This window comes from Streptomyces sp. BBFR51 (assembly GCF_044591655.1).
Taxonomy (GTDB): Bacteria; Actinomycetota; Actinomycetes; order Streptomycetales; family Streptomycetaceae; genus Streptomyces.
On record NZ_CP172448.1, the window covers coordinates 1239920 to 1296621 of the forward strand.

Annotated in this window: 49 protein-coding genes and 1 pseudogene (2 of these 50 running past the window's edge); 18 read left to right on the forward strand and 32 right to left on the reverse strand. The window is 71.7% G+C overall.

What is annotated here, in order from left to right:
• The 11 genes from ACGH7X_RS05525 to ACGH7X_RS05575 form a co-directional block, all read right to left on the reverse strand.
• On the reverse strand, window positions 1-2212 hold the 5' portion of the coding sequence (locus tag ACGH7X_RS05525) for an amino acid adenylation domain-containing protein (RefSeq protein WP_399882190.1). Its footprint begins 10550 nt before the window's first position; 2212 of the gene's 12762 nt are visible here — the first part of the coding sequence; the start codon lies at window positions 2210-2212; its stop codon lies off the left edge, out of view.
• Between the two features lie 36 nt (window positions 2213-2248).
• On the reverse strand, window positions 2249-3424 hold the full coding sequence (locus ACGH7X_RS05530; RefSeq protein ID WP_399882192.1) for an alpha/beta fold hydrolase: 1176 nt from the start codon (window positions 3422-3424) through the stop codon (window positions 2249-2251).
• A gap of 35 nt (window positions 3425-3459) precedes the next feature.
• Window positions 3460-4404 carry a chlorinating enzyme gene (locus tag ACGH7X_RS05535; protein WP_399882194.1) on the reverse strand — a complete coding sequence of 315 codons (945 nt, stop codon included), beginning with the start codon at window positions 4402-4404 and terminating at the stop codon, window positions 3460-3462.
• Window positions 4405-4424: 20 nt separating this feature from the next.
• Entirely contained in the window at window positions 4425-6227 is a 1803-nt protein-coding gene (locus ACGH7X_RS05540) for an amino acid adenylation domain-containing protein (RefSeq protein WP_399882196.1), read from the reverse strand.
• A 58-nt stretch (window positions 6228-6285) separates the two neighbouring features.
• Window positions 6286-7236 carry a DUF6039 family protein gene (locus ACGH7X_RS05545; protein ID WP_399882198.1) on the reverse strand — a complete coding sequence of 317 codons (951 nt, stop codon included), beginning with the start codon at window positions 7234-7236 and terminating at the stop codon, window positions 6286-6288.
• Between the two features lie 101 nt (window positions 7237-7337).
• Window positions 7338-9776 (reverse strand): ACP S-malonyltransferase, encoded by a 2439-nt coding sequence (gene fabD, locus ACGH7X_RS05550; protein WP_399882200.1) that lies wholly within the window; start codon window positions 9774-9776, stop codon window positions 7338-7340.
• A complete protein-coding gene (locus tag ACGH7X_RS05555) occupies window positions 9773-10564 on the reverse strand; it encodes an enoyl-CoA hydratase-related protein (protein WP_399882202.1) in 792 nt (263 codons plus the stop codon). Before ACGH7X_RS05555 ends, fabD begins: the two co-directional genes overlap by 4 nt.
• 4 nt (window positions 10565-10568) lie before the next feature.
• On the reverse strand, window positions 10569-11801 hold the full coding sequence (locus ACGH7X_RS05560) for a hydroxymethylglutaryl-CoA synthase family protein (RefSeq protein WP_399882204.1): 1233 nt from the start codon (window positions 11799-11801) through the stop codon (window positions 10569-10571).
• Window positions 11785-12684, reverse strand: a complete 900-nt coding sequence (locus ACGH7X_RS05565; protein ID WP_399882206.1) for a DUF6039 family protein — start codon at window positions 12682-12684, stop codon at window positions 11785-11787. Before ACGH7X_RS05565 ends, ACGH7X_RS05560 begins: the two co-directional genes overlap by 17 nt.
• A gap of 91 nt (window positions 12685-12775) precedes the next feature.
• Window positions 12776-14089 carry a cation:proton antiporter gene (locus ACGH7X_RS05570; protein WP_399882208.1) on the reverse strand — a complete coding sequence of 438 codons (1314 nt, stop codon included), beginning with the start codon at window positions 14087-14089 and terminating at the stop codon, window positions 12776-12778.
• An 85-nt stretch (window positions 14090-14174) separates the two neighbouring features.
• Window positions 14175-14909, reverse strand: a complete 735-nt coding sequence (locus ACGH7X_RS05575; protein ID WP_399882210.1) for a Crp/Fnr family transcriptional regulator — start codon at window positions 14907-14909, stop codon at window positions 14175-14177.
• A 340-nt stretch (window positions 14910-15249) separates the two neighbouring features.
• On the opposite strand from ACGH7X_RS05575, the gene ACGH7X_RS05580 reads away from it, so the two are divergent.
• Both ACGH7X_RS05580 and ACGH7X_RS05585 read left to right on the forward strand, forming a co-directional pair.
• Entirely contained in the window at window positions 15250-16551 is a 1302-nt protein-coding gene (locus ACGH7X_RS05580; RefSeq protein WP_399882212.1) for a cytochrome P450, read from the forward strand.
• A 10-nt stretch (window positions 16552-16561) separates the two neighbouring features.
• On the forward strand, window positions 16562-17275 hold the full coding sequence (locus ACGH7X_RS05585) for a 4'-phosphopantetheinyl transferase family protein (RefSeq protein WP_399882213.1): 714 nt from the start codon (window positions 16562-16564) through the stop codon (window positions 17273-17275).
• On the opposite strand, the gene ACGH7X_RS05590 is transcribed toward ACGH7X_RS05585, so the two are convergent.
• The 3 genes from ACGH7X_RS05590 to ACGH7X_RS05600 form a co-directional block, all read right to left on the reverse strand.
• Window positions 17257-17925, reverse strand: coding sequence for a Crp/Fnr family transcriptional regulator (locus ACGH7X_RS05590; RefSeq protein ID WP_399882214.1), 669 nt, complete (start codon window positions 17923-17925; stop codon window positions 17257-17259). The two genes, ACGH7X_RS05585 and ACGH7X_RS05590, sit on opposite strands and share 19 nt — an antisense overlap.
• 538 nt (window positions 17926-18463) lie before the next feature.
• Window positions 18464-19795, reverse strand: coding sequence for a cytochrome P450 (locus tag ACGH7X_RS05595; RefSeq protein WP_399882216.1), 1332 nt, complete (start codon window positions 19793-19795; stop codon window positions 18464-18466).
• 270 nt (window positions 19796-20065) lie between these two features.
• A complete protein-coding gene (locus ACGH7X_RS05600) occupies window positions 20066-22762 on the reverse strand; it encodes a cytochrome P450 (RefSeq protein WP_399882218.1) in 2697 nt (898 codons plus the stop codon).
• A 266-nt stretch (window positions 22763-23028) separates the two neighbouring features.
• Here ACGH7X_RS05600 and ACGH7X_RS05605 point away from each other — a divergent pair, with 266 nt between their 5' ends.
• Window positions 23029-23604: a YdeI family protein gene (locus tag ACGH7X_RS05605; protein WP_399882220.1), complete on the forward strand. Its 576-nt coding sequence runs from the start codon at window positions 23029-23031 to the stop codon at window positions 23602-23604.
• Window positions 23605-23672: 68 nt separating this feature from the next.
• Here ACGH7X_RS05605 and ACGH7X_RS05610 read toward each other — a convergent pair whose 3' ends face one another.
• On the reverse strand, window positions 23673-24305 hold the full coding sequence (locus ACGH7X_RS05610) for a TetR/AcrR family transcriptional regulator (RefSeq protein WP_399882222.1): 633 nt from the start codon (window positions 24303-24305) through the stop codon (window positions 23673-23675).
• A gap of 211 nt (window positions 24306-24516) precedes the next feature.
• Between ACGH7X_RS05610 and ACGH7X_RS05615 the strand changes: the two genes are divergently transcribed.
• Window positions 24517-25980: an MFS transporter gene (locus ACGH7X_RS05615; protein ID WP_399882224.1), complete on the forward strand. Its 1464-nt coding sequence runs from the start codon at window positions 24517-24519 to the stop codon at window positions 25978-25980.
• A gap of 230 nt (window positions 25981-26210) precedes the next feature.
• Here ACGH7X_RS05615 and ACGH7X_RS05620 read toward each other — a convergent pair whose 3' ends face one another.
• The 3 genes from ACGH7X_RS05620 to ACGH7X_RS05630 form a co-directional block, all read right to left on the reverse strand.
• Entirely contained in the window at window positions 26211-26486 is a 276-nt protein-coding gene (locus tag ACGH7X_RS05620) for a hypothetical protein (RefSeq protein WP_399882226.1), read from the reverse strand.
• A gap of 433 nt (window positions 26487-26919) precedes the next feature.
• Entirely contained in the window at window positions 26920-27150 is a 231-nt protein-coding gene (locus ACGH7X_RS05625) for a hypothetical protein (protein WP_399882228.1), read from the reverse strand.
• A gap of 83 nt (window positions 27151-27233) precedes the next feature.
• Window positions 27234-27656 carry a secondary thiamine-phosphate synthase enzyme YjbQ gene (locus tag ACGH7X_RS05630; protein WP_399882230.1) on the reverse strand — a complete coding sequence of 141 codons (423 nt, stop codon included), beginning with the start codon at window positions 27654-27656 and terminating at the stop codon, window positions 27234-27236.
• A 55-nt stretch (window positions 27657-27711) separates the two neighbouring features.
• On the opposite strand from ACGH7X_RS05630, the gene ACGH7X_RS05635 reads away from it, so the two are divergent.
• The gene (locus tag ACGH7X_RS05635; RefSeq protein ID WP_399882232.1) at window positions 27712-28791 is read left to right on the forward strand and encodes an NAD(P)-binding domain-containing protein; all 1080 of its coding nucleotides are present in this window, start codon (window positions 27712-27714) and stop codon (window positions 28789-28791) included.
• Between the two features lie 12 nt (window positions 28792-28803).
• Here the strand turns inward: ACGH7X_RS05635 and mltG are convergent, their stop codons facing one another.
• On the reverse strand, window positions 28804-29556 hold the full coding sequence (mltG, locus tag ACGH7X_RS05640) for an endolytic transglycosylase MltG (protein ID WP_399896803.1): 753 nt from the start codon (window positions 29554-29556) through the stop codon (window positions 28804-28806).
• 202 nt (window positions 29557-29758) lie between these two features.
• Entirely contained in the window at window positions 29759-31561 is a 1803-nt protein-coding gene (locus tag ACGH7X_RS05645) for an ABC transporter ATP-binding protein (RefSeq protein WP_399882234.1), read from the reverse strand.
• Between the two features lie 147 nt (window positions 31562-31708).
• Here ACGH7X_RS05645 and ACGH7X_RS05650 point away from each other — a divergent pair, with 147 nt between their 5' ends.
• Window positions 31709-32170: a MarR family winged helix-turn-helix transcriptional regulator gene (locus ACGH7X_RS05650; RefSeq protein WP_399882236.1), complete on the forward strand. Its 462-nt coding sequence runs from the start codon at window positions 31709-31711 to the stop codon at window positions 32168-32170.
• 16 nt (window positions 32171-32186) lie between these two features.
• Here the strand turns inward: ACGH7X_RS05650 and ACGH7X_RS05655 are convergent, their stop codons facing one another.
• Window positions 32187-32909 carry a L,D-transpeptidase family protein gene (locus ACGH7X_RS05655; RefSeq protein WP_399882238.1) on the reverse strand — a complete coding sequence of 241 codons (723 nt, stop codon included), beginning with the start codon at window positions 32907-32909 and terminating at the stop codon, window positions 32187-32189.
• Between the two features lie 187 nt (window positions 32910-33096).
• On the opposite strand from ACGH7X_RS05655, the gene ACGH7X_RS05660 reads away from it, so the two are divergent.
• The 4 genes from ACGH7X_RS05660 (at window position 33097) to ACGH7X_RS05675 (ending at window position 37796) form a co-directional block, all read left to right on the forward strand.
• Window positions 33097-34962, forward strand: coding sequence for an ABC transporter ATP-binding protein (locus ACGH7X_RS05660; protein WP_399882240.1), 1866 nt, complete (start codon window positions 33097-33099; stop codon window positions 34960-34962).
• A complete protein-coding gene (locus tag ACGH7X_RS05665) occupies window positions 34959-36740 on the forward strand; it encodes an ABC transporter ATP-binding protein (protein WP_399882242.1) in 1782 nt (593 codons plus the stop codon). The genes ACGH7X_RS05660 and ACGH7X_RS05665 overlap by 4 nt, the downstream gene beginning before the upstream one ends.
• 249 nt (window positions 36741-36989) lie before the next feature.
• Complete coding sequence (locus ACGH7X_RS05670) at window positions 36990-37460, forward strand: DUF5709 domain-containing protein (RefSeq protein ID WP_399882244.1); 471 nt, start codon at window positions 36990-36992, stop codon at window positions 37458-37460.
• Window positions 37461-37523: 63 nt separating this feature from the next.
• Window positions 37524-37796 carry a type B 50S ribosomal protein L31 gene (locus tag ACGH7X_RS05675; protein ID WP_399882246.1) on the forward strand — a complete coding sequence of 91 codons (273 nt, stop codon included), beginning with the start codon at window positions 37524-37526 and terminating at the stop codon, window positions 37794-37796.
• A 20-nt stretch (window positions 37797-37816) separates the two neighbouring features.
• On the opposite strand, the gene ACGH7X_RS05680 is transcribed toward ACGH7X_RS05675, so the two are convergent.
• Window positions 37817-38611 carry a metal-dependent hydrolase gene (locus tag ACGH7X_RS05680; protein WP_399882248.1) on the reverse strand — a complete coding sequence of 265 codons (795 nt, stop codon included), beginning with the start codon at window positions 38609-38611 and terminating at the stop codon, window positions 37817-37819.
• Between the two features lie 145 nt (window positions 38612-38756).
• Here ACGH7X_RS05680 and ACGH7X_RS05685 point away from each other — a divergent pair, with 145 nt between their 5' ends.
• Window positions 38757-41270, forward strand: a complete 2514-nt coding sequence (locus tag ACGH7X_RS05685) for a DEAD/DEAH box helicase (protein WP_399882250.1) — start codon at window positions 38757-38759, stop codon at window positions 41268-41270.
• Window positions 41271-41289: 19 nt separating this feature from the next.
• Window positions 41290-42156 carry an acyl-CoA thioesterase gene (locus tag ACGH7X_RS05690; protein WP_399882252.1) on the forward strand — a complete coding sequence of 289 codons (867 nt, stop codon included), beginning with the start codon at window positions 41290-41292 and terminating at the stop codon, window positions 42154-42156.
• Between the two features lies 1 nt (window position 42157).
• Here ACGH7X_RS05690 and ACGH7X_RS05695 read toward each other — a convergent pair whose 3' ends face one another.
• Window positions 42158-43105, reverse strand: coding sequence for a DUF6397 family protein (locus ACGH7X_RS05695; RefSeq protein WP_399882254.1), 948 nt, complete (start codon window positions 43103-43105; stop codon window positions 42158-42160).
• 168 nt (window positions 43106-43273) lie between these two features.
• Window positions 43274-43690 carry a roadblock/LC7 domain-containing protein gene (locus tag ACGH7X_RS05700; RefSeq protein ID WP_217169543.1) on the reverse strand — a complete coding sequence of 139 codons (417 nt, stop codon included), beginning with the start codon at window positions 43688-43690 and terminating at the stop codon, window positions 43274-43276.
• Between the two features lie 105 nt (window positions 43691-43795).
• Here ACGH7X_RS05700 and ACGH7X_RS05705 point away from each other — a divergent pair, with 105 nt between their 5' ends.
• Window positions 43796-44224 (forward strand): PPOX class F420-dependent oxidoreductase, encoded by a 429-nt coding sequence (locus ACGH7X_RS05705; RefSeq protein WP_399882256.1) that lies wholly within the window; start codon window positions 43796-43798, stop codon window positions 44222-44224.
• Between the two features lie 28 nt (window positions 44225-44252).
• Here the strand turns inward: ACGH7X_RS05705 and ACGH7X_RS05710 are convergent, their stop codons facing one another.
• The 5 genes from ACGH7X_RS05710 to ACGH7X_RS05730 form a co-directional block, all read right to left on the reverse strand.
• The gene (locus ACGH7X_RS05710; protein WP_399882258.1) at window positions 44253-44858 is read right to left on the reverse strand and encodes a GTP-binding protein; all 606 of its coding nucleotides are present in this window, start codon (window positions 44856-44858) and stop codon (window positions 44253-44255) included.
• Between the two features lie 64 nt (window positions 44859-44922).
• The gene (locus tag ACGH7X_RS05715; RefSeq protein ID WP_399882260.1) at window positions 44923-45336 is read right to left on the reverse strand and encodes a DUF742 domain-containing protein; all 414 of its coding nucleotides are present in this window, start codon (window positions 45334-45336) and stop codon (window positions 44923-44925) included.
• A gap of 18 nt (window positions 45337-45354) precedes the next feature.
• Window positions 45355-45792, reverse strand: a complete 438-nt coding sequence (locus ACGH7X_RS05720; protein WP_399882262.1) for a roadblock/LC7 domain-containing protein — start codon at window positions 45790-45792, stop codon at window positions 45355-45357.
• The gene (locus ACGH7X_RS05725) at window positions 45789-48365 is read right to left on the reverse strand and encodes a nitrate- and nitrite sensing domain-containing protein (RefSeq protein ID WP_399882264.1); all 2577 of its coding nucleotides are present in this window, start codon (window positions 48363-48365) and stop codon (window positions 45789-45791) included. Before ACGH7X_RS05725 ends, ACGH7X_RS05720 begins: the two co-directional genes overlap by 4 nt.
• A gap of 61 nt (window positions 48366-48426) precedes the next feature.
• The gene (locus ACGH7X_RS05730; RefSeq protein WP_399882266.1) at window positions 48427-49200 is read right to left on the reverse strand and encodes an MHYT domain-containing protein; all 774 of its coding nucleotides are present in this window, start codon (window positions 49198-49200) and stop codon (window positions 48427-48429) included.
• Window positions 49201-49352: 152 nt separating this feature from the next.
• Between ACGH7X_RS05730 and ACGH7X_RS05735 the strand changes: the two genes are divergently transcribed.
• Entirely contained in the window at window positions 49353-49952 is a 600-nt protein-coding gene (locus ACGH7X_RS05735; RefSeq protein WP_399882268.1) for a class I SAM-dependent methyltransferase, read from the forward strand.
• A gap of 42 nt (window positions 49953-49994) precedes the next feature.
• On the opposite strand, the pseudogene ACGH7X_RS05740 reads toward ACGH7X_RS05735, so the two are convergent.
• Together ACGH7X_RS05740 and ACGH7X_RS05745 are read right to left on the reverse strand one after the other, a co-directional pair.
• Window positions 49995-50436: pseudogene (locus ACGH7X_RS05740) on the reverse strand (alpha/beta fold hydrolase); the annotation flags it as partial.
• Between the two features lie 51 nt (window positions 50437-50487).
• Window positions 50488-51384 (reverse strand): oxygenase MpaB family protein, encoded by an 897-nt coding sequence (locus ACGH7X_RS05745; RefSeq protein WP_399882270.1) that lies wholly within the window; start codon window positions 51382-51384, stop codon window positions 50488-50490.
• 97 nt (window positions 51385-51481) lie between these two features.
• Between ACGH7X_RS05745 and ACGH7X_RS05750 the strand changes: the two genes are divergently transcribed.
• From ACGH7X_RS05750 to ACGH7X_RS05760, 3 genes are all read left to right on the forward strand, one after another.
• Window positions 51482-51778 (forward strand): hypothetical protein, encoded by a 297-nt coding sequence (locus ACGH7X_RS05750; protein WP_399882272.1) that lies wholly within the window; start codon window positions 51482-51484, stop codon window positions 51776-51778.
• A gap of 142 nt (window positions 51779-51920) precedes the next feature.
• Window positions 51921-52874 carry a hypothetical protein gene (locus tag ACGH7X_RS05755; RefSeq protein WP_399882274.1) on the forward strand — a complete coding sequence of 318 codons (954 nt, stop codon included), beginning with the start codon at window positions 51921-51923 and terminating at the stop codon, window positions 52872-52874.
• 178 nt (window positions 52875-53052) lie between these two features.
• Complete coding sequence (locus tag ACGH7X_RS05760; protein WP_399896806.1) at window positions 53053-54444, forward strand: tannase/feruloyl esterase family alpha/beta hydrolase; 1392 nt, start codon at window positions 53053-53055, stop codon at window positions 54442-54444.
• 75 nt (window positions 54445-54519) lie between these two features.
• Here ACGH7X_RS05760 and ACGH7X_RS05765 read toward each other — a convergent pair whose 3' ends face one another.
• On the reverse strand, window positions 54520-54702 hold the full coding sequence (locus ACGH7X_RS05765; protein ID WP_059297537.1) for a hypothetical protein: 183 nt from the start codon (window positions 54700-54702) through the stop codon (window positions 54520-54522).
• Between the two features lie 486 nt (window positions 54703-55188).
• Between ACGH7X_RS05765 and ACGH7X_RS05770 the strand changes: the two genes are divergently transcribed.
• Window positions 55189-56702, forward strand: partial view of a DEAD/DEAH box helicase gene (locus tag ACGH7X_RS05770; RefSeq protein ID WP_399882276.1) — the 5' portion only. Its footprint extends 1144 nt past the window's final position; 1514 of the gene's 2658 nt are visible here — the first part of the coding sequence; the start codon lies at window positions 55189-55191; its stop codon lies off the right edge, out of view.

Consider the following 56702-nt stretch of genomic DNA (forward strand, 5'->3'; position numbering starts at 1 on the left):
CCCGGCGCACCAGTTGGCGGTAGCCGTGGATCCGGCCGGCCAGGCGGGTGCGGCCGCGGCCGGCCGTGTCGGGGTCGCCGGGCGGAGCGAACTGCGGCCCCGCGGGCAGTTCGGCAAGCCGCTCGCGCCAGTAGCGGGCGTGCTCGGCGGCGGCGCCGGCGGGGGCCGGGTCGGATCCAGCCGGTGCGGGCCGGGCGGCCGGGTCGGCGTACAGCCGCCACAGGTCGCGGTAGAGGCGGTGGATGCTCAGGCCGTCGGCGACCAGCAGGTCGAAGGCGCAGTGCACGACGCAGGACCCGCCGTCGTCGCGGGTCACCCGGATGTCGAACAGCGGCCAGCTTCCGAGCGGAAACGCCCGGTTGGTCATCTCCTCGCGGACCGTCGCGCGCAGCTCCGGGTGCGCGGCCGGGTCGCCGGCCTCGATCACCGGAACGGACCACCGCTCGGGACCGTTCGGGCGGACCCGCACTCCGTCGGTGGCGAAAGTGGTGCGCAGCACCGCGTGGCCGTCGACCAGGCGGCGCAGGGCGTCGGCGAGCGCGTCGAGGTCGAGCGCGTCGACCTCGAAGCTCTGGTAGCACTGACAGCCCTCGGCGGGCCCTTCGCCGGGGACCGTGCGGGCGACCATGTACGCCTCCTGGAGGGCGCGGGGAGGCCGCGGGTCCAGGGCCGGTTCGGTACAGGCGGCGGCGAGGGCGTTGCCGAAGGCGGCGAAGGCGGTCTCGACGGCGCCGGGGGCGAACCGGGTGGGGTCGATGTCCCAGCGGTAGCGCAGTGCGCCGTCCTGCTCCCACATCTGGTGGTCGAGGGCGACGTCGGTGGTCTGGCTGACGCCGTACTCGATGGCCGCGCCGAAGCCGCCGGCGACGCCGGGCGGCGGGCCGACGTGGAGCAGGCTGGTGAAGACGACGGCGGGCGCCGGTCGGCCGGTGCGCAGTTCGCGCAGCGCCTCGATGCCGGAGACCATGCCGTGCCGCAGGTGTTCGCCGAGCCGGGCGTGCACCGCGGCCGCCTGCTCGTCGAGGGTCTCGTCGGCCTCGCGCTCCAGGATCATCACCGCGGTCGAGGTGAACGGGCCGACCAGGTGGAGGGTTTCGGCGGGCAGGTAGGGGCGGCTGCTGGTGGTGACCACCAGGGCGGTGCGCTGCTGCGGGTGCCTCCGGTCCAGCGCCTCGGCGAAGACGGCGAGCACCAGGTCGGTCGGCGAGACGCCGAGCCGGGCGGCCCGCGCGGTCAGCGCCTGCCACTGGGCGGCGGGGACCTCGGCGTCCAGCGGGCGGCGTTCGCGGCAGCCGCCGGCGGGGGCGGGCACGGAGACCGGGGCGACCAGCCCGGGCCCGGCGGGAAGCTCGGCCAGTTCGGCGGCCCAGTAGGCGAGGTCCGCGCGGTGGGCGTCCGTACCGCGTTGGGCGAGCAGGGCGGGCAGCAGTTCGGCGACGGACGGTCCGGCCGCGGGCAGCGGCTGCTCGGGGCGGTGGTAGCGCTGATGCCACTGCTGGAGCAGCACCGCGTAGCCGTGGCCGTCGGTGATCAGGGTGTCCAGGCTGAGGTGGACGATGTCGGGGCCGGTTCCGGTGCGGGTGACCTCGACGGCGAACAGCGGCCATTGGCCGGGCCGGTAGCAGGAGTGCGAGAGACGGGCGCGGACGGTGCCGCGGTCCTCGGCTCCGCCGGGTCCGTGCACGGGCAGCCGCCAGTCGTCGGCTGCCGCCCGTATGTGCTGCCGCCCGTCCTCGTCGACGACGGCGCGGAGCATGCCGTGGTGGTCGATCAGGTCCTGCCATGCCTGCCGCAGCCGGTCGGGGTCGAGGCCGGGGACGGCGAACTCGCGGTAGAGGTGGCAGCCGACCGCCTCACCGCCGAGGTCGCTGTACTTGGCGACCAGGTAGGACTGCTGGAGGTCGGTGACCGGGAACGGCTCCCGCCCGTCGGAGTGGACCTCGGCGGCCGGCCGCGGGGCGGTTCCTGCCTCTGGTCGTGTGGCGGTCCCGGCGGTCTCCGCCGCCACCCTCGCGATCAGCTCGTCGAGGGTGGCGGCGCCGAGCCAGGCCGGCGGCAGGTCGAGGCCGAACTCACGCCGCACACCGGCCCACAGCCGGGTCAGCGCCAGTGAGGTGAGGCCCCAGTCGGTCAGTCCGCCCGGCGGCAGTGGGTCCGCTTCGTCGGGGCGTACCTCGGCCAGCATCCGGTGCAGGATCTGGACAGCCGTCATCCCGGTCTCGTTGCTCGTTTCCACGTGAGTCCCGTCTCAGCGCGGGGCGGCCTGGCCGCCGGGGTGCTCGCGCAGAAAGCCCAGCGCAAGTCCGCCCAGCCGGCCGCCCAACTTGAAGAGTGAGATGTGATCGCCGGTGGGCTCGACGCTGAGCGTCGCGTTGGGCAGCCGCCGGGCCACCTCGGCCGACCCGAGCGGATTGGCCGTGGTGTCGTCCTCGCTGGTGACCACCAGCGTGGGGTGGTCGACGCCGACCAGCAGCGGGTTGACGTCGATGTCGGTGATCGCGCCGTTCAGCCGGCAGTAGCGGTAGAACAACTCGGCGGTGGCGAAAGGGTAGAGCACCAGGTGCGCGAGGTCGGGCGGGGTGCCGCCGAGCATGGTGCTGAGGAACACCGCGTGCACGGCGGCGGCGGTGTCGCGGTCCTCGGCGGCCATTGCCATCAGCGCCTGGATGTTCCGGTGATGGTCCAGCTTCGGTGCGTCCGGCCCGAGTTCGTACGCACCGTGCCACAGGCTGAGCGAGAGGATCCGCTCCGGGCTGTGGCGGGCCGCGGCGAGCGCGATGACGCTGCCGCCGCAGAAGCCCAGCAGGTGGGCGCTGTGGACGCCGACGTGGTCCATGACCGCGAAGATGTCCTCGGCCTGCGCCTCGGTGTCCCACTGGAGTTTGTCGAAGTCGGGTTCGTCGGTGAACAGGCCGCGGGTCTCCCAGGTGACGACCCGGAACTCACCGCCCAGCAACTCCAGCCAGCGCTCGCACAGTTCGGCGGGCATTCCGCAGGCGGAAGCGATCAGGACGGCGGGCGCGGCCGGGTCGCCCGCCGTGTAGACGGGCAGACGGGCGCCGTCGGGGGCGACGGCGTCGGCGGGGGTGCGGAACCTGTCGAAGGAGGCGGCGGCCACCCGGTCGGCGATCCCGGTGATCTCGGCCGGGTCCTCGGGGAGGTCGTCCAGCTCGGGCCGGTCGAGGGCCGGCCCGAGCCGTTCGCCGATGATCTGTTCGAAGACGCCGCTCTCGCCCTCCGGGGCGGCGGGCCCCAGGGCCAGCGGGACGCCGAGCCGCTCGGCCAGCGCGACCAGCAGTTCGGCGCGCGGGCCGGCGGGAGCCGCCACCCGTGCGGGCGGGTCGAGGCGCGGGGCCAGCGCCCGCAGGCCGTGCAGCGCCTCGGCGAGTGCGGCCGCGGCGGCCCGGGCCTGGTGCTCGGTCATCGGCTCGAACGCCTTCCGGTCGGTTGCGGTGAGTGTCAGCGGGTGGTGAACGGGTGGCCGAGGGTGGTCTGGGTGGCCATCCGGTTGTGGTCGTACTGGTTCTTGCCGCCGGCCAGGACGGCGCCGTAGCGGTCCAGCGAGACGGTGCCGCCGTACTCCTCGATCTGGTCGGTGTCGGGGTAGACCCGCACCGAGGTCGGCACGTACCGGCCGGCGAAGCCCAGGCGCATCTGGTCGGTCTTGGCGCTGTGCGGCCAGGAGGCGTGCATCAGGGTCGACCAGAACATGATCGCCTCGCCCGGGCGCATCACCATCGACACCGCCTGCGACTCGTCGGGCTTGAAGTCGGGGTCGACCTGCAGCTCGCGGTAGTCGTAGCCGAAGAAGCCGCGGCGGACGCCGCCCTTGTCCAGCTGGTTGATGGTGTCCGGGGTGTAGTGCATCCGCTTGGTCTCGTCGTAGTTCATCCGGGTGTGGGTGCCCGGGATGAACTGCAGGCAGCCGTTCTCCTCGTTGGCCTCGGTGAACGCCGTCCACACGGTGATGGTGCCCCCGAACTCACGGTGCTCGTCGGGCCACAGGATCTGCGGGACGCCGGAGGCGTTGGCGAAGGTGTCGGCCTGGTGCCAGTCGGTGCCCTCGTCACCCGGGTACTTCGGGAAGAACTCGCTGCGCCAGCACAGCACGTCGGGCCCGAGCACGCTGGTCACCCGGCCGACGATCTCCGGCCGGCAGACGTGGTCCGCGAGGAACTCCGAGTCGAGATGCCGGTCGTAGTTGGAGATGTTGGTGTTGCCGGACTGGGCCGCCTCGTCCTGGTAGACGGCGTTGCTGCGGTCCAGCAGCCTCAGCCGCTCGACCTGCCAGCGGCGCTGCATCTCCTCGATCTCGTACACCTTGAACGGGCCGAAGTAGCCACGCTCCTCGAAGCTCGCACGCTCCTCGGGCGTCAGCGTGAAGCCGCCGGTCTCTTCGGGCACGGTGGTGCTCCTCTCCTCATTCACTTCGAGTCCTGCGCGTCCACGCAGGCGGCCAGGTGGCGGACCGTCGCCGCATCGAGTTCCGCGCCGGTCAGCGACAGCTTCCAGCGCCGGTTGACGGAGGCGATCACCCGCATGAACGCCAGCGAGGTGGCGCCTTGCTCGAACAGGTCGTCGTCGAGGCCGATGCCCGGCCGGGCCAGCACCTCGGTGACGATGGCGTCGACCTGCGCCTGCGTCGGCGACAGCTCCGCGCCGCCACCGGCCGGGCCGGCCGGGGCCTGCCGGTGCCGCAGGGCGGGCAGGGCCGAGCGGTCGACCTTGCCCTGCGCGGTGGTCGGCACCTCGGTGATCAGCCGGTACGCGGAGGGCCGCATGTGCTCGGGCAGCGTCTCCGCGGCCCGGGCGGACACCTCGGCGACCAGCCGGCCGAGCGCCTCGTCGTCGATCTCGGCGTCGGGCGGCGGCACCAGATAGGCCGTCAGGCGGACATCGCCCTGGCCGTGGTCCTGCGGGACGACGATCGCCGAGGACAGCCGCCGGTCGTCGGCGAGCAGCGCCTCGATCTCGCCGGGCTCGATCCGGAAACCGCGGATCTTGATCTGGTCGTCGGCTCGGCCGACGTACAGGTACTCGCCGTCGGGGGTGCGCACCGCGCGGTCGCCCGAGCGGTACAGGCGCACCGCGTCCGCGCCGGTGCCCACGGTACGGAAGCGCTCGGCGGTCAGCTCGGGACGGCGGTGGTAGCCGCGGGCCACGCCGGTGCCGCCGACGTACAGCTCACCGGGGGTGCCGTCGGCGACCGGGCCGCCGGCCTCGTCGAGCAGGTGCAGCGTGACCTCGGGCAGGGGCCGGCCGATCGGGCTGACCCCGGGCTCGTCGAGGTCGGACCGGGTGATCGCACGGGCCGTCACGTGGACCGTCGTCTCGGTGATGCCGTACATGTTGACCAGGACCGGCCGGGCGTCGCCGTAACGGGCGAACCAGGGCTCCAGGAGCTTCACGTCCAGCCGCTCGCCGCCGAAGACCACCAGGCGCAGCGCGGGCAGCGTCTCGGTGGAGGCGCCCACCAGGCGGCGGAAGGCGGACGGGGTCTGGTTGAGCACCGTGACGCCCTCGTCCGCGAGCAGCTTGTGCAGCAGCTCCGGGGAGCGGACGGTCTCGGTGCCGGCCACCACCAGGCGGCCGCCGTGCAGCAGCGCGCCCCACAGCTCCCAGACCGAGAAGTCGAAGCTGATCGAGTGGAACAGCGTCCACACGTCGTCCGCGCGATAGCCCACCAGCTCGGCGTTCTGCTCGAACAGCCGGACCACGTTGCGGTGTTCGACCAGCACGCCCTTGGGGACGCCGGTCGACCCGGAGGTGTAGATGACGTACGCGAGGTCGCTCTCCTGGGACTCCTGTGCCGCGGCGGCCGGCTCGGCCGGCGCCTCGGTGTCGCGGTCGAGCCACACCACCGGCGCCGCGCAGTCCGTGAGGCGCTCGGCGACCCGGGACACCGAGACCACCGCGCAGACCTGGCTGTCGTCGAGCAGGAAGGCGACCCGGTCGGCCGGATAGGCCGGGTCGACGGGCACGTACGCGGCGCCCGCCTTGAGGATGCCGAGCAGGCCGACCACCAGGTCGGCACTGCGGTCGACACACAGGCCGATCAGCCGGTCGGGGCCGGCGCCCGCCGCCCGCAGCCGGGCGGCCACCGCGTCGGCCTCGGCGTTCAGCTCACGGTAGGTGAGGAGGCGGTCCGCCCCGCTCACCGCCACGTGCTCCGGCGTCCTGGCGACCTGGGCTTCGAAGAGTTGGTGCAGCGTCTTGCCGGAAACCATGACGGATCTCCCATCAGGTACGGGTTCGCGGGCCGGGGGCCGACACCCGCGGGGACGGTCAGCCCTGGGCTGCGGCGATCTTGGTGGCGTACATGCCCCAGTGCTGCGGGGTCAGCGACATGTCCTTCAGGCTGCCCTGGACGAACATCCGCTCCCAGCCGCCGCCACCCTTCTCCTCCGGGATCCACTGCTTGGTGAACACCTCACGTGCGGCCGGGACGGTACGCGCCCGAAGGCCCATCAGGTTGTAGTAGGAGGTGAGCTTGCGCAGGTGGATGAACCAGTGGATGCGGTCGGACAGGCCGAACGCCTCCTCGTAGAGGAAGATCGTCGCCTCGCCGCCCAGCGAGGCGTTCCAGCTCTCGGTCAGCGCGCGGGCGAACTCCCGCCCCTCGGACCGGAACTCGTACTTCAGCTCTCCGGTGCGGTGCATGATGACGCCGGAGTTCCCGGAGTGCAGCAGCTCGTCGGCCTTCTGCGAGGTCTGGTGCTCGGCGGTCGGCACCACGAAGCGGTCCACGCCGCTTTCCTCGATCACCGAGGAGAGCTCGCTGTCGGCCGTGCCGTACATCCCGAAGCTCTGCGGGATGAGCACCGTCTCCTTCAGGCCGCCGTCGAGGAACATCCGGTCCCACGAGCCGCCGCCGCGCTCCTCGGGGATGCGGTTGCGGAACATCACCTCGCGCCAGCCCTCGTCCTTGGAGCCCATCGCGACGAGGGTCTCGTACGCCTCCAGGGAGCGCATGTGCAGGAGCCAGTGCAGGGTGTCCTTGGTCCCGAAGGTCTCCTCGTAGACGAAGGTGGTCGCCACGCCGACGTACTGGAGGTTCAGGTACTCGGAGAGGTCACGTGCGAACTGCCGGCCCTCCGAGCGGAATTCGGCTCGCAGCTGCCCGACGCGCTCGACCACGACACCCGAGTTCGCCGAGTGCAGGATATCCGCGACCGGAAGGGCCGTCTGCTGCTGGGCGACCGGCGTGGAGAATTCGGAGTCAGCCTTCTCGGTCATGTACGGGCTCCTTGGTGAACGGTTCGAATTTCTTCTTTCGCAGCACAATTAGGCCATTTCCCCGGAGATCTGCGCAGCTCACTATTGAGCAGGGCGGAAGATCAACGATGCAGCGAGGAGAAACGGTCTCGGAGAACCTCGGCCGCGCCGGTCATCAATGCCTCGGCGACGGCGTCCACATGGCGGTTGCGCCAGTCGGCGAGCTCGGTCCCGGCGGCGAACCGGTTGAAAGCACCGATCGCCGGGCCGGTGTGAATCTGGTAGTTGACGCGCTCGGACGGGTCGCCGCGCATCGCCAGCCGGGTGCTGTGCACGAAGTACCAGCGGAACACCAGCGCCATCCGGTGCTTGGGGTGCTGCTCGGCCCGCTCGACCTCCTGCGGGCGGCCGACCCGCAGGTAGTACTCGCGGGTCTCCTTCCAGACCTGCTCCAGGTCGCGGTGGAACCAGCCGTCCTCGATCGTCCGCCGCAGCTTGGCGTCGATCGACTCCAGCCCGTCGTACTGCCGGTACGCCTGGTAGAGCTTGTTGGCGCGCGCCGCGAACAGCGTGCCGCGCCCCAGTACCTGGATCCGCGCCCCGATCTCGAACATGTCGCCGGCCGGCGCGTACCCGGTGTCCTGGACGTCGGCCCGCGCCAGCAGTTCCTTCACCGCGTCGGACGTCCCGGCCTGCGGGGTGCACTGATTGACGGAGCCGGTGACCACGAAGTCCGCGCCCAGCACGAACGCGGCCGCCAGGCTCTCCGGCGCGCCGAGACCGCCGGCCGCGCCGATCCGGATGCCGTCCGGGTAGCCGCGCCCGGCCACGGTCCGGTCCCGCAGCCCCGTCATCGCGGGCATCAGGGTGTACGCCACCGCGGCGTCGGTGTGCCCGCCCGAGTCGGCCTCCGCGCACACCTCCCCCGCCAGCGGCAGCGCGCGGCCGGCCTCGGCCTCCGCGGCGGTCAGCAGGCCGTCGGCGAGCAGCGAGCCCACCAGCGCCTCCGGCGCGGGATCCATGAACGCCGTCGCCACCTCGGGGCGGGACACCTTGGCCAGCAGCCGGTTCGGCGCCACCGCCCGGCCGGCGCCGTCCCGGTACGCCCCGCTCAGCCGGTACAGCACCAGCGCCCGGGTCGGGTGGGTGAAGCCCGACGCCTCGACGAACCGCACCCCGTGCCGCAGGAAGAGCCGCACGGTGGCCTCCTCCAGCGCCGGGTCGTGCAGCGCGTGCAGCAGGTTCATCCCGAAGCGGCCGTCCGGGCCCAGTTCGCCGCGGAGGGTGGTGATCGCCGCCTCGATGCGCTCCGTGCGCAGCCCGCCGGTCCCGAAGTACCCGAGCAGGCCGGCCCGCGCCATCCGGGCAACCAGTGCGGTGGAGGCGATGCCCTTGTACATCGACCCGGCCAGGTACGCGTAGCGCACCCCGTAGTCGGCCCGGAAGGCCGCCGAGCCCAGTCGATCCGCGGTCAGTACGGCGACGTCGCCGGCCGGCCGCGGGGCCGGCGGAGCTGCCGGGCCCGCGGCCGCGCCGAGGGGGGACGGGGAACTCGCGGGGCCGGCGTCCGGGGCGGGGGCAGGGGCGGGGGCGGCCGCGGCGGGTACCGCCCCAACGGCGGCGGACGCCGGGGCTGCGGTTCGCGCCGCCGCGGGCGCCGGGGCGGCGTCCGCGGCCTGCCGCGGTTCCGGCGCGGGCGCGTTCGCCGCTTGCTTCACCGCCGCGTCCCACAACTGTGTCAGCACCCGGCCCGGGCCCTGTTCGGCGATCCGGTCGACACCCTGCGCGAGCAGGTGGCGCATGCTCTCCGACCAGCGGACCGCGCTGTGCACCTGGGCGACCAGCAGCCGGGCGACCTCGCCGGGGCGGTAGGGCCGGGCAGTGACGTTGGCGATCACCGGCAGGCGGGGGTCACGCAGCTCGAAGCCCTCGATGAAGGAGGCGAACTCGCGTGCGGCGTCGGCCATGTAGCGGGAGTGGAAGGCGGCGCTGACCCGCAGCGGCACGCAGCGGCCCGCGCCCGCGGCGGTGACGGCCGCGGCGGCGCGGCTCAGCGACTCGGCGGGGCCGGAGAGCACCACCTGCTCGGCGGAGTTGCGGTTGGCGACGTCGACGTCGTCGATGCCGGCCTCGGCGAGCAGGTCGGCGATCCGGGCGGCGCCGGGGCCGACCACGGCGGTCATCGCGCCGCCGGTGGCCCGGCCCATCAGCTCGCCGCGCCGGGCCACCAGGGCGATCCCGGTCTCGAAGTCGAAGGCGTCGGCGGCGAGCAGCGCGTTGTATTCACCGAGGCTGTGCCCGGCGAGGTAGTCGGGGGCGGGTTCGCGGGCGGCCGCGTACGCGCGCCGGCTCAACTCGTTGACGACGAACAGCGCGGGCTGCAGGTAGCGGGTGGCGGTGAGCCGCCCGCCGTCGTCGTCGAGGCACAGTTCGCGCACCGAGAAGCCGAGGATCCGGTCGGCGGCCGCCATCGCCTCCGGGTAGCGGTCGAACAGGTCGCGGCCCATGCCACGGCGCTGCGCGCCCTGGCCGGGAAAGAGCCATGCGGTCCGCTGCGTCACGAGCCGGCCTCCCACGGGAAACGCTGCCGTTCGGCGAAGTCGGCGATCCGGCGGCCGACGCCGTCGGAGGACATCAGCCGCGCGAACTCGTCGATCGCGGCGCGCTCGACGTCCGGTGTGATGATCCACATCTTGGTGAAGTACCGCTTCAGGTCTCCGACCGTCTCGCCCTCCACCTTCATGACCCGGAAGGCCAGTTTGCGCAGCGCCGGCTGGAGCGGGTCGACCAGCTGGTCGACCAGGCCGGACAGCATCGCCTGGTCGGCCGTCACCGGCAGGGTGCTCAGGCTCATCGCGTAGGCCTTCTGGAAGCCGGTACGGCGGACCAGGAACGGCGCGACGCTGCACGGCAGCAGGCCCCACAGCGCCTCGGGCAGGCTGAAGGTGGCGCGGGGTGTGGCGAGCACGAAGTCGCTGGCGGCGACCAGGCCGACGCCGCCGCCGGCCACCCGGCCGTCGACGGTGGCGACCACCACCCGGGGGGTAGAGGTGAGGCGCTTGAGCAGGCCGAGGAACTCGGCACCGCCCTGCGCCGCCCGCTCCCGGTCGGGACGGCCCTCGGCGGCCGCCCCGAGCAGGTCCATGCCGGTGCAGAACACGCCGTCGCCGCCGGTCAGCACCACCACCCGGCAGGCAGGATCGGCCTCGGCGCTGTCGAGCGCCTCGTGCAGTTCCCGGATCATGACGGTGTCGATGCTGTTCTGCGCGTCCGGACGGTCGAGGGCGACGGTCAGGACTCCCGGCGTGCTGGAGAGTCGGATCGTACGGTGCCCCGGGCTCAGGTCCATCTGTTCAGCTCCATCGATAGCGCCGGTGGAAGTTCTCGATCCGGTCCAGCACCAGATGCTCCCTTCCGTGCAGCGCCGGGTCGTAGACGTCGGCGTACTGCGACACGTCCAGGACCGTGTCCTGCACGCCGGGGGCGCCCTCGGCGGTGTGCTTCGCGAGCCGGTCGTAGTCGTCGACCGCGAGCCGGTGCCGGGCGTCCAGGCGCTCGGCGGTCCTGTTCTGGGCGAGCAGGGCGTGGGCCCCGGCGCCGACCACGCCGCTGTAGAACTCCGAGGCGCAGCCCGACCCGTAGGAGAACAAGCCGACCCGGCGCGGCTCGCGGAAGTCGCCGTGCTCGATCAGCGAGAGCAGGGCGACGAACAGGCCGGCCGCGTAGGTGTTGCCGATCCGGGCCGGGTTGACCAGCGTGGCGGCCATCCGGGTGCGGAAGTCGGCCTCGATGGCGTCCGGGGACATCCGCTTCACCCGGCGCATCAGGTGCCGGTGGGCGCCCTTGACCATCCCGCCGAACGGGGTGTGGAAGACCAGGTGGTCGAAGGTGTCGACGATGTCGGCCCCGGCGACGGCCTCCCGGTAGTCGGCGAAGGAGCGCTCCAGGCACTCCAGGTAGGCCAGCAGCGAGAGGTCGGAGTCACCGGCCGCCAGGTCGGGGCGCGGCCGGCAGGTGTCCATCACCTCGTAGCTGTAGAGCCCGGCCGCACCGGGGTCGAGGTCGAGCACCTCGGGTTCGGGGCCGAGCAGCAGGGCGACCCCACCGGCGCCGTGGGACGGCTCCCAGTACGGCATGCCGACCACCGAGCCGCCCGCGTCGGCGGCGATCACCAGCGCACGGGCCTGCGGGCGGGGGCTGCCCGCCAGCAGACCGAGCGCGGTGCGCAGCGCGGCGGTGCCGCCGTAGCAGGCGTGCTTGACCTCGAAGGAGCGGCAGCGCCGGCCCAGGCCGAGGTAGTGGTGCACGTAGGTGCTGATCGGCTTGCCGAAGTCCAGGCCGGACTCGGTGCCGACGATCACCGCCTCGATGCTGTCGCGCTGCTCCCCGGTGAGCCGGTCGAGGATCGGTCTTGCCGCGTTCACGGCGTTGGTGACCGGGTCCTCGCACGGCAGGTTCACCGACTTCTGCACCATCATCAGGTTGTCGAAGCGGCCCAGGTCCAGTCCGCGCGCGTGGAACAGCTCCCTGACGTCCAGGACGGCCCGCCCGACATAGGCGTTGGCCGCCTCAACCCCGACGGCCATGCAGCGGCGCCCAGAGGGTGTCGGTCATCGTGCCGTCGAGGACCGTGCGGTGCCAGGCACCGCCGCCCTTGCTGTCGGCGACGACCTGGGAGGCCATCAGGCGGCGCAGCTCGGGGTCGGTCTCCTGAAGGGCGACCAGCTCGTCGTAGGCCTCCTGGGAGGCGAGGTGGATCAGCAGGTGCAGGCGGTCCTGCTGGCCCCACATCTCCTCGTAGAGGAAGGCGGTGGCGCGGCCGACCATCGCCTCGGAGACGTATCCGGCCCAGTCGAACCAGAACTTCCGGGCCTCCTCGCGCAGCGCGTACCGGACCTGGAGACGGCGGTGCACGGTGAGCGGGGTGTTCACGGAGTGCAGCAGCTGCTCGGGGGCGAGCCGGGACTGGTAGCGGGCCGGCGGCTGGAAGGTGTCCAGCTGGTCCTCGTCGTCATCGTCGTGGTGGCTCAGGCCGTGCTGCGGGCAGATGATCGTCTCGGTCATCGAGCCCTCGGCGAACATCCGCTCCCAGTTGCCGCCGCCCTTGGTGGGCAGCCGGTCGTCGGTGGACACCTCGGCCCACTTCTTCGAGTGGTCGACCATGTCGAGCATCCGGCGGTAGTCGCTGGGCTCCTTCAGGTGCAGCAGCCAGTGCAGCCGGCCCTGCGTCCCGAACAGCTCCTCGAAGGCGAAAATCGAGACGTAGCCGACCTGGGCGTTGTTGATCAGATCGACCAGGTCCGCCGAGAAGGACATGCCCTCCTCAAGGAACTCGTTCTTCAGCTGGCCGACCCGGTGAATCAGGAATCCCGCGTCGGCAGAATTCAGCAGCTTGTCCAACGGTACCGAGGTCTGCTGGTACGCCGCCCTGGTCCTGGGTTCTGTACTGGAATTCTCTGCGACCGTCACGGTACCCGCCTCCTTTTCCACGGAAATCAATCCGTCGTCCCCTACAATCACAACCGGATTACATTAAGAGCGCGCAGCGGATTCCTGCTGCTCAATTCTGCGCAGGGTCGGCGGGCGCCGAGGCGCGGTCCGACCAGGCGGCGAGTTCGACGGCCCGCAGGTGCTCGTCGGAGCTGTGCTCGACCTTCGCCATGGTCCAGCGCAGGGTGGGCGCGGCCATCACCGAGGTGAGCACCGCGACCAGCACGACAATCGAGTACATCGCCGGGCTGAGCACGCCGAGCCGCAGGCCGACGGTCGCCACCACCACCTCGACCGCACCGCGGGCGTTCAGCCCGGCACCCAGCGCCAGGCCCTCCCAGTGCGTCAGGCGGCCGAGCCGGGCGCCCAGGTAGGCGCCGGCGAACTTGCCGACGAGCGCGAGCAGCAGCACCACCGCGGCGGCGGCCAGCGTCCCGGGGTCGCCCAGCACCGACAGGTCCATCTTCAGGCCCGCCCCGGCCAGGAAAATCGGGGCGAACACCGAGAGCGTGACGGTCCGCAGCGAGGCCAGCCGGACCGCGGTCTCCCGCGACGGCGAGCTGAGCAGGCAGCCGACCGCGAACGCGCCGAGGGCCGACTCCAGGCCCAGCGACTGGCTGCCCGCCGCGGCGGCCAGGATCGCCACCACCGTGATCGCGATCACCGGCCCGGAGCCCTCGGCCTTCTCGGCCCGCCCCAGCGCCCCGCGCAGCAGTGGCCGGGCGGCGATCACCACGGCCAGGAACAGCAGCAGGTGCCCGACGCCGGTGACGATCTGCCCGGTCCTCAGGGCTCCCGTCGCCATCGTGGAGACCATCGACAGCAGCATCCACGCGACCACGTCCTCGCCGGCCGCCGCGGCGAGCGTCAGCTGCCCGATGTCGCGGTGCAGCATGCCCAGGTCGGTCAGTGTCTTGGCGATCACCGGGATCGCGCTGACGCCCATCACCACGCCGATCAGCAGCGCGAACGACGGGCGGTCGGCGTGCGGGCCGAGCAGCCGGCCGGGAAGCAGCAGGCCGGTGCCGATGCCCAGGCCGAGCGGCAGCACCAGCGCCGCGGTGCTGATCGAGAGTACGGCGCGCGGGCGGCGGCGCAGCATCCGCAGGTCCAGGTGCGCGCTCGACAGCCCGATGAACAGCAGCACGCCGAAGGTGCTGACGGCGTCGAGCAGTTGGGTCTGCGACTTGTCGGCCGGCCACATCCAGGCGAATGTCGCCGGCGAGAGGTGTCCGAGCACCGTCGGACCGAGCAGCACACCGCTCAGCAGTTCGCCCACCACACCCGGCAGGCCCATCCGGCGGGCCAGCTGGCCCATCGCCGTGCCGACAAGCAGCAGGGCCGCCAATTGCAGCAGTAACAGCAGGGTCTGGTGCTCGCTCATGCTCGACCTACTCCCCCGGGCCGGACCTTTCCGACGCCCCAAGGGTCGGCGCCGCCATCAGCGCCCGGCTACTCAGAATTGAGCATCAGGCCGGGAGGCGGCCCTCGACGTACTCGCCGAGCAGCTGGTCGTCGACGACCAGCGAGCCGTGCACCATGTCGACCAGGCCGGCCTCGCGGAAGCGCTTGAGGAACAGCCCGACCCGGGAGCGGGTGGTGCCGATCATCTCGGCGAGCTCCTCCTGGGTGATCCGGGGCCGGATCACCACCAGCCGGCCCCGACGGGTGCCCAACTGCTCGGAGAGCAGCAGCAGCCGGGCCGCCAGCCGGCGCTCGCACTCCATCGTCACCATGTCGACGATGATCTTCTGCTGTTCGAGCACCCGCTCCCCGAGGTGCCGCACGTACTCGGGCAGCAGCCCCTCCTCGGCGAGCACCGACAGGAACCGATCGCCGGGGATCTGGCGCAGCGTCACCTTCTCCAGCGCGACGGCGGTGTCGGAGCGCTCGCTGCCCAGCAGTCCCATCTCGCCCAGGACGTCGCCCGCCCCGAAGATGGAGAGCAGACATCGTTTGCCGCTCCCTGTAATCATCAGCGTCTTGACCTGACCGGTCTCTATGACGTAGATACACCGGTCCCGGCCGCCGTCCGTGTAGACGTGCCCCCGTCTCGACACGATCAGGGTCGGCGTGTCGTTCAGCCGGGTGGCGCACAGCGCGCGCAGCTTGGCGCGGAAGCAGGCCGAGCCGGTGGCGGCCGGCGCCGCGGCGCGTTGCGCGGGGATGTCAGTGGTGGCCGGACGGGTCCTGTGGTGCTCCAATGTTGCTCTCATCTTCTACCCCGAATCGTCTCGTATGCGGCTACGGGAACGTCGTCCCGGACCGGGGGGCTCGACCCGGCGGATGCGTCGAACCGGTGTCTGACGCCCGCCTGCATGTGCGGATCGGCGAGGTGCGGGCGCAAGCATAGGAAAACTTTCAAGCCAGCACCATGCTTGCGTGGCTCCTTCGACGCAGGCAGGACTCCGCGGAGCGGTCGCCCGCCGACTTCACCCGATGCTCAATCCAGCGCAGAAATGCCCGGTTGGGCCTGGCTACGTTCAGGACGCTCGGTCGCACCTGCCGGAACGAGCCGACATGCCAAGGAACGGAGACTGCCCCGTGAGTGACCGGTCATCACAACCCGGCGCCCCGTCCGGTCCCGAGGACCCGAAGGTCCTGCCGACCGGACCGCGGGTCGACCCCTACGCGCTGTACTGCGACATGCGTGCCGAGGGCGTCGTCCACACCATCCGCGAACCCAACGGCCTCCACCGCCGACTCGTACTGCGCTACGCCGAGGCCCGCGACGTCATGAACGACGCCCGCTTCGCCAAGGATCCGGGCCTGGCCTGGGACCAGTTGCGCGACGCCGGCTATGTCAAAGGCGAGCGCGACAACCGCGCCGACTACCTCTACCACCTGGTCAACACCGACCCGCCGGACCACACCCGGCTGCGCAAGCTGATCAGCAAGGCGTTCACCAACCGCCGCATGGAGTCGATGCGGCCGCGCGTGCGGGAGATCGCCGAGCAACTGCTCGACGGCCTCGCCGGGCAGGAGCGCGTCGACCTGATCGAGAACTACGCCCACCCGCTGGCCACCACGGTCATCTGCGAGATCCTCGGCGTGCCGAACGCCGACCGGGAGAACTTCCGCATCTGGGCCACCGCCATGCTCACCGCCCCGGACGCGGTGGTCGAAGGCGCGCTGACCCCGCAGGAGGGCTATGCGGCGATGCAGTCCTTCTTCACCGAGTTGCTGGCCCGCCGCCGCGAGGAACTCAAGGACCTCGCGGAAACCGGCGGGGACACCAGTGACCAGCAGCCCGACGTGATCGCCGGCCTGATCGTCGCCCGCGACGAAGGCAACCGGCTCAGCGAGGTGGAGATGGTCTCCACCGCGATGCTGCTGCTCAGCGCCGGCCAGGAGCCGACGGTCAACCTGATCGCCAACGGCACGCTGGCTCTGTTCGACAACCCGGAGCAGTTCGCCCTGTTGCGGGCCAAGCCCGACCTGGTCACCTCGGCCGTGGAGGAGTTCCTCCGCTACGACCCGCCGGTGGAGCTGTCCACCATGCGGGTCTCCACCGAGGACGTAGAGGTGGCCGGCACCATGATCCCGGCCGGCAGCGTGGTCACCGTCTCCATCGCCTCGACCAGCCGGGACGAGCGGCAGTTCGAGAATCCCAATCAGCTGGACATCAGCCGCATCGACAACCCGCATCTGGCCTTCGGTTACGGCCTGCACCACTGCCTGGGCGCCCCGCTGGCCCGGATCGAGGGTCAGGAGGCCATCGCGGCGCTGGTCGACCGCTACCCGAACGTCTCGCTCTCCGGCACCAGGGACGACCTGCGCTGGCGCCCCACCCGGATCATGCGCGGTCTGGTCGAGCTGCAGGTCGAGCTCGGCGCCCGAGCCTGACCCACGCCGGATGGCAGAGCGAGGACTCCGTCCCGGCACGCGCGAGGCCCACGTATGGACCGCGCGCGTGCCGGACTCGGACCGCGACCCGGCGGTCCGGGCGGGGCTGGCGCTGCTCACGAGCGCCGAGCACGACCGGCTGTCCCGCTTCCGCTTCGCCCGGGACCGCGCCCAGTACACGGTGGGGCACGCCATGCTGCGCACCGCGCTGACCTGGTCCCACCCAGAACTTACGCCGCGCCAGTGGGAGTTCCGCACCACCTGGCACGGCCGTCCGGAGCTCGCCGGCCGCGCTGCGGGGACAGGGCTGAGATTCAACCTCTCCCACACCCCGGGCGCGGCTCTTTGCGTGGTGACCCGCTGGACGGACTGCGGCATCGACGTCGAGGCGACCCTGCCGCGGCGCACCCACCGGCTCAACGGGGTGTTCGCCCCCGCCGAGGCCGCCGCGCTCGCCCGGCTGCCCGACGAGCGGCAGGCCGACGCCGCGCTCCGTTACTGGACGCTGAAAGAGGCCTACACCAAGGCCCTGGGCCTCGGCCTGGCCCACCCGTTCGACCGCTGCGACTTCGGCACGCCGCCCGAGAGCGGGACGATCACGCTGGCCGCCGACACCTCACGCCAGTGGCAGTTCCATCAGTGGCGGCCGGGACCAGGACACGTCGCCGCGCTCGCCCTGCGCCGCGGCGCCCTGACCGGCTCGGCTCAGACCGCCGCCACGTAGCGTGCCAGCCGGGTCTCGTGCACCGCCAGGTGGGCCGAGCCGCTGTGCACCAGCAGCCCGTCGTCACAGAACCGCTTCAGGAAGAACCCCACCCGGGAACGCGTGGTCCCGACCATTTCCGAGAGTTCCTCGTGGGTTATCCGCCGTTCCATTCTCAGCTCCGCGCCCTGTCGCCGGCCGACCTTATGGGCGAGGTCGAGAAGCGTCACCGCGAGCCGCTGCTCGCAGTTCATGGTCACCATATTGGCGATCAACCGCTGCTGCCAGAACAGCTGTGACATGAGGTGCAGCGCGAACTCCTCGGCGTGTTCAAGATCCTGCAGAACCGCCGCCACCTGCGTCACCGAGAGCTTTCGCAGGACACTTCGCTTCATCGCCGTCGCGGTCTCCGTGCGGGTTCCCTGCAGAATTCCCAGCTCACCGAAGAACTCCCCCTCCACACATATGGAGAGCAGACACCGCTTGCCGTCCGGCGATCCCGAAACGGTCTTGACCTGGCCTTCCTCGACCATGTACAGGCTGTTGTCGGACTGCCCGCTGGAATACGCGTTCTCGCCGCGTACCAGTCGCACCACTGGCGTGGGCATCTCACCCCCCGCCATCCTCTCCCGCAGATTTTCCCACAATGGCGAAGATGTGGCGGTGAACATGTGGCATCCCCTCGCATCCGGTGGCCGTGCCCATGATGAAAGGCGGAATCCGGTCAAGAATGCGGTCGAGACCCCGTTTCCCCCAGGTCAATCGTAACCATCCCCGGACCCTGCCAAACCCGCCGCAATACATCGCGGACCGTAGCCCCAACTGGATCATCGGCCGAAGAAGAGTGATATTCGGCCACGGCACATGAATTCCCCTGCTCCGCCCGCTGCACGGTTGCCCAGAAGCGGCGCAAAACCCATCACTCGGCCCCAAATGAGATAAGTCACACCTCGCCCCACGGTTTCCCTCCGCGATCAGGTGGCCGACATGTTCGCGTCAAATCAGCCATGGACCGGGCGGCCGGTGGCCGGCCCACGCACTGCGCGACGGCCGTGCACCGCGGCTCCGCGCGCCGTGCGCGACCGCCAGGAGGGACCTCCGCACGACCGACAACGAGGCCCCGCCTGCGCGGCGCAGGCGGGGCCTCGTTGTCGGGAGCACGGATGACCGGGCAGGGGTACTACCCCGCCCCGGGGACCCGGGTACGGGTCAGACCTTGGCCTCCGACCGCGGGTGCACGGTCATCGGGAGGGCGTTGGCCCCCATGATGCCCTTGCACACCTCGCGGACCGGCTGGCCGGGTACGGGCCGGAGGTCGAAGCGGGGCAGCACCGTGGCCAGGGCGAAGGTCATCGTCAGGTTGGCCATCGACTCTCCGGCGCACAGCCGGGTACCCGCCCCGAAGGGCATGAACTGTTCGCGGCGGGGCGGGTTGGGGTGCCCCGGCGCCCACCGGTCGGGGTCGAAGGTCGTGGGAGCCGGGTAGGCGGTCGGGTCACGGTGCAGGGCGGTGAGGCTGGCCAGCAGTTCGGCCTCGGCGGGGAAGGAGAACCCGCCGACCGTCACCGGCCGGGTGGTGCGCCGCATGTCCATCCAGCCGGGGCTGCGCAGCCGCAGGGTCTCGTTGACCACCTGGCGGGTGTACCCCAGCCGGTTCAGGTCGGCCATGGTGGGGTCCCGCCCCTCCAGCACCTCGGCGAACTCGTCGCGCAGCCGCTGGGCGGCGGTGGGGTGCTTGGCGATCTCGTGGAAGGCCCAGCCCAGCGCGTGCCCGGTGCTGTCGCCGCCGGCGATCAGCATGGACAGCACCTCGTCGCGCAGCTCGCCCGGGCTCATGGGCTTGCCGTCCGCGTCCCGGGCGTTGACCATGCTGGACAGGATGTCGGTGTGCTGGCTGGGGTCGTTCATGTACCGGCTGATGATCGAGGTCAGCGCCTCTTCGAGCCGGTCCCTGGCCCGGACGAAGCGCCGGTTGGCCGGGGTGGGCAGCTTGTCCACCAGGTCGCTGGGGACCACGCTGCGGATGCCGACGCCGGCGATGAAGTCCGCGATGGTGTCCCGGATGGTGTCGGCGTCGCCGGACACCTTGTCCGAGGAGAACAGCGCGGTGTTGATCAGCGCGTTGGCCAGGACGTCCATCTCCCGGGCCATGTCCACGACGCCACCGGGCTTCCAGGTGTCGACCTGCGCCTTGATGCCGCCCAGCAGCGCGTCCACGTCGTAGCCGGGACGGTCGTGGCTGAACGCCGTCTGGACCATGCGGCGCTGACGCATGTGGAAGGCACCGTCGGAGCTGCCGAGCCCGTTGCCGACCAGCGGGCGCACCTTGCTGAAGAACCGCCCCCGGGCGAAGGTGTCACCGCCGTCGCCGAGTATCTCGCGGACCATCGCGTGGTCGTTGATGAGGTAGGTGGGAGTGCGGCCCATGCGCAGTCGCAGCACGGGCCCCTCGGCCCGGACCCGCTCGAAGAAGGCCAGCCTCCGGACCGCCACAGCCGGCCTGTGCCCGGCGAGCAGGACGCCGCCGGATGCGACTGGCACAGAACCAACAATCTGATCCGATTGACCCGACATGAGCATGCTCTCCCGTCGTCTTTTCCTACTGGAACAGGAGGTACTCACCCGACGCCGCCTCAACCGCGGGTCGTCCGAGTGCCTTTCGATCGTAGCCCGGGCCGGTGTCCGACCGGCGCTCAGGATTGAGCAGCGACCAACCGTTTCCGGCGCCGGCGCGCGCGGGTCCAGCCGGTCCATGAGCGGGTCGGGCGGCCGACGCCGGAACGCCGGTCGCCCGACCCGCTCCCGGGAGGGTCAGCGCTCCAGGCGCAGCGCGACGCGGCTGTAGCCGCGGTTGCCGAGGCCGGGGTGGCGCTGCGGGGGCTCGGCGTACTCGATCGTGGAGTACCCGCTGAGCAGTTCGGCGAAGAACACCTCAGCCTGCAGGCGGCTCAGGTGGGCGCCGAGGCAGTGGTGGATCCCCGCGGCGAACGACAGGTGGCCGCCCTGCTTGCGACGGACGTCGAAGCGGTCGGGGTCGTCGAATCGCTCGGGGTCGTGGTTGGCGGCACCGAGCAGGGTGATGACGTTCTGGCCCGGCTCCAGCTTCGCTCCGGCCAGCGTGACCGGCTCCAGGACGGTGTAGAAGTCGAACTGCGAGGGCGAGTCGTACCGCAGGATCTCCTCGACCGCTCCGGGGATCAGGCCCGGGTCCGCCCGCAGCAGCGCGAGCTGGTCCGGGTGGTCGAGCAGGGCGCACAGGCCGGTGCCGAGCAGGTTGGCGGTCGGGGTGTTGCCCGCGCCGAACAGCAGCAGCGCGGTCGCGATCATCTCGGTCTCGTCGAGCGCGCCCTCCTCGCCCGAGACGGCCATCCGGCTCAGCAGGTCGTCGGCCGGCTCGGAGCGCTTGACGGCGAGCAGCCCGGCGAAGTAGTCCGCCAGCGCGCGCTGGGCCGCGGCCCCGCGCCGGACCCCGTCGGGTCCTGCCGCGGGCTCCATGAGCAGCCCGAGGTCGTGGATGTGCGGGATCAGTCCGGCCCGGTCGTCCTCCGGGATCCCGAGCAGGTCGCCGATCGTGTTGATCGGCAGCGGCACCGCGACCCGGCTCATGAGGTCGGCGCCGGGGTCGGCCGCCAGGTCGGCGAGCAGGCCGCTGGTCCGCCGGGTGACGGTCTCCCGCAGGCGTTCGACATGGCGCCCGGTGAACGCGGAGCTGACCAGCCGGCGCAGCCGCGTGTGGTCCGGCGGGTTGGTGAGGATCATGCTGCGCTGCATCAGCTCCATGACCGGCCTCAGCGATGTCGCCGAGACGCTGGCCAGCTGCAGCTTCAGCCACTCGTCGCTCTTGCCGAGGCTGCGGTTGCGCAGCGAGGCGTCACAGTCGGTGAACCGGCTGAGCACCAGCGAGCCGTCGCCGGTCAGCAGGGCGGGCGTCCGCTCCCGCAGTCGGCGGTAGTCCTCGTACAGGTCCTCGCCGGTCCCCGTCATGATCCCCATGAACATGCTCTCCGCCTCGGCATCGGCCCGAGCGACGGAGGTGGTGGGGACCAGGTCCTTGAGCAGTTGGTACTTCAGGACCTTGCCCATGACCCCACGGGGCATGGAGTCGACCAGATGGTAGCGGACCGGCCGCTGGTGGGGTTCGAGGTGCTCGGCGGCGAACTCGCGGACGCCGGGGAGGTCGTCCTGGCCGGACAGCACCAGCACGGCGACCGGGACCTGGCCCAGGACCGGGTCGGGGACGCCGAGCACGGCGGCCTGCTGCACGGCCGGGTGCCCGTACAGGGCGCCCTCGGTGGCGATGCTGGACACGAGCTTGTCGCCCACCCGGATCGCGTCGGCCTCGCGGTCGAAGAGGTAGAGGTCGCCGTCCTCGCCCATGTAGCCGAGGTCGCGGGTGCGCGTCCACTCGTTACCGGCCTGCTCGATCCGCTCCTCGCCTTCGAGGAACACCCGCTTGGGGGCGGCGCTGCGCAGCCACACCTCGCCGATCTCGCCCGTGGCGACCGGCTCGCTGTCGGGCCCCACCACCAGGAGGTCGGTGCCCTGGGCGGGGCGGCCGACGGCCAGCGGGCGGGCCGGGTCGTAGGTGATCGTGATGACCGCGGGCACGCACTCACGGGCGGCGTAGACGCTGGTGATCTTGGCCGACGGCATCATTTCGAGGAGCCGGTTGGCTATCGGGCCGGGCAGCGGGGCTGACGCGGTGGCGAGGGTGTCCACACAGGTCAGGTCGTAGCGCTCGGAGATCCGGGCGGCGGCCATCTGGAGCCCGATCCAGGGCGTGAACATCACCGACTTGATGCGCATCGCCTCGATGAGCTCGGCCATCCGCTCCACGTCGTCGGGCGAGCACAGGACGATCGTCGCGGACAGGCTGAGCGCGACCGCCGTGGTGGTCGCGCTGGAGGTGGTGCCGAGCGGGATCGGTGCGAGCAGCGGCTTGGGGTCACCCAGCTGGCGGAAGCCCTCCGGCCCGCGGCCGAAGGTGAGGTTGCCGTGCGGGGTGGCGATGGGCTTGGCGCGACCCGTGGTGCCCGAGGTGTACAGGATCTCGGCCAGGTCCTCGGGGCCGATGTCGGCCTTCACCGGTCCGCCGTCGCCGGTGGCGACCCCGGCGACGGTGTCGGACCAGCCGCCGAAGTCCGGCACGGGGGCGGTGGCGGCGCCCCGCACTATGCCGGTCACTTTGCACTGGTCGAGCCGCCGTGCCATCTCGGGGGCGGCGATGCCGGTGTGCAGGTGCACCGCGGTGGCGCCGGCCGTCATCACGCCGAGGTAGGCCACGGCGTAGTCGATCCAGTCCAGGCCGCTGAACAGGATTCCGATGCGCTCCCCGCGCTCGACCCCGCGGTCGAGCAGGCCCCGGGCGACCCGGTTGGCTCCGTGGAGCCAGTCGGCGTAGGTCAGGCCGGCGCCCCCGTTGACGTTGAGTGCCACCTGATCGGGGTGGTATTCGGCGCGCAAGCCCAACAGGTCAGGGACGACAAGCCGGGACGTCGGCGTGCTCATGCGGTGCTCCTCAGCTCGATGCCTACGGCCGCGCCAGCCCATGACCGGCCAGATCGGAGTTACGGTCGCACGAAGGCCTGGCGCCGCACGGCGCAAGGTTGAGCATCCCGGCAAAGACGCCGAACTCAGCCGGGCCGGCGGGGTCGTGACAGCCGGGCGGCTCCGGGACGCGTCGGCCGCGCGCCCGTTCCGGCAGATCGCGGCCGGCCTCGCCGATACCGAAACAGTCACCTCCGCCGGCCGCCCTCGTGTGCTTGACTCACGCCATGGCCCGAGACGAAGAGACCATCGAATTCGCGTCGCCGGCGGAGCTGGAGGACTGGCTCTCCCGCAATCACTCCACGTCCGGCGGGTTCTGGCTGAAGCTCAGGAACAGCGCCGCGGGCAAAGGCGCCCTGACGTACGCCCAGGCCCTCGACGTGGCACTGTGCTACGGGTGGATCGACGGCCAGAAAGGCAAGCTGGACGACACCCACTGGCTCCAGCGGTTCACCCCGCGGTCGGCCCGCAGCCGGTGGTCCAAGGTCAACCGGGAGAAGGTCGCCGCCCTCGTCGAGCAGGGGCGGATGAAACCGCCGGGAATCGCCGAGGTCGAGCGGGCCAAGGCGGACGGGCGCTGGCAGGCGGCCTACGCGGGGGCGAAGACCGCCACGGTGCCGGACGACCTGGCGCAGGCGCTGGAGGCCAACCCGGCCGCCGCGGAGTTCTTCAAGACCCTCGACAGCCAGAACCGCTACTCCATCCTCTACCGGGTACAGGACGCCAAGAAGCCCGAGACCAGGGCCCGGCGCATCGAGAAGTACGTCGGCATGCTGGCCAACCAGGAGAAGATCCACCCCTGAGGCGGGGCGCGGTCGCCGGAAGTCGGTTCGGGCGGGCGGGCGGGCGGGCGGAGAGGACGGTCCGACGGCTACTTGCGGATGACGGGCATGATCAGCTCGTCCACCACGTCCACCAGGTAGTCGTCGGGGACCGGAGCCGAATCGCTGAGGAAGCGCTGCACCAGCATGGCGGGCCCGACCTCGGCGACCAGCGGGCTGAGCGGGCCGGTACGGAGCTCGCCGCGCTGCACACCGCGGTCCAGGATCAGCTGGAAGACGTTCTGCCGGGGCTGGAAGACGCGCTCCTGCACCAGGCGGACCAGCGGCCGGTCCCGGTCGATCTCGGCGAGCAGGCTCTGCACCGCGCGTCCGACCGGAGAGTTGAGGACCTCCGCCTTCTGCCGCATGTGCTCGACCAGGTCGTCGCGGACGTTGCCCTCGTCGGGCGCGTCCTCGGGTGCGGGCAGGGCGAAGTCGAGCGTGTCGACCACGAGGTCGGCCTTGCTGGGCCAGCGCCGGTAGAGCGCGGCCTTGCCCGTACGCGCGTCGGCCGCCACCCTGTCCATGGTCAGCCTGGCGTAGCCGACGGCTTCGAGCTGGGTGATCACCGCCGAGTAGATAGCGCGCTCCAGATCCTCGCCCCGGCGGCGGCTCGCTCCCGCCTTCCTGGGCGGGCCCTGGCGGCCGACCGCGGTCTCGGCAGCCGTTCCGGCTCCGGACACGGCATCCTCACTTCCCGGACGGCCCCGCCCCGCCGACCACATGGTGAACGATTGTGTTCCTTACTTGCCGCTGCTAAAGTGGCAAACAGTGAACGCTATGGTTCCTTAAATTTCCCCGCACTTTCCCTGATAAGGCTACCAAATGGCTGTTAGCTCTCCCGCGACCGCAGCCCCACAGAGCCCGCCCCGGCTAGCGCATCGCACCGGGCTCATGCTGGTTGTCATCGCGATCGCCCAGCTCATGGTAATCCTCGACGCCACCATCGTGAACGTGGCGCTCCCCAGCATGCAGGAGTCCCTGAGCTTCTCCACGGAGAACCTGTCGTGGGTGGTCAACGCCTACGCCCTCGCGTTCGGCGGGCTGCTGCTGCTCGGCGGCCGGGTCGGTGACCTCCTCGGCCGCCGCCCGGCCTTCATCGGCGGTGTCTCGCTGTTCACGCTGGGGTCCCTGCTCGGCGGCCTGGCCCAGAACTCCGGATGGCTGCTGGGCATGCGCGTCATCCAGGGTGCCGGAGCCGCCATCATCGCCCCGACGGTGCTGTCCCTGATCGCCACCGGCTTCCCGACCGAGAAGGAGCGCAACCGGGCCTTCGCGGTGTTCGCCGGTGTCTCGGGCGCGGGCGGCGCGATCGGCCTGGTGGCGGGCGGTCTGCTCACCGAATGGGTCTCCTGGCGCTGGGTCCTGCTGGTCAACGTCCCCATTGGCGTCGCCCTGGCCGTGGTCGCTCCGCTGTTCATCGGCAAGTCGGCGCGGAGCGAGGGCCGGTTCGACATCGGTGGCGCGATCACCTCCACCGGCGGCGTGGGCCTGCTCGTGTACGGCTTCATCCACGCCTCCGACAGCGGCTGGCGGGACGCCACCACGATCGGCTCGTTCATCGTGGCCGTGATCCTGCTGGCGGCGTTCCTCTTCATCGAGAGCCGCACCCCGCAGCCGATCATCCCGCTGCGCCTGTTCGCCAGCCGCAACCGCTCGGGCATCTACGTCCTCGGCGTGGCGATGATGGGTTCGCTGATCGGGATGTTCTTCTTCCTGACCCTCTACTTCCAGAACGTGCTGGCCTACAGCCCGCTCAAGACCGGTCTGGCCTTCCTGCCGCTCAGCGTCTCGATCATCGTCGTCTCCGGCGTGATGATGCAGCTCATCCCCAAGATCGGGCAGCGCCTGCCGCTGGTGCTTGGCACGCTGCTGATCACCGGCTCGCTCGTCTGGCTGACGGCCATCTCCGCCGACAGCGCCTACCTCAGTGACCTGCTCGGGCCCATGCTGCTGTACGGGCTGGGTGCGGGCATGGTCTTCATGCCGATGACCATGGTCGGCGTGTCCGATGTCGAGACGGAGGACACCGGGGCCGCGTCCGGCCTGCTCAACGCGACGCAGCAGATGGGCGGCTCGCTGAGCCTGGCGATCATCATCACCGTGTACAGCTCGGTGACGAGCGGGGCGACGGGCGACAAGGCCCACGTCCTGGCCAAGGGTGCCTCGGCCGGCTTCTGGGTCGCGGTGGCGATCACGGTCGTCGCGCTCGCCCTGGTGGTCCTCCTCGTACGGCCCGCCGAGAACGCGGCCATGCCGGGGATGATGCCCGGTTCGGACGCCGGCGGCACGGACGCGGAGTCCAAGCCCGCGGCGGACGGCTCCCCGTCGGTCCCGCTGGCCGAAAGCCCGGAGTAGCCCCCCGGGGAGGACGGTAGTGCGGGGCAGGTCTTCGGACCTGCCCCCTTGCCGGGTCCGGCTCACCAACCGTTCCCGGCGGGTGAGGGCGAGGCCGTCCTGCCGCTGCGTCAGCGCGTCGGTTCCCGGCCGTCCGGTGTGGTGATCTCGGGCCGCACGACACCGGCCGCACACAGTTCCTCGATGACGATTTCGAGGACCGGGCGGGCCATGAGAGGGAAGACGCCGCCCTAGCAGTCCAGCCAGACCACCGGGTCGTCCTCGGCGGTGGACACGTAGTTCGGCGTGTACGAGGGTCCGGGAGGGCCGGTGAGTCCGGCCGCGCCGCCCGGCTGCACGCTGCCGTCGTCGGCGACGTGCAGGAGGCGCGGTCCTGCCGCGTTCGGAGCGGCGATCGCGCGGGCCGGGTCGTCGCACCGCACGGCGATACACCACTCCTTGTGATCGGTGACCCAGCGGTCCTCGTCGTACTCCGTGATGTGGATCGGCAACGTCAGGCGGTGCACGACTATGCCGTCCGGGTCACTGCGGGGCGCCGCCCCTTCCACCCTCCAGCGCGCGGCCCGGCCGTCGGCCTCCTGGGCGTACGCGTCGGCCGCCTGGCCGCGAGGGCGCGGTAGATCCTGACGGCTTCCTCACTGGCGACGAGCCCCTCCTGATACCGTCCCACCCGCTGCAGCCGGCTGCCCAGGTTGCTGAGTGCTCGTGCCAGGCCCCCGGAGTAGGTGTGCGCGCCGGGTCCGGACACCCTCATGTGTGACCGCCACGGCCTCGTGGTGCCGGCCGACCGCTTCCAGCCGGCTGCCGAGTGAGCGCAGCGCCGCTGCGAGGTGTGCGGGTCCGCTCGCCTGATCGCGTCGCCTGCGGGCGAGGCGGCGTGGGGCAGGATGCCGGTGTTGACCGAGATGGTGTCGTCCAGACCGGCGGCCTGAGTGTGCGTCAGGCGGAGGGCGGTGACGGTGGCGGCCAGCGCGGCGTCGAGGGGCCGGCGCCGCAGCGCGCCGTGGTCATGGCCAGCGGCAGGCAAGTGGCGGGGTCCGCGGCGACGACGGCCGCCAGGACGGGAACGGCGGCCTGGTCGTGGAGAGCGGCCCGGGTCAGGCGGCGGACCAGCCGGACCGCGCTGTCGGGCGCCGTGCCGTCACCGGCTGCGTGCGGTGGGGTGGTCATGGCCGGCTCCCTTCAGCGGTCAGACGGTCAGTACCGCTGCGGGCTGCGCGGCCGCACCCAGGACGATCTTGATCGCCCCCAGGTCACCCCAGGAAACTCAGCCGCACCGTCCGCTCCGAGTTGTCCCGGTTGGTGTCCACCAGGCACACCGACTGCCAGGTTCCGAGCTCCAGGCGGCCGTCGATCACCGGCAGCGTCGCGTGCGGTGGTACGAAGGCGGGCAGGACGTGGTCGCGGCCGTGCCCGGGGCTGCCGTGGCGGTGCTGCCAGCGGTCGTCGGCCGGGAGCAGGGTGTGCAGGGCGGACAGCAGGTCGTCGTCGCTGCCGGCGCCGGTCTCGATGATCGCGATCCCGGCGGTGGCGTGCGGGACGAAGACGTTGAGGAGGCCGTCGCGGCCGGCCGCCGCCTCGCGCAGGAAGGCCTCGCAGTCGCCGGTGATGTCGGCGACCCGCTCCGCCGAGCCGGTGGCGAGGTTGAGGACTCGGGTGGTGAAGGCATCTGGCATGCCCCCATCCTGACAGCGGGGGAAGATCGGGGCCTCCCGCACCGTTGGTAGAAGCGTGAACAACACACGCGAGGTCGAGGTCGTCGTCATCGGAGCCGGTCAGGCCGGGCTCGCCGCGGCCTACCACCTGCGGCGCACGGGGTTCGAGCCGGAGCGCGACTTCGTGGTGCTCGACCACTCCCCCGGGCCCGGCGGCGCCTGGCAGTTCCGCTGGCCGTCGCTGACGTACGGGAAGGTGCACGGCATGCATGCGCTGCCGGGCATGGAGCTGACCGGGGCGGATCCGGCGCGGCCGTCCGCCGAGGTCGTGGGCGCGTACTTCGCGGAGTACGAGCGCGCCTTCGACCTGCGGGTACGGCGGCCGGTCGACGTCCGCGCCGTGCAGGAGGGGACGGACGGGCGGCTGCTCGTCGAGACGTCGGCCGGGTCCTGGTCGACGCGTGCGCTGATCAACGCGACCGGCACCTGGGACCGGCCCTTCTGGCCGCGCTACGCGGGGCAGGAGACCTTCCGCGGGCGGCAGTTGCACACCGCGCAGTACGCCGGGCCCGAGGAGTTCGCCGGGCAGCGCGTCGTCGTGGTGGGTGGAGGTGCCTCGGGGACGCAGCATCTGCTGGAGATCGCCCCGTACGCCGCGGCCACCACGTGGGTGACCAGAAAGCCTCCGGTCTTCCGCGAGGGTCCCTTCGACGAGGACGCGGGCCGTGCGGCGGTGGCACTGGTGGAGGAACGGGTGCGGCAGGGGCTGCCGCCGAAGAGTGTCGTGTCGGTGACCGGGCTGCCGCTGAACGACGCGATCCGGGCCGGTCTGGAGTCGGGTGTGCTGGACCGGCAGCCCATGTTCGACCGGATCACACCCGAAGGGGTGGAGTGGAACGACGGGCGGCGGGTGGCAGCCGACGTCATCCTGTGGGCGACCGGTTTCCGTGCGGCCATCGACCACCTGCGGCCGCTGCGGCTGCGGGAGGCGGGCGGCGGTATCCGCGTCGAGGGGTCTCGCGCGCTCGCCGACCCGCGCATCCACCTCGTCGGCTACGGGCCCTCGGCCAGCACCATCGGCGCCAACCGGGCGGGCCGCGCGGCCGTGCGGGACATCAGGCGGCTGCTGGCCGAGGAGGAGCCGGTCGCCGCGTGACGCCCCGACGGGTCACTTGGCCTCGGCCTTCTTCGAGGCGCTCTGCCCGAGGCGGTTGAACTCGGCCACGTTGCGCTGGTGCTCGGCGTAGTCGGCGGTGAAGCGGGTGTCGCCGGGCTTGACCGTGACGAAGTACAGCCAGTCACCGGGGGTCGGGTTGATCGCGGCGCTCATCGCCTCGTCGCCCGGGTTGGCGATGGGGGTGGGCGGAAGTCCCATGCGCTGGTACGAGTTGTAGGGGCTGTCGATCTTCGTGTCCTTGGTGGAGGTCTTCAGGGTGGAACGGCCCAGGGCGTAGTTGATGGTGGAGTCCATCTGCAGCGGCATGCCGCGTTCCAGCCGGTTGAAGATCACCCGGGCCACCTTGCCCATGTCCTCCTTGGCGGCGGCCTCCGACTGCACGATGCTGGCGATGGTGACCGCCTGGTAGACGTTCAGCGCGTTGCGCTGGGCGCCCGCGGCGACCGGGGCGCCGGTGAACTTCTTGTTCGCCGTGTCGACCATGGCCGTCAGCAGCTTCTCCGGGGTCGGGTTCTCGCCGAGCGGATAGGTCGCCGGGAAGAGATAGCCCTCGGGGTTGCCCTCGGCGTCGTTCGGCAGTTTGAGGTTGGCCTTGGCCAGGGACTTCTTGGTGGTACCCGCGGGCAGGGCGAGGACCTTGTCGACCGCTCCGTAGACCTGGGTCGCGCGCCAACCCTCCGGGACGACCAGGGACGTGGGGCGGGGCTCCCCCTCGTCGTCCGGCATCAGCAGCGGCACCGCCACGGCGGTACCGGCCAGGACGGCGCCGGTCGCGATCAGGGCGATACGGCCCCGGCGCGTCAGTCGGATCGTTCTCCTGGGGCTTCTGGGACTTCTGGGCCCTCTGGCGCTCCTCGCGCTCCTCGCGCCCCTCGCGCTCCGTCGCGGAATGTTCGTCTGCATGCGGGCACGGTAACCTTCATTTGCCGACAAACCCGGCATATCGTCATCTTGTCGGCTCCAGTCGGGCGTCCCGGCGGACCAGCGCGGCATACCTCCCGTCCTGCGCCAGCAGTGCGTCGTGCGTGCCCTGTTCGGCCAGGCGTCCGGAGTCGAGCACCACGATCCGGTCGGCGTCCTGGACCGTGGACAGGCGGTGGGCGATGGTGATCGTGGTGCGGTTGGCCGACAGGGCGTCGATGGCGTCCTGCACCGCGGCCTCGGTACGGGTGTCCAGGGCACTGGTCGCCTCGTCGAGGACAAGGACGGGCGGGTCGCGCAGGATGGTGCGGGCGATGGCCAGGCGCTGCTTCTCGCCACCGGAGAAGCGGTGGCCGCGCTCGCCGACCACCGTGTCGTAGCCGTCGGGCAGGGCCGCGATGTGGTCGTGGATCTGGGCCGCTCTCGCCGCCGCCGCCAGTTCCGCGTCGGTGGCGTCCGGCTTGGCGAAGCGCAGGTTCTCGGCGACCGAGGCGTGGAAGAGGTACGTCTCCTGCGAGACGACGCCGACGGCGCGGGCAAGGGTGTCGAAGTCGAGGTCGCGCACGTCGACCCCGTCGAGGGTGACCCGGCCGCCCGTCACGTCGTACAGCCGCGGCACCAGGTGGCCGAGGGTGGACTTGCCGGCGCCGGTGGGACCGACGACGGCGAGGCTGCTGCCGGCGGGGACGGTGATGTCGATGCCGTCCAGAACCGGGCCGCCCTTGCCGTCGTAGCCGAAGCCGACGTCCTCGAAGCGGACCTCGCCCTTGATGTGGTCGAGGTGGACGGGGTCCTTCCGCTCGGTGATGTCGATCGGCAGGTCGAGGTACTCGAAGATGCGTTGGAAGAGCGCGAGCGAGGTCTGGATCTGGACGCCGGTCGACAGCAGGCTCACGGTCGGGCGGAAGAGCCCCTGCTGGAGCGAGACGAAGGCGACGATCGTGCCGAGGGACACGCCGGGGCCGCCGAGTTGCAGGGCGATGCCCGCGGTCCAGTAGATGACGGCGGGCATGGCGGCCATGACGATCGTGATGACGGCCATCCGCCAGCGGCCCGCCATGTTCGACCTCACCTCCAGGTCGACCAGGCCTTCGGACTCGTCCGCGAAGGCGCGGGTGAGCGAGTCGGACCGGCCCATGGTGCGGCCGAGCAGGATGCCGCTGACGGAGAGCGACTCGGTGACCGTCGCGGCCATCGCGGCCATCTGCTTCTGGCGCCGCGTGGTGATCTTCCTGCGTTCCCGGCCGACGCGGCGGCTGATCCACACGAACACGGGGAGCAGGAGCAGCGAGACGACGGTGAGCCGCCAGTCGAGGACGACCATGGCGACGATCGTGGCGATCACGCTGGTGAGGTTGGAGACCAGGGAGGTCGCCGTCGAGGTGACGGTGGCCTGCATGCCGCCGATGTCGTTGGCGATGCGGGACTGGACCTCGCCGGTGCGGGTGCGGGTGAAGAAGGCGAGGGACATCTGCTGCAGCCGGCCGTAGACGGCGGTACGCAGGTCGTGCATGACGCGCTGGCCGACGGTCGTGGAGATCAGCGTCTGCAGCACGCCGAAGACGCTGGTGAGGACGGCGCCGAAGATCATGCCGAGGGCCAGCAGGCTCAGCAGGCCCGTGCGCCCCTCGGGGATCGCGACGTCGAGGATCTCCCTGAGCAGGAAGGGGGTGGCGACCGACACCAGGGACGCGGCGCCGACCAGCAGCCCGACGACCGCGAGGCGGGCGCGGTAGGGGCGGAACAGCTTCAGGATGCGGCGCACCTGCCGGGGCTGTTCCTTGGCGTCGGCGGGTGCGCTCCAGACGGATTCGCGATCGGGGTGCATGGGCTCCTTCGGAGGGGGCGAGGGGAGGCCGGCGAGAGCTGCGGAGGGCGGACCTCAGGAGACCGCCGCAGGTTCTCGCGGACCTTACGGATCATAGGTCATTGTTACCTATACTCACAATGAACGTCATCCTGATATTGTTCCCGTATGACCGCCCCCGATCCCGACGGCCTGCTCGCCGAGCAGTTGCTGCGGCTCACCCGCCGGGTGCACCGCATCCAGAAGCGCCATCTCGAGCACCGCGACCTCGGCATCACACCGGCCCAGTCCAGACTGCTGCGCACGCTGGCGCACTACGGCTCGCCCCCTCGCATGGCCGATCTGGCCGAGCGCCTGGAGGTCGTGCCCCGGGCGGTGACGACGCTGGTCGACGGGCTGGAGGCGGCCGGGAAGGTGCGCCGCGTACCGGATCCCGCCAACCGCCGGGTCATCCGGATCGAGCTGACCGACGACGGGCGCGCGGCCCTGCGGGAACTGCGCGGCGCGCGCCGGTCCGCCGCGGAGGAGATCCTGGCTCCGCTGACGGACGAGCAGCGCGCGGTGCTCGGCGGACTGCTGGACTCGCTGATCGACGGGCCCGACGCCGGGCAGGAGCGTCGCACGGCGTGATCCGCGGGGCCCGCGGTCAGGCCTTCAGGTCCGCTCTGTCACCCATCACCACGACGGGGTGCCGGTCCGGGTCGAGCGTGCGCAGCAGGTGCTCCATCGCCGGCTTGGGCAGGCTCACGCAGGCCGACGTACCGCTGCCGTGGTCCATGTGCAGCCAGATCGAACCGCCCTTGGACGTGCCCTCGGGGCGGGTCGGGTCGTTCGGTGGGGTGCCCTTGACCCGGTTGTAGTCGATGGCGATGACGTAGTCGAAGTCGTGCCAGTACGACTTGGCCCACCACCGCGGTGCGGCGAAGGCCGCGGACCGGCTGTACGGCAGTCCGGTATCGGGGGCCGGATCCGGGTCGGGGAGCACGCCGCCGGCGTCGCTGAGCGTGAACACGCCGACGGGGGTGCGCTTGTCGTTCTCGTGGTGGTCGGTCGTCCACCCCCTCGTGCCGTTGTGCGCCGCCCAACTGCGGGCGCGGTGCCAGGCGGAGCCCTGCTTCGTGTAGAGCACGACCGTTGAGTCGGCGGAATCCTTCCCGTCGCCGTACACCGCGACGACCTGACGTGAGTCGGCGGGGATGCGCCGCTGGAGCCGGTCGCCGACGCCGGGGATCCTCGTCGGATCCGCGGTGGCACTGCTCCGGCCCGCTCCGCCCGGGGGTCCGCTCGCTCCGGAGTCCGTGTCGCGCCCCGACGAGCCGCCGCACGCGGACAGCGCCGTCACCGCCAGCAGGGATCCAAGGGCCGCCATCGCGACCGCCGTACGCCGTCCACCACTTCCCATCCGTCCATCGTCGCACTCGCCGCGCGACCGGATTCGTGCCCCACCGCGGAAAACCGCTTGATTTTGGGCACGCGGCGACGCGAACCTTTCACGGTTTGCAGTCTGTTGATGCCGCATCGCGACGGCACCCCCTGACACGAGCCACTGGGACATCATGCAGATCCAAGACCTTCCGTATCCCGACCCGGGCGTGCCGGACGCACGCTCGGGCCCCCGATTCCTGTGGTGGCTGTTCCGCAACCAACTGGGGGGACAACTCAAGTCGCTGGCCTGGGGCCTGCTGCACTTCGCCTCCGTCTCCGCCCTGCCGTTCTGCGTCGGGCTCGCCATCCAGGCCGTCGTCGACCGTTCCGGCAGCCGGCTCGCCCTAGCGGGCGGCGTCATGGTGCTGTGCTGCGTCGGCAACGCGATCGGCGACACCTTCCTGCACCGCACCGCCATCACCAACTGGATCACCGCCGCGGCCCGCGTCCAGCAACTCCTCGCCCGCAAGACCGCGCTGCTGGGCTCGGCGCTGACCCGGCGCGTCGCGGCCGGTGAGGTCGTGGCCGTGTCCACCGGCGACGTCGAGAAGATCGGCTGGTTCGTGGAGGCCGTCTCCCGCTTCACGGCGGCCGCACTCACCATCGTCCTGGTCTGCGTGGCGCTGGTCGTCTACGAACCGGCGCTCGGCGTCGTCGTGATCGTGGGCCTGCCGGTACTGGCTCTCGCCGTGCTGCCCCTGCTGCCCCGGGCCACCCGGCGGGCCGACGTCCAACGCGACAAGGCCGGCCGCGCCACCGAACTCGCCTCGGACACCGTCGCCGGCCTGCGCGTGCTGCGTGGCATCGGCGGCGAGGAACTCTTCCTCGACCGCTACCGCGGCGCCTCCCAGGAGGTGCGCCACGCGGCCGTGCGCAGCGCCCGTATGTGGTCCCTGATCTCGGCGATCCAGGTGCTGCTGCCGGGGCTGCTGCTGATCGCGGTGGTCTGGCACGGCGTCCACCTGGCCCGCGAGGGCCGCATCGGCGTCGGCGAACTCGTCACCGTGTACAGCTCCGTCATGATCCTCACCTATCCGCTGCGGCACTTCGAGGAGATCGCCATGGCGTACTCCTTCTCCCGGCCCTCGGCCAAACGGGCCGCACGGGTGCTGGCTCTGGAACGGGCGACCGACACCGCGGGCTCGCGCGCCGCCGAGGCCCCCGCCGGGGACCTGTACGACCCGGCGACCGGACTCCTGGCGTCGGCGGGCCGGTTCACCGCCGTGGTGTGCGGTGACCCGGACGCCGCCGGGCGCCTGGCGGAACGGCTGGGCGGGCACCCCTCGGAGAAGGGCACGTCGGCCCTGCTGGGCGGGGTGCCGCTGGACGAACTGCCCCTGAAGTCCGCGCGCACCGCCGTCCTGGTGCAGGACAAGGACCCCGTGCTCCTCTCCGGCACACTCCGCGAACTGCTGGACGTGCCGGCGTCCGGCGCGGTCCTCGCCGAGGACGCGCTGGCCGCCGCCCGGTGCGACGACGTACTGGCGGCGCTCGCGCAGGGCTCGCTCGGCGCCGAGGACCCGATGGACGCCCGCATCACCGAGCGGGGCCGGTCGCTGTCCGGGGGCCAGCGCCAGCGGCTCGCGCTGGCCCGGTCCCTGATCACCGATCCGGAGGCACTCGTCCTGGACGAACCGACCTCGGCCGTGGACTCGCACACCGAGGCGCGGATCGCCGAGGGTGTGCGGGCCCTGCGCGCGGGGCGCACCACGGTGGTGTTCACCTCGTCGCCACTGCTGCTGGATCGCGCGGACCGGATCGTGTTCCTGCACGACGGCGAGGTCGCCGCGGTCGGCCCGCACCGGGAACTGCTGCACACCGAGCCCCGGTACCGGGCGGTGGTGACGCGCGAGACCGACGAGGAGACCGCGGCGCACCCCGACGGCCCACCGGCCGGGAGGGAGCCGGCAAAGCCCCTGACGGGCGACGACCGCGACGGCGCTCTGAGCGACGAGGCCGTACTGCACCGACTGGAAGAGATCGAGGAGACGGCATGATCGGCGTCGCGCCCCCGTCCTACGACCCGGCGGCACCCACGACGGCGAGCACCCTGCCCGTCGGCGCTCGCGCGACCGTACGCGCGTACGCGGGCGAGCTGCTGCGCCGGCACCGCCGGGCGTTCCTCTTCCTCGTCACCGTCAACACCGTCGCCGTGATCGCCTCGATGGCGGGCCCCTACCTGCTGGGCGGGCTCGTGGAACGGGTCTCGGACGACGCGCGCGAGCTGCACCTCGGCCTGACCGCCACGTTCTTCGTGCTCGCCCTCGTCGTGCAGGCCCTGTTCGTACGCGAGGTACGGCTGCGGGGGGCCATGCTCGGCGAGCGGATGCTGGCCGACCTGCGTGAGGACTTCCTCGTGCGGTCGGTCGGACTGCCGCCCGGCGTGCTCGAACGGGCCGGCACGGGTGACCTGCTCTCCCGGATCACCACGGACATCGACCGGCTCGCCAACGCCATGCGCGAGGCCGTGCCGCAGCTGGCGATCGGTGCCGTGTGGGTGGTGCTGCTGCTCGGCGGGCTGGTGGTCACGGCACCGCCACTGGCGCCCGCGGTGCTGATCGCGGTGCCCCTGCTGGTGATCGGCTGCCGCTGGTACTTCCGGCGGGCGCCGGCCGCCTACCGCTCGGAGGCCGCCGGTTACGCCGCGGTGGCCGCCGCGCTCGCCGAGACCGTGGACGCCGGGCGCACCGTCGAGTCGCACCGCCTCGACGCACGTCGCATCGAGCTGTCGGAGCGCCGGATCAGCGAGTGGACGGCCTGGGAGCGCTACACGCTCTGGCTGCGGTCCGTGCTCTTCCCGGTCATCAACGTCACCCATGTGACCGTGCTCGCCTCCGTCCTGCTCGTCGGTGGTGTGTTCGTCCTCCAGGGCTGGATCGGGGTCGGTCAGCTGACCACGGCCGCGCTGATCGCGCAGATGCTCGTCGACCCGGTCGGCATCATCCTGCGCTGGTACGACGAGCTGCAGGTCGCCCAGGTCTCCCTGGCCCGGCTGGTGGGCGTGCGGGACATCGAGCCGGACGCCGGTGACCCCGTGCTGGCCCCCGACGGACGGCACGTGCACGCCGACCGTGTGCACTTCGGCTACCTCGAGGGCGTGGACGTCCTGCGCAAGGTGTCGCTGGAGGTCGCGCCCGGCACCAGGCTCGCCCTGGTCGGTCCCTCGGGTGCCGGCAAGTCCACGCTGGGCAGGCTGCTGGCCGGCATCTACGGCCCCCGGGACGGCCGGATCACCCTGGGCGGCGCGGAGCTGTCCCGGATGTCCGCCGAACGGGTCCGCTCGCACGTCGCCCTCGTCAACCAGGAACACCACGTCTTCGTGGGCTCCCTGCGCGACAACCTCCGCCTCGCCAGGACCGGCGCCACCGATGCCGAGCTGTGGGCGGCGCTGGGCGCGGTCGACGCGGACGACTGGTCCCGCGCTCTCGACGAGGGTCTGGACACCGAGGTCGGCTCGGGCGGCTTCGCGCTGACTCCGGCGCAGGCGCAGCAGATCGCACTGGCCCGCCTGGTGCTGGCCGACCCGCACACCCTGGTGCTGGACGAGGCGACGTCCCTGCTCGACCCGCGGGCCGCACGCCACCTCGAACGGTCCCTGGCCCGGGTCCTGGACGGCCGCACCGTGATCGCGATCGCCCATCGCCTGCACACCGCCCACGACGCGGACGTCATCGCCGTGGTCGAGAACGGCCGGATCAGCGAGCTGGGCAGCCACGACGAACTCGTCGCGGCGGACGGCGCCTATGCGTCGCTGTGGCGGTCCTGGCACGGGTGAGCACGCGGGCCGGCGGGCGGGGGACGCAGGAGCCGGCGAAGCGGGAGGGACGGGCGTGGCGGGTACCCCGGCGGGGTCCGTGCCGTTGCGCGGTCCCGAACGGGAGTGGAAGGGTGGGAGGAGGCACCGGCTCGAGGTAGGCCCGAGAACCGTGCGGTTCCGCGACGGGTCAGGCCTGTGCCCCGTGCGGCGGCGGCCCGCCGCCGTCCACGGTGAGAAGGGGCCGGTCCCCACCCCCTGGAGGTACCCGTGAACAGCGCCGACGGATGGGGAGATGACGTCTACCAGCCCGACGGATCCGAGCAGAGGGAGGACACCGGGCTCCTCGACGGCGAGGACACCCTCGAGGAGGACGGTGTCGACGATCCCCTCGACCGGGGCTGGTCCCCGCCCGAGCGCCCCTGGGCGGTGGAGCACACCGGTGTGACGGCCGCCGAGCAGCACCGGGGCGAAACGCTGGATCAGCGGCTCGCCGAGGAGCGGCCGGACCAGCTCGCGCCCGACGGCGACGGACTGGGCGACTCCGACGGCACCGACGGGGAACTGCTGGACAACGAGGTCGGCGCGGACCGTTCCGGCCGGCTCGTGGCGCCCGACGAAGGGGCACACGAGGACGAGGAGTCGGCGCTGGTCGCCATGGACGTGGGCATCGACGGCGCGGCCGCCTCCGCCGAGGAGGCCGCGATGCACGTCGTCGACGAGGACTCCCTGCCCGGCTGACGCCACCCGCGACGGCAGGCCCGCGTCGTCGCCCCAATGATCCGTGCCGTACGAGGAGCAGCCATGCAGCAGGACAAGCACCCCGACTACCGGCCCGTCGTCTTCCGTGACCGCACGGCCGGGTACGCCTTCCTCACCCGGTCCACCGCGACCAGCGACCAGACGATCGCGTGGGACGACGGTGAGACCTACCCGGTGGTGGATGTGGAGATCTCCTCGGAGAGCCACCCCTTCTACACGGGCAAGGCGCGAACGGTGGACTCGGAGGGACGCGTCGCCCGCTTCGAGCGGCGTTACGGCGCGGGCGAGGGACAGGACGCCGGGGAAGCCGGCTGAGCGGACCGGGTCCGCGTCCCTCAGATGAAGTTGAGTGCCGCCGCGCAGCCCACTCCCCCGAGGAGCATGAACACCGGCATCAGCACCTTCAGCTCCACCCAGCTGCCCGCCCGGAACCGCATGACCTTCGGTGGCCCGATGGGGTACCACCGCTTGCGGCCCACCGGTATCGGCCAGAGTATGGGGCAGCCCGAGACGGTCAGCGCGTCCCCGATGTCGTGCACCAGCGCGCCGAGCACGATCGGCAGCCCCAGCCACAGGTACTCCTGGCCCGGCGCGGTGAACAGCCAGTCCGCGCCGCCGTCCGGCTTGTCGAGTATCCCGGCGAGGATCCACGCGCTGGTCCCCGCCAGCAGCCAGACCAGCACGTCGCTGCTGGAGCCGCGGGTGGCCCGCCAGAGCAGGCCCTCGATGGCCAGCACCATGTGCACGAAGAGGATCGCCAGGACCGCCCAGCGGCCGCCCGTGATGGCCAGGACCGATGTGCCGCCGCCGATGAGGACCGCCCACAGCCAGGTGTGGGTGAGCGTGCGGTGTCCGCCGGTACGGCGTGGGTCGCCCCGCTTCCTCGTGGCCTTGTAGACGGCGTAGGACAGTTTGTCGACGATCTCGCACAGCCCCCGTGAGACCGGTCCGAAGGCCCGGGAGATGGTGGCCGCCTTGTGGTCGAGATCCGGGGCGAGTGCCGCTCCGGCGCAGATCAGGGCTCCGGCGAGCAGCACCGGCCAGGGCATCGGGTGTCCCGCGGCGGCGGTCGCCGCTCCGACGCCGAGCCACGCCGCGGCCCCCGACAGTGAGTGTGCTGGTCCCATCATCGCCGTTGCCCGCCCCATTCCTCGTGTGCCGCTGTGCAGTTGTCCGAGTCCGCTGTTGCCTCGTCGACGACACAGCGTAGCGTTCGTGATCTTCACGCGGACAGCCGATTCCCCCATCGCGGCCCGGGGCAGGCAAGATGGGGGCGTGACCCTCATCGATCAGCTGCCGCGGACCGCCGACCCCGACGCCCTGTACGAAGCCTTCGAGGCGTGGGCCCAGGAACGCGGTCTCACGCTCTACTCCCATCAGGAGGAGGCGCTGATCGAGGTGGTCTCCGGCGCGAATGTGATCGTGTCCACGCCCACCGGATCCGGCAAGAGCATGATCGCTGCGGGCGCCCACTTCGCCGCCCTGGCCCGGGACGAGGTCACTTTCTACACGGCTCCGATCAAGGCGCTGGTGTCGGAGAAGTTCTTCGAGCTGTGCAAGATCTTCGGCACGGAGAACGTCGGCATGCTGACCGGTGACGCCTCCGTGAACGCCGACGCCCCGGTCATCTGCTGCACCGCCGAGGTACTCGCGTCGATCGCGCTGCGTGACGGCAAGCACGCGGACATCGGCCAGGTGGTGATGGACGAGTTCCACTTCTACGCGGAGCCGGACCGCGGCTGGGCCTGGCAGATCCCGCTGCTGGAACTGCCGCAGGCCCAGTTCGTCCTGATGTCGGCGACGCTCGGTGACGTCTCCTTCTTCGAGACGGACCTCGCGCGCCGCACCGGCCGTCCCACCGCGGTGGTCCGCTCGGCCACCCGTCCCGTGCCGCTCTCCTACGAGTACCGCTACACACCGCTCACCGAGACACTCACCGATCTGCTGGCGGCGCGGCAGGCCCCCGTCTACATCGTGCACTTCACCCAGGCGCAGGCCGTGGAGCGGGCGCAGGCACTGATGAGCATCAACATGTGCACACGCGAGGAGAAGGAGCGGATCGCCGATCTCATCGGCAACTTCCGCTTCACCACGAAGTTCGGCCGCAACCTGTCCCGCTACGTCCGGCACGGCATCGGGGTCCACCACGCCGGCATGCTGCCCAAGTACCGGCGGCTGGTGGAGAAACTCGCACAGGCGGGTCTGCTGAAGGTGATCTGCGGAACGGACACGCTCGGCGTGGGCGTCAACGTGCCCATCCGGACCGTGCTGTTCACGGCGCTTTCCAAGTACGACGGCACCCGGGTCCGCACGCTGAGGGCCCGGGAGTTCCACCAGATCGCCGGCCGCGCCGGACGTGCCGGGTTCGACACGGAGGGCTTCGTCGTCGCCCAGGCGCCCGAGCACGTCGTCGAGAACGAGAAGGCGCTCGCGAAGGCCGGTGACGACCCGAAGAAGCGGCGGAAGGTCGTCCGCAAGAAGGCGCCCGAGGGCTTCGTGGCCTGGTCGGAGAGCACGTTCGAGAAGCTCATCGGTTCCGAGCCGGAGCCGCTGACCTCCCGCTTCCGGGTCACGCACACCATGCTGTTGTCGGTGATCGCCCGCCCCGGCAACGCCTTCGCCGCGATGCGGCACCTGCTGGAGGACAACCACGAGCCGCGCAAGCAGCAGCTCAGGCACATCCGGCGGGCGATCGCCATCTACCGCTCGCTGCTGGACGGCGGCATCGTCGAGAAGCTCGACCAGCCGGACGCCGAGGGACGCATCGTGCGTCTCACGGTGGACCTCCAGCAGGACTTCGCGCTCAACCAGCCGCTGTCCACGTTCGCCCTGGCCGCCTTCGAGCTGCTGGACCCGGAGTCGCCTTCGTACGCGCTGGACATGGTGTCGGTCGTGGAGTCGACGCTGGACGACCCGCGGCAGATCCTCGCCGCCCAGCAGAACAAGGCGCGCGGTGAGGCCGTGGCCGCGATGAAGGCGGACGGCGTCGAGTACGAGGAGCGCATGGAGCGCCTCCAGGACATCACGTACCCGAAGCCTCTGGAGGAGCTGCTCTTCCACGCCTACGACACGTACCGCAGGAGCCACCCCTGGGTCGGTGACCATCCGCTGTCCCCGAAGTCGGTCATCCGTGACATGTACGAGCGGGCGCTGACCTTCACGGAGCTGGTCTCCCACTACGAACTGGCCCGCACCGAGGGCATCGTGCTGCGTTACCTGGCGAGCGCCTACAAGGCCCTCGACCACACCGTGCCGGACGACCTGAAGTCCGAGGACCTGCAGGACCTGATCGAATGGCTCGGCGAGATGGTGCGCCAGGTCGACTCCAGCCTCCTCGACGAGTGGGAGCAGCTCGCCAACCCCGAGGAGATGACCGCCGAGGAGGCTCAGGAGAAGGCCGACCAGGTACGGCCGGTCACCGCCAACGCGCGCGCCTTCCGTGTGCTGGTCCGCAACGCCATGTTCCGACGTGTCGAACTCGCCGCCCTCGACCACGTCCGTGAGCTGGGCGAGATGGACGCCGACGCCGGCTGGGACGCCGACGCGTGGGGCGAGGCCATGGACAAGTACTGGGACGAGTACGACGACCTCGGCACCGGCCCCGACGCCCGCGGTCCGAAGCTGCTGATCATCGAGGAAGAGCCGCAGAACGCGCTGTGGCGCGTGCGGCAGATCTTCGACGACCCGAACGACGACCACGACTGGGGCATCAGTGCGGAGGTCGACCTCACGGCCTCCGACGCGGAGGGCCGTGCGGTCGTCCGCGTCACCGATGTCGGCCAGCTGTGAGCACAGGAGAACCCCCACGATGACGAATCCGGCCGAGAGCCTCGTCGCCCTGCTCGACCTGGAGCAGATCGAGGTCAACATCTTCCGTGGCCGCAGCCCCGAGGAGTCGCTGCAGCGGGTCTTCGGCGGCCAGGTGGCCGGCCAGGCGCTGGTCGCCGCGGGCCGCACCACGGACGGCGACCGCCCGGTGCACTCGCTGCACGCGTACTTCCTGCGTCCCGGACGCCCCGGCGTGCCGATCGTGTACCAGGTCGAACGGGACCGGGACGGGCGGTCGTTCACGACCCGCCGGGTCACCGCCGTGCAGCAGGGCCGCACGATCTTCACGCTCACCGCCTCCTTTCACAAGCCTGAGCAGGGGAGTTTCGAGCACCAGCTGCCGCCGGCCCGCAAGGTCCCGGATCCCGAGTCCCTGCCGACGGTCACCGACGAGGTACGGGAGCACCTGGGCGCGCTGCCGGAGCAGTTGGAGCGGATGGCCCGTCGTCAGCCCTTCGACATCCGCTACGTCGACCGGCTGCGCTGGAGTGCCGAGGACGTCAAGGGCGCCGAGCCCCGCAGCGCCGTATGGATGCGCGCGGTCGGGCCGCTCGGCGACGACCCACTCGTGCACACCTGCGCCCTGACCTACGCCAGTGACATGACGCTCCTGGACGCCGTGCGCATCCCGGTGGAGCCGCTGTGGGGTCCTCGGGGTTTCGACATGGCGTCGCTGGACCACGCGATGTGGTTCCACCGGCCGTTCCGGGCGGACGAGTGGTTCCTGTACGACCAGGAGTCGCCGATCGCGACCGGCGGACGCGGTCTGGCCCGCGGACGGATCTACGACAGGGAAGGGCGCATGCTGGTCTCCGTCGTCCAGGAAGGGCTCTTCAGGGCCCTGTAGGTCAGGAGTCCTGGCGCCACAGCCGGCCCAGCAGACCTCGGAACCGTCCGGGGTGCTCCGGCGCCCGGTGGCCGGGTGCGGGCGGTACCGCCGGTACCGGACACCGCTCGTGGTCCCTCGGGGCGGGGCGGGGCGCGGATCGGTGCCGGCGGGCGGCCTCCAGCGCCTGGGCCAGGTCCGTCCGGAGCCAGTCGATCTCGTCCGCGTCGGTCGCCGTCATGATCTCCTCGGCAAGTTGCGAGACCGGGGAGCCGGGTGCGGCGTGGGCCGGCCGCGCCGGGCGGAACCGGTTCAGGTAGGAGCGTTCGTAGGGGTCGACGACGATCTCCGAGACCTCGACCGGGTCGAGGAGCGATGCCACCGCGGCGGCCCGGGCCCACGGCTCGTCGGCCTTGCGGAGCAGGAATCCCAGGTGCCGGCCACGCCAGTTGCGCGGACGCAGGTCCAGGCCCTCGGTCAACTGGTCTCGCAGCCCTTCGGGCGTGCGGCCCTTCAGCAGCGCGGCGTTCTTCTCGTCGGCCGCGAACTGCCGTAGCTCTTCGGCCAGATACAGCCAGACGACGGCTCGGTAGCGGTTGAGGTAGAAGTGCACCGGCACCAGCAGTCCCAGTCGTGCCAGGCGGGTGAACCGGGCACCGGTGACTTCCATCAGGGCCGCGCCCGCCGTGGTGCCGACGGCCCTGACGCTCTCCCGGAGCGCTTCGGGGAACCCCTCTCCCGCCCGGATCCGCTCGATCTCGTCCCGGGCGACGCGTCGGCCGCCTCCCCCTTCATCGGGTACGGTGCGGACGCGGCCGAGGTGTACGGCGATGTCGAACTCGCTGCGTTTGAGCCCGAGTTCCCGTGCCGCGCGGCTCGGGGCGAGTGAGGTGCCGCGGCCCGTGGTGCCGATGGCGCCTCGCTGCTCGGTGGCGGCCGTGATCTCGTGCGTGATGATGTCGCCGGACATGGTCGTCTCCCCCGTGGAGTGTGCGGCCGGCGCCGTCCGCGCCCGCCTGACACAAAAACCGTAGCCGCGTTCGCGACATTCGTGGCAAGCCTGTGGATAACTCCGCGGCCTGCTCCGTGGGAGCGATGAATGACCAGGTCAGGGCAGGTCAGGTTTAGTCAGAGCAGGTCAGGGCTCTTCCGTGGGTGATATCCGTCCCGGCTGTCGTGCATCGACGTCGAGGTGCTCACCCACTCGGTTCACGAGCAGCGTCATCTCGTACGCGATCTGTCCGATGTCGGTCTCCGCGCCGCTGAGCACGCACAGGCAGCTGCCCGAGCCGGCCGCGGTGACGAACAGCACGGCATCGTCGAACTCGACCATCGTCTGCCGTACCTGACCGGCGCCGAAGTGACGGCCGGAGCCCTTGGCCAGGCTGTGCAGCCCGGACGAGACGGCGGCGAGGTGCTCGGCGTCCTCGCGTCGCAGACCCGTACTGGCTCCGGTCACCAACCCGTCGTTGGACAGGACCAACGCGTGCCGTACGTGTTCGACGCGCGCGGTCAGGTCGTCCAGCAGCCAGCCGAGTCCCTGGTTCTGCACCATGATCCGATCTCCCCGTGTCTCCCCGTACGTGTTGCCTCCCCCTGGCCGGGGGACCCGTCAGCCAGCCTTCACCACGCCCGTGCTCCGGGCAAGGAGGATGGGGGCATGGCACAGAAGATGACCGATGAGGAATGGCGGGCGTTCGTCTCGGACGGCACCCGCACCGGCAAGCTCTCGACGGTTCGGGCGGACGGCAGCCCGCATGTGGCGCCGATCTGGTTCCTGCTGGACGGGAACGACGTGGTGTTCAACACCGGCAAGGACACAGTGAAAGGGCGCAATCTGACCCGTGACGGCCGCGTCGCGCTGTGTGTGGACGACGACCGGCCGCCCTTCGGCTTCGTCGTGCTGCAGGGGCGTGCGCGGATCTCGGAGGACCTCGGCGAGCTCCGGCGGTGGGCCGCCCGTCTCGGCGCCCGGTACATGGGTGAGGAGCGCGCCGAGGAGTTCGGAGCGCGCAACGGCGTCGCGGGCGAGCTCCTCGTCCGTGTTCCGGTGGACAAGGTCCTGGCCCTGAAGTCCGTGGCGGACTGAGACCGCCGGGCAGGTGCACCCCCGCCGGTCAGCGCACGGAGTCGAGCAGCCGGGCGGTGTGCACCCGCCCGGCGTACTCCACGAGCCGGATCAGCACCTCCTTCCCGGAGTCGCGGTCCCGGGCGTCGCACAGCACCACGGGCGTTCCCGGGTCGAGGTCGAGAGCACGCTGGACGTTCCGTGTGTCGTGGCGGCGTGCTCCCGTGAAGCAGTTCACGGCGACCACGAACGGGATGTGCCGGTGCTCGAAGTAGTCCACCGCGGGGAAGCAGTCCGCCAGGCGCCGGGTGTCCGCGAGGACGACGGCGCCGAGCGCGCCCTGGGCCAGTTCGTCCCAGAGGAACCAGAAACGGTCCTGCCCCGGTGTACCGAAGAGGTAGAGGGACAGGCCGGAGCGGATGGTGATGCGACCGAAGTCCATGGCGACGGTCGTGGTGGTCTTCCGGTCGAGGCCGTCGGTGTCGTCCACCAGCAGGCCGGCCTCGCTGAGCAGTTCCTCCGTGCGCAGCGGCCTGATCTCGCTGACCGCGCCCACCAGGGTGGTCTTGCCCACGCCAAAACCTCCGGCGACCAGGATCTTCAACGCCAGCGCGGTCGTGTCGCCGTCCGTGGCGTCGGAGCGTTCGGACTCCATCGATCATTTCTCCCGGTCCGGGTGGTCGTGCACGTTCATGCCGGTCATGGTCCTTCGGCCTTCTCTACAGTGCGCGCAGTCCGTCGATCACTTCGCGCAGAATCCGTTCGTCGGGCAACTGCGCCGGGGGCACGGGCCGGCTGACGGTCACGGAACCCAGTTCCACCAGGTCGCCCAGGAGCACCCTGACGACACCCATGGGCAGATCGGCGTCCGCGGCGAGTTCGGCGACGGACTGGGTTTCCGTGCGGCACAGGTCGATCAGTGTCCGGTGTTCCGGTCCGAGCACGGTGTCGTCGACGTCCGGTGCGCCGGCGGCGCGCGTGACGAGGGCGATCAGATCGAACCGCACTCCCGTGGGGCCCGGCCGGGTGCGTCCGCCGGTCATCGCGTAGGGGCGGACCAGTGGCCCGGCCTCGTTGTCGTACCACTGGCTGCCGGGCCCTCCCCGGTCGCCGCCCGCGCCGTCGTCGGTCATCCGTGAGGCCCTTCCGGGTCATCCGCCGACGGGCGGCCGGGCGGCGGCCCGCGGCGCGGTGTGGAGGTGCTCGCCGACGCGTCTCACCAGCCGTGCCATCTCGTAGGCCACGAGGCCGATGTCGGCGGTCACGGCGGTGAGGACGGCGAGGCAGGAGCCGTCTCCCGCGGCGGCCACGAACAGGAACCCGTCGTCCATTTCGACCATGGTCTGCCGCACTCCCCCGGCTCCGAAGTGCCGGCCCGCTCCCTTGGCCAGGCTGTGGAAGCCGGAGGCGACCGCCGCGAGGTGTTCGGCGTCCTCGCGGTCGAGTCCGTCCGAGGCACCCACCGGGAGTCCGTCGTTCGACAGCACCACGGCGTGCCGTACCTCGTGCACGCACCCGACGAGGTCGTCCAGGAGCCAGTCGAGTTCGCGGGTCCGCCGGACGGCCCCCGTGGCGGGATTCTGGATCATGCGGGGTCTCCTTCAGTGCTGTTGCCGGTCGGCGGATCCGGCGGTGTCCCGGGGCCTGGGCGCCGGCCACCGCCGCGCGACCAGCCGTCGCGGTAGGCCGCCATCCGGTCCCGTACGAGTTCGGGTGTGCGCTCTTCGGTGTCGTGCACCGGGCCCGGTCGCGTCGGCTCCGCGGGGCGTCCGTCGCGCAGTTGGGGGGCGAGGCTGGCCTGCTTCACCCGCCGGGGAAGATCGTCGGATTCCCCTGTCGGCTGCGCGGGGTGAGGGCCGCCGCTCCTCACGTGGTCGTCGGGATCGCCCGGGGCGTCGGGGGACCGGTGCAGTCGCAGGGCGGGCGCTCCCGGAGGCCGGCCCGATGCCGTGGTCCGCGTCGCGGCCGGCGCGGCGGACGTCAGCGACGGCCTGTCGACCGGCGCCGGAACCGGCTCCTGATGTCCGGCGGCGCCGGGCACGCGCGCGTACAGGTGCTCCTCGGGCCGTGGTGCCTCGTGCACCGCCCGGGGAGAACGCTCCGCCGTGGCGCTGTGCAGGAGCGCGGTGGGCAGCAGGACGACGGCGGTGGTCCCGCCGTAGGGGGAGGTCTTGAGGTGCACCTTGATGTCCTGCCGGGCGGCGAGTCGGCTGACGACGAACAGGCCGAGCCGGTCGCTGTCGAACAGGTCGAGCGTCTCGGACCGGGTGATGCGGCGGTTGGCCTCGGCGAGGGCGTCCTTGCCCATGCCGAGGCCGCGGTCCTCGACCTCGATCGCGTAGCCGTTTCCGACGGGTTCACCGGTGACCCGCACGCGTGTGTGGGGTGGTGAGAACTGGGCGGCGTTCTCGATGATCTCGGCCATGAGGTGGGTGACGTCGGCGACGGCCGCGCCGTTGACGGAGGCCTCGGGGAGGTGTCGCACCTCCACGCGCGCGTAGTCCTCGACTTCGGAGACGGCGGCACGGACCACGTCGGTGAGGGAGACCGGCATGCGCCAGGCCCGTCCGGGCGCGGCGCCGGAGAGGATGATCAGGCTTTCGGCGTGGCGCCGCATGCGGGTGGTGAGGTGGTCGAGGCGAAAGAGGTCGCTGAGTTCGTTGGGGTCGTCGGATCGGCGTTCCATGCTGTCCAGGAGGCTCAGTTGGCGGTGGACGAGGATCTGGCTGCGGCGGGCGAGGTTGACGAAGACCCCGGCGATGCCACCGGCGAGTTCGGCGCGTTCGACCGCGGCCCGCAGGGCGGCCCGGTGCACGGTGCTCAGAGCTTCGGCGACCTGCCCTGCCTCGTGCTCGGCGGGAGGCCGCGGCGGTGCCTCCGAGCGGATGTCGATGTCGTCTCCCGCGCGCAGCCTGCGCATCGCCTCGGGGAGTTTGTGCCGGGCGATCTCCAGGGCGCTGTTGCGCAGGCTCACCAACTCGACCACCAGGCCACGGCCGATGCGGACGGAGATGACGAGCGAAGCGGCGACGGCGAGAAGACCGAACAGGACCGCGGCCCCGGCCGGAGTGAGCACGCCGCGGGTGAACGGGTCGGCCCGGTCGGAGACTCCGCGTCCGGCGTCCGCCTCGATCGCCCGCATGCCGTCCCGCACACGCGCGTGGGCCCCGTTCCAGGTGGACCGGGGTGCCGCTGCCTCGAGTGCCGGTCCCTGCGAACCGTGGACGAGCAGCATGTCCTCCGAAGCCCCCAGGGTCGTGTAGGCGCCGCTGCCGGCCAGGTCCTGCCAGGCGGCGCGCTCGGAACCGCGCAGATCGGCGACGGAGGACTCGGTGAGGGCCCGGCGTGTGTCGACGGCGCCGGTGAACAGCCGCAGCCGCTCACCGGCGAGCCCGTCGGCCAGGCGGGCGCCGGCCAGCAGGGTGTCCTCCTGGGCCAGCGCCTCGCCCGCGCGGGCGAATTCGACCAGCACGCGTGCGTCGGATCCCAGATCGGCGTCCTGGATGCCGCTCAGCGCGCCACCCACCTGGAAGGCCGCCGAGATGGCCGTCGTGTACTGACGGTAGGTCTGCTCCCAGCCCGCGCGGTGGTCGAGTACGGCCGTACGCAGCGGTCCCAGCCGTTCGGTGCCGGTGACGAACGCCTCGAGCCGCCTGGCCACTGCGGCGGGCAGTTCCTCACTGTCGGCGACGGTGTGGCGGTCTCCGAGCCGCAGCTTCGCGACCGCGCGGTCGGTGCGCGCGGACAGTTCTCGGTAGTCGGAGCCCGGCACCGCCGACGGGTCGGTGGCGTGGCGCACGGCGGCGAGCCGTTCGGCCTGAAGGGCGGCGACGGCGGCGCCGACGGGGGCCCGGACGCCGGCGTCCACGCGCTGGACCTGTCGCAGCCGGGAGATGTCCTGGGCGGTGGTGACGGTGGCGTACGCCCACAGGGCGAGCAGGGAGACGACGGGCACCATCAGGAGGCAGACGATCCTGGCGCGCACGGTGCGGGGCTGTACGCGCCCGCGCCACGCGCGCGTGGCGGGCGGATCGGTCGCCTCGCCCACGGGCTCCGCCGGGCTCTCGTCGGCCGGCGGTCCGGCGTGCGCGCGACGGCCGCGCACGGTTGGGCTGGGCGGCGTCTCGGCGCCTGCTGCGGGGGTGGTACGGGGTGGACGCATGGCCTCCTCGTTCGGACGGGGTGAGTGCGTGGTCACCGGTGCCTGATGCCCGGATCCGCGGTCAGGGGGCGGCGTTCCCGGCGGGTTGCCGGGCCGAGGCGGACGCCTCCCGCTCCCCCGCCGTCGGCGACAGCGCGACGAAGGCCGATGTCAGGAAGAGGTAGGACCCGAGACCGACGGCGAGGGGGAAGATGAACTGCATCGCCGTGGCCCCGGGCAAGGTCTCGCCGGAGGGCGTGACCCGCACACTCACGGCGAACATGCCGGTGTAGTGCATGCTGCTCACCGCCGCGCCCATGATCAGCGAGGCGAGGGTGACCGCGAGGGGCGACTCGGTGTTGAGCGCCGCCCACAGGGCCGCGGTGGCCGCGGCGACGGCTATGAGCACGGACAGTCCGACACGCACCGGGTCGTAGCTCACCTCGCCGTGCAGGCGCACGGCCGCCATGCCGAGATAGTGCATGCTCGCGACGCCGGTCCCCGTGGTGAGTCCGCCGAGCAGGAGTGCTCGCGCGCGGTTGCGGCCGTAGCCGACCGCGAAGACACCGGCGCAGACGACGAGCATGGCGACGAGCAGGCTCGCGAGAGTGAGTGGCACGTCGTAGCGGATGTCGGTGCCGCTGACCCGGAAGCCGAGCATGGCGACGAAGTGCATCGTCCAGATGCCCGTGCCGATCGCCGAGGCCGCGGTCAGGAGCCAGTTGCGGCGCGGGCGGCCGGTGGTGGCGAGCGCGCGCACGGTGCAGCGCAGACCGAGGGCTGCGCCGGTACAGGCCATCGCGTACGACAGCGCCGGGGTCAGCCAGCCCAGGGCGGCGTGGTCCAGGTGTCCCATGGCCCCGGGACGCTAGTCCCGAACAGGGCGCACAACGGGGGCGCATTTCGAAAGGTGTTGCTATCTGACACAGACGAGCGCTGGAACGATCGCGTCACGCTCGAACGTGTGCGCTGCGGCATCTTCTGGGCCATTGGGGGATCATGCGAAGCATGAGCGACGACCACACGCACGTCCAGGAGTTCTTCGGCGCCCGCGCCGCCGACTGGGACCGCCGGTTCCCCGACGACGGCCCGGCCTACGCGGCCGCGGTCGGCGAGCTGGGGCTGCGCAAGGGTGATCGCGTGCTCGACGCGGGATGCGGCACCGGGCGTGCCCTGCCCCCGTTGCGTACGGCCGTGGGGCAGTCGGGTCTGGTTGTCGGGGCCGACCTGACGCCTGCCATGCTTCACGCCGCCGTACGGGCCGGGAGGGACCGTGACGGGCACCTGCTGCTGACCGACGTCGCCGCGCTGCCGCTGCGGTCGCGCTCGCTCGACGCCGTGTTCGCGGCGGGTCTCGTCGCGCACCTGCCCGATCCGGCCGGGAATCTGCGGGAGTTGGCGCGCGTCGTGCGTCCCGGCGGCGTGCTGGCGCTGTTCCACCCGATCGGCAGGGTGGCGCTCGCGGCCCGGCAGGGGCGGCGGATCACGCCGGACGACCTGCGCTCCGAGCCCAATCTCCGCCCTCTGCTGGCCGGTTCCGGCTGGGACATGACGGCCTACGTCGACGAGGACGCCCGTTTCCTGGCCCTCGCGGTCCGCGAGGGCTGACCTCAGCCCCGCTCCGCGAGTGCCGCCGCGAACGCGTCGGGGCTCGGGGCGGTCGAGCATGACGTTGTGCCCGGCCCCGGGCACGGTCGTCACGCGCACGCCCGCGGTCTCCAGAGCGTCCCGGCCCTCCAGTTCACCGCTGAGTTCGCCCTGGAGGTACACGGTCGACCGGAAGTCCTTCGAGAAGGGTGCGCATCACGGGCTCCGATCCCCGGCGCAGCCCGACGGCCGTGCGGTGCAGGGCGCGGGGATCGGTCAGCCGCATCGTCGCCGCCCACCGCGGGCCGACGTTCTCGAGCACGCGCGCGTGGCCGCCGTTGACGAAATCGTCCTCCGTGTAGGAGGCGATGACGCTGCTGCCCGCCGATGGTGGCGGGGAGGCGTCGAGGTCGGCCTCCGTGAGGACCAGGCGGGAGACCAGGTCCGGTCGCCGGTGGGCGAGGACGGCGGCGACGGAGCCGCCCATGCTGTGCGCGACCACGTCGCCCGGGCCACCTCCCGGGCCGAACTCAGCCGGCTGCGGGAGACGATCGCGTCACTCGACGGCTGACGTGTCGATGTGGCGGACCGGACAGCCCCGGACGCCAGGGACCGGACGCGTGCCGAGATCCGCCAGCCGGTACCCGTTCGGATAGCCCTTGACCTCCCGGTTCTGCCGGGCATGGTGCGGGTCGCGCCGCGGCGGCAGCAGGCGGACCGCGCGCCCGCGCAGCCCGACCATGCGGCGCACGACCGCGCGGGTGGCGGGACTCGGCGGGGCGTATCCGAAGGCCCGCAGCAGGGGCTCGTCGAGCAGTGCGAGAGTCCCGGCGCGCAGGAGTGGTGCGAGGGGGCGCGGATACCAGGAGGCCATGAGGTCGAGTGTGGCGTCGGAGACGCGGCGCCCAGCCTCGTCCCAGGCGAAGTGGGCCTCCTCGTACGCATCGAGGCAGGCTTCGAACTCCTCGTAGGACCCGGGGATGTCCTTGATGCCCATGTGCCGGCCCAGCGTCCGGTAGTGGACGGCGGAGGCCACGGTCTCGTGACGCGACATCCTGCGCCATGCGTAGGTGTCGATCCAGCGTTTGGGGACCACGACGAACGTACACAGGACGTACCGCATGTCGTCGTTGGTGATGTCGTAGCTCCTGTGCATCCCGTTGATGCGCCGGATGGCCGTGCGGCCCTGCTCGCTGCCGAAGCCGTGCTCCACGATGGCGTCGAGAAGCAGCGCCGTGTCGTCGTACCGCGTCTGCGGCCGTTCGGTGAACTCCGCCGTCTCGGCGAGCAGCCGGCCGATGCTCGGCACCGCGTAGGTGCGGTAGAGCGCCAACTCCAGGGCGCGGGCGAAGTCCCAGGGGAACTCGTACGCCGAGGACAGCCGATAGATCTCCGACGCGTCCTCGTGGGGATCCATGCGCCGGATCTGTGCCAGCCGTTCGAAGCGTTGCACCGTGGCCGCCCCCTTCTGCCGTCGAACGTTCAACTCTACGTTGAGTAGCGGAGGTGCACGATCAGCCAAGGCGATCGGCAGGGGCAGGGTGGTTCGCTTGTTCGGCAGGATCCGCGAGGCTTGGGGCAGATCCCGCGCCACTGGGCGCATGGAGGGGACTTCGGGTCGGGACCCGCGCTCGCACAACCTGTTCGAGGCCGCCGCCGCATACGTGTCGGCATGTGTGGACGATGATCAGGAACGGATCGACGAGGCGGCGGACCGGGTGTCGCCGGAGGCCTTGTCGTTCGGGGTGAACGAGTTGGCGTGCCGGGCCGTCATCCCGCTCGCGCGCGAACGGGACGAGTCCCCGCGGGACGTGGCCCGCGCACTCCTGGGGCTGCCCGCGGCCTGAGCGTCCCCCTGCCGGTTCCAAGTGGTCGATTCGCCCCCGTCCAGCCGGAAAGCTGCAGCTCGGGTGCGTCTGGGAGTCGTGACAAGGGCTTCCCGGGCGCACTAGGGTGCGCGCCATTGGACGAACCGATGGGGAGGCTGGGATGGCCGGGACGGATGAGGACACCGTCGCCGCCGCGGACGATGCGCTCTATGTGCTCACGGCGGTGCTGCTGACGCCGGCGAAGTTTCCGAGTGTGCTGGGCGACGACTACCCGGAGGCGTGCGCCGCGCTCGGTCTCCCACCGCTGGCCGACGGCTACGGCCTGGTACTCGGCCAGGACGGTGACGGCGCCCGGTGGACCGTCGTCATCGACGACGTCTCGCTGGTCGCCGTCGCCGTGGCGTCCTGGGACTGCGGTATGGAGTACGACCTGTCGCCGGACGAGCGTACGGTCGTCACCGCGCTGCCCGGCTGGCCTCTCGCGGTCGCCGTGGCGGCTCCCGGTGTGCCGGTGCCGCACGATCCCGGGCCCGAGGTCGCCGACCAGCCCGCGCTGTGCCCGCCGGACACCACTGTCTGGGGGCCCGCGCAGCGCCGTCTGGGGGCCGACGAGATCGCCCTGCAGTGGGCGCAGTGGCGGGAGCAGATCGACGACGCGGAGTTCCCGGTGCCGGACGGCGGCGCCGGCGTGCTGGACGGCGTCCCGGGCGACGACGGGGAGCGGGACGCCGGCACGGGCGAGGACGCGCAGGCCGACGCCTCGGACGACGCGGGTGCCCCGCAACAGGCAGGTGCCACGGAGCAGGCGGGTGCCACCGACGACCGGTCCGGCACGGGTGCCTCCGGGCACGGCGGTGTCCGGCGGGTGCTCGCGGAGGCCCGCGCCTACGTCGACACGCCACCGCCGCTCGGCCGGGTCCGGTCGTCGTTCGCGCCCGGGGACGCGCGGACGCTGCGCGCCGACGGTCCGGGCTGGTCACTCGTCGCCAGAACCGACGACATCGCGTTCATCCTGCTCGACGAGGAACCCGGTGAGGTTCTGCCGGTGGGGCGGGGACCGTCGCTGCCCGGGCTCCTGGAGGCCCTCGACAAGATGGCCGTGCGGCCGAGCTGACCAGGGGTACGGAAGGCGGACCCACCGCTGGGAGTCGGGGAGCCACGGTCCCCGACTGGCTTCAACCGCCATGACCTGGCCTCTGCGCATGTGGTTCCAGCCCATGGAAGTGGTCGTGGTGGGCGCGCACGATGGGGCAGCCCTCAGCTCCACTCCCCCGTCGCGCTCGGAGGCCCTGATGTGTCTGCCCCGTGGTGTCCCGTTTCTCGCCGCCGTTCTGACGGCCGTCGCGCTCACCGGACCGGCGCCCACCGCGGCGGCGGCCGACGGCGGCACGCACTGTCGCCGGTCGGAGCAGGTACGGGTGCCGGGCGCGGCTGTGCAACGCAGCGCCTGCCTGGCCGATCTGACAACCGCGGGCCTGGCGGGCACCCCGTACACCGACCCCGCCGACCAGGCCGGGCTGACGGCCGACGGGACCAAGACGCCGTCCGGGGTTCCCGGCACCCAGGTCGACGGGTACTTCCCGGACTCCTCCCACTTCAACGCCACGCACGGCTGGCGGCACGACGCGCAGTTCGTGATCCGTCTGCCGGACCACTGGAACGGCGGCCTCGTCGTGACGGGGGCGCCGGGCACCCGTAAGCAGTACGCCACGGACAAGGCGATCTCCGACCGCGTACTGGCGCAGGGGTACGCGTACGCCGCGACCGACAAGGGCAACAGCGGAACGGACTTCTACCGGGACGGCACCCGGCCCGGGGACGCGGTGGCCGAATGGAACGCACGGACCACCCAGCTCACCCGCGCCGCCCGGCGGGTCGCCGCCCAGCGCTACGGGCACGCGCCGCGTCGCACGTACATCGCCGGTATCTCCAACGGCGGCTATCTCACCCGCTGGCAGCTGGAGAACCACCCCGAGCTCTACGACGGCGGCGTGGACTGGGAGGGGGCGCTGTGGACCGCGGACGGTCCCAGCCTGCTCACCTCGTTGCCGGCGACGGTCGCCCGGACGGTGGGCGCGGCCGGGGACGAGGACCTGTACGCGGTGGGATTCGCACGCGGTTCGGAGTTTCTGTGGCCCTACCACGAGAAGGCCTACTGGGGCGTGACGCAGAAGATCTACCGGGCTGAGTTCGACCCGGCCTACGATCCCCGGTGCCCCGGACCCACCGCCGGGTCCTCACTCGAGGAGATCCTGGCGCCGTGCCCCTCCGACGCGGCGTACGACTACGCGGCACGCCCTGCCTCCGTCCACCGCGCGGTGGCGCGGGTGGCGCTGACCGGACGCATCGGGAAGCCGTTGATCACGCTGCACGGCGATCTGGACACCCTGCTGCCCAAGGCCGCCGACTCCGACGTGTACGCACAGATGATCGACGCGGTCGGGCGGGGCGGGCTGCACCGCTACTACACGATCCGGGGCGGAACCCACGTCGACGGACTGTACGACACCTATCCCGACAGGCTGCGGCCGATGCTTCCCTGCTTCCGGTCCGCGTTCGACGTTCTGACCGGGTGGGTGGAGCGGGGCACCCCACCGCCCGCGGACCACACGGTCGACGAGCCCGAGGGCGGCGACGTGCTCAACTCCTGCACCCTGGCCGAGCCGGTCACGACACGACGTTAGCCGTTCACCGGCTGCCCGGCAGCCGGCAGCCGATTGCCGGCAGCCGTCGGACGTCAGCCTTCAGCCGTCAGCGCCTCATCGGCCGATCTCCTTGCGCGAGACGCGGCGCAGCCTGCGCCGCTGGGAGGGATCCAGGGTGAGGTAAGCGGCGGCCGGGACTCCCAGAACTATCAGCAGGGCGGCCCACCAGGGCAGCCAGATCAGCAGGATGAGCCCGACCGCCACACCCCCTGCTGCGACCTTGGCGTTCTTCGACATGATGTCGCCTCCTTCGCGGCCACTGCCGCTCTCTGTCCTGAAAACGGGCCCGCGCTCCCGGCGGTTCCGTACCGCGACCCTGAGACCTCCCTGAGCCCGACCCTTACGTACCCCTGAGAGCTCGTCGGCGACTGAATCGGGAGAGGCACACTGAGGGAGTACCTCTCCCCTTTGCATAGTGGCCCATGCCACAGCCCGACCACACCCCGCAGCCCGAGGAATCGTGTACAGTCGGCCGCCGCATCCCGGCTAGTCAAATTTGAGGAATACGCCATCGTTGCGCAGACCGCTCTTCCCGCACCCTCCGAGACCGCCGCACTCGCCGACTGCTGCGCCGTCTTCCTGCCCGGTGATCCCGGCCGTACCGGCACGGTCGCGTTCTGGCGACCCGACGGCGCCGCGCCCGGGACCGTCCCCTCGGGGACCGAGGACAGCCTGACGGTAGTACTGCCCGACGGCGACGGAGACGGCGTGGAGCGGGTGAGCGTGCCAGCGGTGCTCCTGCCGGTGCGGGCGGCCCTGCCGGTTCTCACACGCGCGCGGGCCCGCGCGGACGGCCACCGGGCGTCGGTGTTCTGGGGGGCGGTCGCCGTCGAGGCCCTGCATCTCGTGGCGCGCGGGCGGTTGCTGCCCGGCCTGTCCGCGGCCGACCACGACGCCTGGCGTGCGGGTCCACTGGACGCGGAGGAGACCGAGCGGGTCCGCCATCTCGCCGCCGCCATGCCGCCCGAGGCGCACGCGGTCCCGGTCGACGGCACCGAGCCCCTGCTGCTGCCCGACCCGGAACGCCTGGTGCGTGCCTTCCTGGACGCCGTCGCCGACACACTGCCCCGCTCCCCCGCCGCCGAACTCGTGACGGTCGGCCCCGCCTACGCCTCGCGGGAGCCTCGGCGGTCGCCCGAGCTGCGCGAGTGGGCATCCGACGTCGCCGCGGGACACGACACGGGCGTACGGCTGTCCCTGCGCATCGAGGTGCGAGGGCTGTCGGCGGCGGCCTCCCCGCAGGCTCGGCCGGCGTTCCGGGCGGTGCCGCAGGTGCACAGTGTCAGCGATCCCGCACTCGTCGCGGACACCGCGGAGGTGTGGGCCGGCGAGGTCGGAGACGCGTTCGGCACGCGCGCGCGGATGGACGCCCTGCTCGCCCTGCGCAGGGCGGCACGCGCCTGGCCCGCGCTGGCGCCCCTGCTGTCGGCGGCCGTACCGGACGCCGTCGAACTCGCCGACGAAGAGATCGCCGAGCTCCTCGGAGCCGGCTCCCGGGCGCTGGCCGGCGCGGGAGTGGACGTGCACTGGCCGAGAGAGCTGGCCCGCGACCTGACCGCCCGTGCGGAGGTCGGACCGCCCGACGACGATCCGGACCCCCGCACGTCCTCGTCCGGGGCAGGCCCGTCGTTCCTGTCCGCCGACGCGCTGCTCGCCTTCAACTGGACGTTCGCCCTGGGCGGCAAGGGACTCACGCGCGAAGAGCTGGACGTGCTCGCCGAGGCGAACCGCCCCGTAGTACGCCTGCGGGACCAGTGGGTGCTCGTCGACCCCGAGGAGGCTCACCGCGCCCGCGCCCGGCAGGACCACAAGGTCACTCCGGTCGACGCGCTCGCCGCGGTCCTGACGGGCTCGACGGAGGTCGACGGACGCCGCCTGGAGGTGCGCCCCACGGGATGGCTGGCGGCCCTGCGGGAGCGCCTCACCGAACCCGAGGCTCAGGACGCCGTCGCGCAGCCGGCCGCCCTCGAGGCCACCCTGCGCGACTACCAGCGACGGGGCCTCAGCTGGCTGGCCCGCATGACGTCCCTGGGCCTGGGCTGCTGCCTCGCCGACGACATGGGGCTCGGGAAGACCATCACGCTGATCGCCCTGCATCTGCACCGGCAGACCGACGCGGACGCCGCCGGTCCCACTCTGGTGGTGTGTCCGACCTCCCTGATGGGCAACTGGCAGCGCGAGATCGAGCGGTTCGCGCCCGGCACGCCGGTGCGCCGCTTCCACGGCACCAGCCGCGA

Coding starts and splice junctions, on each gene's coding strand:
- ACGH7X_RS05530 (WP_399882192.1), bottom strand. CDS start 3,424: ATGACCGAGCACCAGGCCCGGGCCGCCGCGGCCGCACTCGCCGAGGCG.
- ACGH7X_RS05540 (WP_399882196.1), bottom strand. CDS start 6,227: ATGGTTTCCGGCAAGACGCTGCACCAACTCTTCGAAGCCCAGGTCGCC.
- ACGH7X_RS05545 (WP_399882198.1), bottom strand. CDS start 7,236: ATGACCGAGAAGGCTGACTCCGAATTCTCCACGCCGGTCGCCCAGCAG.
- ACGH7X_RS05555 (WP_399882202.1), bottom strand. CDS start 10,564: ATGGACCTGAGCCCGGGGCACCGTACGATCCGACTCTCCAGCACGCCG.
- ACGH7X_RS05560 (WP_399882204.1), bottom strand. CDS start 11,801: ATGGCCGTCGGGGTTGAGGCGGCCAACGCCTATGTCGGGCGGGCCGTC.
- ACGH7X_RS05570 (WP_399882208.1), bottom strand. CDS start 14,089: ATGAGCGAGCACCAGACCCTGCTGTTACTGCTGCAATTGGCGGCCCTG.
- ACGH7X_RS05585 (WP_399882213.1), top strand. CDS start 16,562: ATGGCAGAGCGAGGACTCCGTCCCGGCACGCGCGAGGCCCACGTATGG.
- ACGH7X_RS05590 (WP_399882214.1), bottom strand. CDS start 17,925: ATGTTCACCGCCACATCTTCGCCATTGTGGGAAAATCTGCGGGAGAGG.
- ACGH7X_RS05600 (WP_399882218.1), bottom strand. CDS start 22,762: ATGAGCACGCCGACGTCCCGGCTTGTCGTCCCTGACCTGTTGGGCTTG.
- ACGH7X_RS05605 (WP_399882220.1), top strand. CDS start 23,029: ATGGCCCGAGACGAAGAGACCATCGAATTCGCGTCGCCGGCGGAGCTG.
- ACGH7X_RS05615 (WP_399882224.1), top strand. CDS start 24,517: ATGCTGGTTGTCATCGCGATCGCCCAGCTCATGGTAATCCTCGACGCC.
- ACGH7X_RS05625 (WP_399882228.1), bottom strand. CDS start 27,150: ATGACCACCCCACCGCACGCAGCCGGTGACGGCACGGCGCCCGACAGC.
- ACGH7X_RS05630 (WP_399882230.1), bottom strand. CDS start 27,656: ATGCCAGATGCCTTCACCACCCGAGTCCTCAACCTCGCCACCGGCTCG.
- ACGH7X_RS05645 (WP_399882234.1), bottom strand. CDS start 31,561: ATGCACCCCGATCGCGAATCCGTCTGGAGCGCACCCGCCGACGCCAAG.
- ACGH7X_RS05650 (WP_399882236.1), top strand. CDS start 31,709: ATGACCGCCCCCGATCCCGACGGCCTGCTCGCCGAGCAGTTGCTGCGG.
- ACGH7X_RS05655 (WP_399882238.1), bottom strand. CDS start 32,909: ATGGCGGCCCTTGGATCCCTGCTGGCGGTGACGGCGCTGTCCGCGTGC.
- ACGH7X_RS05660 (WP_399882240.1), top strand. CDS start 33,097: ATGCAGATCCAAGACCTTCCGTATCCCGACCCGGGCGTGCCGGACGCA.
- ACGH7X_RS05665 (WP_399882242.1), top strand. CDS start 34,959: ATGATCGGCGTCGCGCCCCCGTCCTACGACCCGGCGGCACCCACGACG.
- ACGH7X_RS05675 (WP_399882246.1), top strand. CDS start 37,524: ATGCAGCAGGACAAGCACCCCGACTACCGGCCCGTCGTCTTCCGTGAC.
- ACGH7X_RS05680 (WP_399882248.1), bottom strand. CDS start 38,611: ATGATGGGACCAGCACACTCACTGTCGGGGGCCGCGGCGTGGCTCGGC.
- ACGH7X_RS05690 (WP_399882252.1), top strand. CDS start 41,290: ATGACGAATCCGGCCGAGAGCCTCGTCGCCCTGCTCGACCTGGAGCAG.
- ACGH7X_RS05695 (WP_399882254.1), bottom strand. CDS start 43,105: ATGTCCGGCGACATCATCACGCACGAGATCACGGCCGCCACCGAGCAG.
- ACGH7X_RS05700 (WP_217169543.1), bottom strand. CDS start 43,690: ATGGTGCAGAACCAGGGACTCGGCTGGCTGCTGGACGACCTGACCGCG.
- ACGH7X_RS05705 (WP_399882256.1), top strand. CDS start 43,796: ATGGCACAGAAGATGACCGATGAGGAATGGCGGGCGTTCGTCTCGGAC.
- ACGH7X_RS05710 (WP_399882258.1), bottom strand. CDS start 44,858: ATGGAGTCCGAACGCTCCGACGCCACGGACGGCGACACGACCGCGCTG.
- ACGH7X_RS05715 (WP_399882260.1), bottom strand. CDS start 45,336: ATGACCGACGACGGCGCGGGCGGCGACCGGGGAGGGCCCGGCAGCCAG.
- ACGH7X_RS05720 (WP_399882262.1), bottom strand. CDS start 45,792: ATGATCCAGAATCCCGCCACGGGGGCCGTCCGGCGGACCCGCGAACTC.
- ACGH7X_RS05725 (WP_399882264.1), bottom strand. CDS start 48,365: ATGCGTCCACCCCGTACCACCCCCGCAGCAGGCGCCGAGACGCCGCCC.
- ACGH7X_RS05730 (WP_399882266.1), bottom strand. CDS start 49,200: ATGGGACACCTGGACCACGCCGCCCTGGGCTGGCTGACCCCGGCGCTG.
- ACGH7X_RS05735 (WP_399882268.1), top strand. CDS start 49,353: ATGAGCGACGACCACACGCACGTCCAGGAGTTCTTCGGCGCCCGCGCC.
- ACGH7X_RS05755 (WP_399882274.1), top strand. CDS start 51,921: ATGGCCGGGACGGATGAGGACACCGTCGCCGCCGCGGACGATGCGCTC.
- ACGH7X_RS05760 (WP_399896806.1), top strand. CDS start 53,053: ATGTGTCTGCCCCGTGGTGTCCCGTTTCTCGCCGCCGTTCTGACGGCC.
- ACGH7X_RS05765 (WP_059297537.1), bottom strand. CDS start 54,702: ATGTCGAAGAACGCCAAGGTCGCAGCAGGGGGTGTGGCGGTCGGGCTC.